Raw genomic sequence first — 57,671 nt, 5'->3', positions numbered from 1 at the left:
GGAAGATCCAGCCGTGCTGGAACTCGATGACCGTCTGACGCCACTCCCCGTCCTCGGCGACCCCCGCGAACTGGGAGGTGACCCGGCTGTAGGCGTGGATGCCCGTCATGGCCGCGGAGATCGTGTCCGCGAGGTCGCGGCTCAGCCCGTTGGTCGCCCCGCGGGGAAGGCCGTCCGATCCCAGCAGTACGGCGTGACGGGCGCCCTTGACCTCGGACATCACCCGGTCGAGCTCGCCGAGGACGAATCCCGCGTCACCGGAGCCCTGCTGCCGGGGGGCGTTGCCCCGCGCGCCTCCGGCGTCCTCGGAGCTCACCCGTGGCGGCGAGGTGAGGTTGTTGCCCAGCCGGGCGACGAGGCGGTGCATGCGGAAGGAGATCTGCTGCATGTCCACATCGGGCGCGGCCGCGGCGGCGAGGTAGGAGCCCTGCCCCGCCCCGATCAGGAAGCTCCAGCCGTGCGAGAACTCGATGATGGTCTGGTTCCACTGCCGGTCCTCCTCAGGTCCGGCGAAGTGGGCCGTCGCCCGGCTGAGCGACTGCATCCCGGCCATGGCCGCGGAGATGGTGCGCACGTCCTTCTCGGCCAGGCCCTCCGTCGCGCCGCGGGGAAGGCCGTCCGCGGACAGCAGGACGGCGTGCCGTGCGCGGGGCACGTTGTGCACGATGTCCTCGAGCATCCACGACAGGTCTGCGGTCATGCGTCTTCGGGCCCTTCGAGCGAGGTGGCGTCAAGGTTGCGACCGGAGAGGGTGCCGCGCTGGAAGGCCCCCAGGCTGCGTCCGGAAGCACGGCCCGTCTCCCCCTGGATCCCCGGCGCCGACGAGGTGGTGCCGGGATCGGGGACGCTCGCGATGGGCGCCTGGCGTGCGCCGCGCTTGGGCAGACCGTGCATCGTGCGCGACGTGGCGCTCTGGGGCCGGCTCTCGGGGGCCCGCCGGATGTCGCTCACCGGGGCCTCCTGGGCGGGCGGCAGCTCCTCCATGGTCCACAGCTCCTCGGGCAAGAGGACGACGGCCCTGACGCCGCCGTACCGGGAGACTCCGGTGACGTCCACCCTGAAGCCGTGCTGACGTGCGATCAGGCCGATGACGGGGAAGCCGAACTTCGGCTGGGTCCCGAGCTGCGACAGCCGGGGGGCGACCTCGCCGGAGAGCAGCGCGGTCGCCCGCTGCCGGTCCTCGTCGTTCATGCTGACACCCGCGTCGTCGATGACGATGCACAGGTTGTTCTGGACGCGCTGGAACGTCACCTCGATCGGCGCGTCGTGCTGCGAGAAGCTGGCGGCGTTGTCGAGCAGCTCCGCCACGGCGAGGGCGACGGGCGCGACCGCGGACGCCTTCAGGGCGAGACCGGTCTGCTGCATGATCGCGACCCGGTGGAAGTTGCGGATCTGGCTCTGGGCGCTGCGTACGACGTCGTAGACGCTGGCGGGCCGGTTACGACGGCCGAGCGGCGCACCGCACATGACGGCGATGCCCTGAGCCTTGCGCGCCATCTGGGCGTTGGCGTGGTTGACGTCCAACAGGTCGCTGAGGACGGCGTGTCCGCCGTACTTGCGCTGGATGCCGTCCAGCAGCGTCGTCTGCTCGGCCGCGAGGCTCTGCAGGAGGCTGGCGGCGGCCTTGAGGACGGCCTTGGTGTTCTCCTCCGCCGCCTCCTTGGCTTCGCGGAGCGTGGCGTCCTGCTCGTTGCGGAACCTCTGGAGCTCGGCGCGCGAAGCGTGCAGGTAACTGTCCGCCGTGAGCAGCTGCTGCCTCAGTTCGGCCTCGGTGTGCTGCTTCTTCGCCCCCAGCGCTCTGTTGCGGGCGACGAGTGCCACGACCGCGGCGACGGCTATCGCCGTGACCGCAACCAAGCACCACACAAGTGCGTCTCGATTCATGGAAACCTTTCCCGGCGCATGGCATGCGGACGGCTGCAGATACACCTCGCGAGGCCCCGCAACACAGCTGATCGGCACCGGTTCACCTGCGGTGACGCGGAAAACAGGCCGCCGATCGCGATCAGGATCCGTGTCAAAACGGAGCAAGATCACAGATGCGGGGATGCTATCACCCGGATCTTCGCCGCCTCGACGCCCGCAATACCGCCGTTTGCCCCCAACCCGCCTGTCACAGAAGCGGGTTGACATGCCCTTTAGTCGCGGCACCCACCCCCGGCCGCCCCCCTCGCCACCGCATCCGTTCAGCAGTTCTTCATGAGAGAAGTGACAATCTCTCACATTGTCCCGGACCCCAGGTCACCGAGGCCCGGGGGGTCTCACGCCGTTGTGCGCTGTCGTGCCAACTCGTGGGCGCAGGAGGTCAACACGGTCGGTCCGGTCGCTCGTAGCGTGACGACGTGCCGAGCCGCCGACGCGGTGGGCACGTTGCCGATCGCTTCGAAAGGACCCCCTCATGTTCGACATCAACAAGGTGAAGGCCGCCCCGAGCAAGGACCTGCTCACGCCCGACAACGCGGTCATGCTCTTCGTCGACCACCAGCCGCAGATGTTCTTCGGCACCGGCAGCGGCGACCGCGCCGCGATCATCAACAGCACCGTGGGCCTCGCCAAGGCCGCCCGGGCTTTCGACGTGCCGGCCGTCCTGACCACGGTGGCCGCCGAGTCGTTCTCCGGGCCCCTGCTGCCGCAGCTCGCCGAGGTGTTCCCCAAGAGCGAGCCCATCGACCGCACCAGCATGAACGCCTGGGAGGACGAGGCGCTCGTCGCGGCGGTCAAGGCGACCGGGCGCAAGAAGATCGTTCTGTCGGGTCTGTGGACCGAGGTCTGCCTGGTGCTGCCCGCGCTCTCGGCGCTGGAGCAGGGCTACGAGGTGTACGTCGTCTCCGACGCCTCCGGTGGCGTCAGCCCGGCCGCCCACGAGCACGCGCTGCAGCGGATGATCGCCGCCGGCGCCGTCCCGGTGACCTGGGTGCAGGTGCTCCTGGAGCTGCAGCGCGACTGGGCGCGCGAGGAGACGTACGGCGCGGTCATGGAGATCGTCAAGGCCCACGCGGGCGCGTACGGCCTGGGTGTCGTGTACGCGCAGAGCATCATCGGCGCGCACGCGGCCGGCTGACCCCTGTGGACACCGGCATTCTGATCCTGCGTCTGCTGGTGGGGCTGCTCGTCGCCGCCCACGGTGTGCAGAAGGTCAGTTCACACCTCGGCGGCAAGGGACTCGAGGGCGGTACCGAGGAGTTCCGCGCCGACGGCTTCCGCGGCGGTGCTCTCACCGCCCTCGCCGCGGGCGGTGGCCAGATCGGGTCGGGCCTGCTGCTCGCCGCCGGCCTCCTGACCCCGCTCGCCGCGACCGGGACCATCGGGGTCATGACGGTCGCGCTCACCGTGAAACGGCGCCACGGACTCTGGGTGCAGAACGACGGATACGAGTACCCGCTCGTCCTCATCGGCACCGCCGCCGCCCTCGCCGCCACCGGCCCCGGGGCCTGGTCCCTCGACGCGGCCCTCGGCCTCACGCCGTACCCGCTGTGGTGGGCCGCCCTCGCGCTCGCGGCCGGTCTCGGCAGCGGACTCCTCACCCGGCTCGTCCTGCACCGGCCCCCCGCTCCGGCGACCGCCGAGCGCTGAGCGCTGAGTGCCGAGCGCGAGCCGCACGGACCGGGTCCGGTCGCCCGCGTAACCCCCCGACCGGGCGGCCGGGCCCTTCCCACCCACCCTCTTTCCCGAACAGGAGCCTTCGATGGGCACCCTCACGACCCCGCACGGCGGCGGCCAGCCGCTGCTGCACCAGAAGGGCGCCGAGACCCAGGCGTTCGGCACGCTCAGGCAGGTGCCGATCGGTCTCGGCCACGACACCCGCATGTACGCCTGCCAGCGGCTGAACCGCGTTCTCGCCGACACGCAGATCCTCCACTCCCTCTACAAGAAGCACCACTGGCTCATGCGCGGGGCCACCTTCTACTCGCTCCATCTGATGCTGGACAAGCACGCGGAGGCCCAACTGGCCATCGTGGACGCGCTGGCCGAGCGCGTCCAGAGCCTCGGCGGCGTCGCCGTCGGGGACCCGCGCCACGTCGCGGAGCTGACGTCGATCCCCCGCCCGCCGGACGGCGTCGAGCCGGTGCCCGTCATGCTGTCGCGGCTCCTGGACGCGCACGAGCGGATCCTGATCGACGCACGGGACGCCACCGCCCGGCTCTCCGGGGAGGGCGACGAGGGCAGCGCCGACCTGCTCGTCTCCGAGGTCGTCCGGACCGGCGAGGCGCAGGTGTGGTTCCTGGCCGAGCACCTCGTGGACACCCCGCTGGTGCGCGGCTGATGGACACCTACGACGTCGTCGTGGTCGGCGGCGGTCCGGCCGGCGAGGTCGTCGCCGACCGGACCGTCCGGTCGGGGCTGACCGCCGTCCTCGTCGAGGCCGAGGCGGTCGGCGGCGAGTGCTCCTACCGCGCCTGCGTGCCGAGCAAGGCCCTGCTGCGACCCGGCGCCGCCCGGGTGGCGGCCCGCTCGGTCGACGGGGCCCGCCAGGCGGTCACGGCGGCACTCGACCCGGCGCGCGTCCTGGCCCGCCGTGACCGCTTCACGGGGCGCGGCGACGACACCGGCCAGGCCGACTGGCTCGCCGGCGCGGGCATCGCGCTCGTACGGGGGCACGGCCGGCTCGCCGGTGAGCGCCGGGTGGAGGTGACCGGGGCCGACGGCACGGTCCGTACCCTGCGGGCCCGGCGCGCGGTCGTGGTCTGCACCGGCACGGGGGCCGTGCTGCCGCCGGTCGAGGGGCTCGACCGGATCGGCGTGTGGACCAGCGGGCAGGCCACCACGGCCGACGCGGTACCCGCGCGCCTCGTCGTCATCGGCGGGGGAGTGGTGGCCTGCGAGATGGCCACCGCGTGGCGCTCGCTCGGCTCCTCCGTCACCCTGCTCGTCCGCGACCAGGCCCTGCTGACCGGCTGGGAGCCGTGTGCCGGCGAAGAGGTCACCCGGGGTCTGAGTGATCTGGGCGTCACCATCCGCTTCGGGGTGTCGGCCGTCCGGGCCGCCCGTGACGAGGACACCCGCACGGTGACCGTGGACACCGACGACGGGACCACCCTCGTCTGCGACGAAGTCCTCGCCGCCGTCGGCAGGCGCCCGCGCACCGAGGACCTCGGCCTGGACTCCGTCGGACTGCCGGCGGGCGACTGGCTCCGGGTCGACGACACGTGCCGGGTCACCGGGGTCGAGGGTCACTGGCTCTATGCCGTCGGCGACGTGAACCACCGGGCGCCGCTGACCCACATGGCCAAGTACCAGGCCCGCGCCTGCGCGGCGGCGATCGCCGAGCGGGCCGCGGGGCGCCCGGCCGAGAGCGGCGGCCGGCGGCCGTGGAGCGCGGAGGCCGACCGTTTCGCCGTCCCCCAGGCCGTCTTCACCTCTCCTGAGGTCGCGAGCGTCGGTCTCACCGAACGCGCGGCACGCGAAGCGGGTCTCGCGGTGCGCACGGTGGAGTACCGCATCGATGACGTCGCCGGGGCCGCGCTCCACGCGGACGACTACCGCGGTCTCGCCAAGCTCGTCGTCGACGAGACCCGAGGAGTCGTCATCGGCTGCACCCTCACCGGCCCGATGGCGACCGAGCTCATCCACACGGCCACCGTCGCCCTCGTGGGCGAGGTCCCCCTGGAACGCCTCTGGCACGCCGTGCCCGCCTTCCCGACGGTGAGCGAGGTCTGGCTACGGCTCCTGGAGGCGTACGGCCTCTGAGACGAGCCCCGCCCGACCAGCGCACCCCCGCCCGCCCGACCGGGCATCCCCGCACGCTTCACCACCCGACAAGGAAAACCCCATGCACCCCACGAGGCGCACCCGCACCCGCACCCGCACCCGCTCCCGCACGCTCGCCCTCGCCCTTGCCCTGCCCGCGACGCTGGCCGCCCTGATCGGCGCCGCACCCGCGAGCGCCCCGGCCGCCGACGCCACCGACCGGCACGGCCCCAAGCCCACGATCGTCCTCGTCCACGGGGCGTTCGCCGACGCCTCCAGCTGGAGCGGCACGATCAGACGGTTGCAGCGCGCCGGCTACCCCGTCCTGGCCCCCGCCAACCCGCTGCGCGGTCTCGCCGCGGACACCGCCTACCTGCGGAGCGTGCTGGCCGCGGTCGACGGACCCGTCGTCCTGGTCGGCCACTCCTACGGCGGCGCCGTCATCAGTGGCGCCGCCGTGGGCGACAGCCGGGTGAAGGCCCTCGTCTACATCGCCGCGTTCACCCCGGACAAGGGCGAGAGCGCGGCCGAGCTCGCCGCCAAGTTCCCGGGCTCCACCCTCGGCGACACCGTGAACCCGCGGTCGTACCCGCTGCCCGGCGGTGGCACCGGCACCGAACTCGTCATCGAACGGGCCGCGTTCCACCGGCAGTTCGCAGCCGACGTGCCCTCCGCCGACGCGGCCGTCATGGCCGCGGCCCAACGCCCGGTCGCCACCGCCGCGCTGGAGGAGAAGGCGGGGGAAGCGGCCTGGAAGACGATCCCGTCATGGGCGCTGATCGCCACCGCCGACAAGAACATCCCGCCGGCCGCCGAGCGCTGGATGGCCCGGCGCGCCGGCGCGCACCTCACCGAGGTGGACGCCTCCCACGCCGTGGCCGTCTCCCGTCCGGCCGTGGTCGCCGACGTGGTCCTCGACGCCGCACGGGTGACCCGCTGAGCCTCCGGCCTGCCCCGTCCCGCACATCCCCAGAAGGAGAACCCCTCATGAAGAACCGGCCGATCCTCGAACCCGCCGCCCAGGCGTTCGCCGACGCCACCGCCCAGCCGCCGTACCTCTACCAGATCCCGGTAGCCGAAGGCCGCAAGGCGGTGGACGACGTGCAGAGCGGCGAGGGTGTTCCGCTGCCCGACGTCGACGAGGAGTGGGTCACCGTCCACGGCGGCCCGACCGGCGACGTCCGCGCCCGGATCGTCCGCCCGCGCGGCGCCACCGGTCCGCTGCCCGTCATCCTCTACCTCCACGGCGCGGGCTGGGTCTTCGGCAATGCCCACACCCATGACCGGCTCGTCCGTGAACTCGCCGTCGGCGCCGGGGCGGCCGTCGTCTTCCCCGCATACGACCTCTCTCCCGAGGCCCGCTACCCCGTCGCGATCGAGCAGAACTACGCCGTCGCCCAGTGGGTCGCCCGCGAGGGCCACCACAAGGACCTCGACGGCACGCGGATCGCCGTCGCGGGCGACTCGGTCGGCGGCAACATGAGCGCAGCCCTCACCCTCATGGCCAAGCAGCGCGGCGATGTGACCCTCGTCCAGCAGGTGCTCTTCTACCCGGTCACGGACGCGAGCTGCGACACCGACTCGTACCACCTCTTCGCCGAGGGCTACTTCCTGCGCCGCGACGCCATGACGTGGTTCTGGGACCAGTACACGACCGACGAGGCCGAGCGCACCCAGATCACCGCCTCCCCGCTGCGCGCCTCCACCGAGCAGCTCACCGGCCTGCCGCCGGCCCTGGTGATCACGGCCGAGGCGGACGTCCTGCGCGACGAGGGCGAGGCGTACGCGGCGAAGCTCCGCGCCGCCGGGGTCCCCGTGACCGCGCTCCGCGTCCAGGGGACCATCCACGACTTCGTGATGCTGAACGCGCTGCGCGGGACGCGGGCCGCCGAACTCGCCATCGGACTCGCCACCGACACCCTCCGCAAGGCCCTCGCATGACCGGGCCGTCGACGAGCATGCCGGTGGCGGGCCTCGTCCCCGCCTCGCGTCCGGACCACGCGCACGCCGACCTCCTCGTCCGCAACGCCAAGGTGTTCACCGGTGACCCCGACCGGCCCGGGGCCCGCGCCGTCGCGATCCGTGACGGCCGCGTCGCGGCCCTCGGCGACGACCACGACCTCGCCCACCTCGTCGGGCCCGGCACCAAGGTCGTCGACGCTCTCGGCCGCAGGGTGATCCCCGGTCTCAACGACTCGCACCTGCACGTCATCCGAGGCGGCCTGAACTACGTCCTGGAGCTGCGCTGGGACGGGGTGCGCAGTCTGCGCCACGCCCTGGCCATGCTGCGCGAGCAGGCCGGCCGGACGCCCAAGGGGCAGTGGATCCGCGTCGTGGGCGGCTGGACCGCCGAACAGTTCGCGGAGCGCAGGATGCCGACGGTCGCCGAGCTGAACGCCGCCGCACCGGACACCCCCGTCTTCGTCCTGCACCTGTACCAGTCGGCCCTGATGAACCGGGCCGCGGTCCGGGCGGCCGGATTCACGCGCGACACCCCGGATCCCCGCGGCGGGCAGATCGTCCGGGGCCGGGACGGCGAACCGAACGGCGTCCTCCTCGCCGCGCCGAGCGCCCTCATCCTGTACTCGACCCTGGCCAAGGCGCCGGCTCTCGACGAGGCCGACCAGCGGACATCCACGCGCCACTTCCTGCGCGAGCTGAACCGCTTCGGGCTGACGTCCGCGGTCGACGCCGCCGGCGGGTTCCAGAACTTCCCCGACAACTACGCCACGGTCGTCGACCTCGCCCGGTCGGGGGAGCTGACCCTCCGGATCGCCTACCACCTCTTCCCGCAGACGGCCGGGCAGGAGCTCGCCGACCTGAAGCGGTGGACCGAGACGGTCAAGCCCGGGGACGGGGACGAATGGCTCCGGCTGAACGGGGCGGGCGAGAACCTGACCTGGGCCGCCGCGGACTTCGAGAACTTCTCCGAGCCCCGTCCCGCGCTCGCCGAGGGGTACGAGGCCGAGTTCGAGAAGGCGGTCCGGCTGCTGCTGGAGAACGGCTGGGGCTTCCGGCTCCACGCCACGTACGACGAGACGATCCGCCGCGACCTGGCCGTCTTCGAGAAGCTCGCGGCCGAAGGGCTCTTCCCCGGCGGCAACCGCTGGCTGTTCGACCACGCCGAGACCGTCTCCACCGACAGCCTCGACCGGATCGCCGCCCTCGGCGGCGCCGTCTCCGTACAGAACCGGATGTCCTTCCAGGGCGCCGCGTTCCTCGACCGGTACGGTGCCGAGGCCGCCGCCCACACCCCGCCGGTCCGGGCCATGCTCGACCGGGGCCTGACCGTCGCCGCCGGAACCGACGCCACCCGCGTCTCCTCGTACAACCCGTGGGTCGCGCTCCACTGGCTCGTGACCGGACGCACCGTCGGCGGCACCGCGCTCTACCCGGCCGGGAACCTGATCGACCGGGAGACCGCCCTCGGTCTGTACACCCGCGGCGGAGCACGGCTCACCGGCGAGCAGGACGTCAAGGGAACCCTGCGCGAGGGCTGCTACGGCGACCTCGCGATCCTGTCCGACGACTACCTCACCGTGCCCGAGGAGGTCATCCCCGGCATCGAGTCCCTGCTCACCGTCGTCGGCGGCCGGATCGTCTGGGCGAGCGCGGAGTACGAGGGTCTCGACGAGGCCGTCCCGCCGGTCAGCCCGGTGTGGAGCCCGGTGGCCCACTTCGGCGGCTACCAGAGCGGCGCCCTCCAGGCGTCGGCCGTGGCCGAGGCCGTCGCCGAGGCCGAGCGGCACCGCCGGTGGCGCGTCGCGCGCGGCTCCGTCCCCGAGACGACGCCGTCCTTCGTCGACCCCTGCTTCGAGCACTGAGAGAGAGCCACCCGATGTCCGCAGCCTCCCCCGCCGCTGCCGGCGGCGACACCCCGGCGACCTCGCCGGACGTTCCCCCGGAACGCCGTTTCGAACCGGACCTCCGGTCGATGACACGGATCAACCTGCGCCCCATCGCCTCACCCATGCCGCTCGGCTTCTTCACCATCGCCATCGCGTCCGTGATGACCGGCTGCCTCCAGCTCGGGCTCTTCGACGAGGCGGCCCGCCCCGCCGTCGCCTTCACCGTACTGCCGGCCTTCGTCCTGCAACTCCTGGTGAGCATCCTGGCCTTCGGTGCCCGTGACGTGATCGCGGCGACGCTGATGGCGGTGTTCGCGGGCAGCTGGCTGCCCTACGCGCTCGTCATGCTCAGCGGTGCGGCCGACGGCCTTCAGGTCCTCGGCGTGTTCAACCTGGCGCTCCTCTGCTTCGGAGCCCTGATGACGGCCGTGACCCGGCCCAAGCGCGCGCTGTGGTTCGTCCTCGCGGCCTCCCTGCCCCGCTGGGCGGCCACCGGCCTCGCGGGCATCACCGGCGCCGAATGGCTGACGCGCACGTCCGGTGCGCTCGGCCTCGTCGTGGCGCTCGTCGCGATGTACACGGCGTTCGCCCTGATGCTCGAGGACATGCGCAGCGAGCAGGTCCTGCCCATCGGCCGCAGCGGCCCCGCCCACCTCGCCGTGGAAGGCGACCTGGCCGTCCAGCTCCGCAATCTGGAACGCCAGGCGGGCGTGCGCCGCACGCTCTGACCGCACCCGGGCACGCCGACCGCACCGCCCACAACCCCCTCTCCCCTTCACTCACCGAGGAGTTCCCCCATGTCCCGACACGCCCGCCCCACCGTCGTCCTCGTCCACGGCGCCTTCGCCGACGCCTCCAGCTTCGCCCGCGTCATCCCCGAACTGACCGCGGCCGGCCTGGACGTGGTGGCCCCGGCGGTGCCCAACCGCGGCCTCGTCGAGGACGCCGCGTACATCGCCTCGGTGATCCGCGCCGTCGAAGGCCCCGTGATCCTGGTCGGGCACTCCTACGGCGGGGCCGTCATCACCCTCGCCGGTGCGGAGGACAACGTCCGCGCCCTGGTGTACCTGGCGGGATACGCGCTGGAGGAGGGCGAGAGCCTGGGCGAGCTGCAGGGCCGCTTCCCCGACTCCGGCCTCGCCGACGCGCTCGTCTACACCCCGTTCCCGGTGGCCGGCTCCGCCGGGACCGGCACCGACGTCTCGGTGGACATCGAGAAGTTCCCCGCCCTCTTCGCGGCGGACGTCGACCCCGGTCTCGCCGCGGTGCTCGCCGTCTCCCAGCGCCCCCTGGCCGCACGTGCCTTCTCGGAGGCGGCGCCCGTCGCGGCGTGGCGGACCAAGCCCTCCTGGGGCCTGGTCGCTTCCTCCGACCGCACGATCAACCCCGACGTGGAGCGCTACGGCTACGAGCGCGCCGGGATGACCACCGTCGAGGTCGACTCCTCCCACCTGGTCATGCTCGCCCATCCCCGGGCCGTGGTGGAGCTGATCCAGGACGCCGTCCGGTCCACCGCTCACTGACCCGATCGTTCAAGATCGAACGATTAGTCGATTTTGTTCGAGCGCTGGTAGCTTCTGATCGCTCCCGAGAACCCTTCGGTGGGCGATCGGAGGAGTACACCCATGAGGTTCGGCGCGAGGCTCACGCTCGCCGTCATCGCCCTCGCCGCCCTTGCCGCCGCCTGCGGGGTTCCCCAGGACAGCCCGTCGCAGTCGCAGCCGGCCGTGGACTGCGGGCCGTACGCCCGGTACGGCAAGCACCCCGGCTCCCAGGTCACCGTCTACGCGGAGAACCGGGACCGGGAGGCCGACCTGTTCGAAGAGACCTGGGCGGACTTCGCGCGCTGCACGGGAATCGACGTCCAGTACGAGGGGGACGGGGAGTTCGAGGCCCAGATCCAGCTCCGGGTCGATGGGGGAAGCGCCCCTGACATGGCGTTCTTCCCCCAGCCCGGGCTCCTGGCACGCTTCGCGCGGGCGGGGAAGCTCAAGCCCGCGAGCGCCGGGGTCGCGGCCCTCGCGCGGCAGGGCTGGTCGGCGGACTGGAACAGCTACGCGACCGTGGACGGCACCCTCTACGGCACGCCGCTGGTCGCGAACGTGAAGTCGTTGGTCTGGTACTCGCCGAAGTTCTTCCGGGACAGGGGAGTGAGCGTTCCCCGCACCTGGTCCGAGCTGATGGCCGTGACCGAGAAGGTCGCGGCGTCGGGCGTCACGCCGTGGTGCGCGGGCATCGAGTCCGCCGAGGCGACCGGCTGGCCCGTGACGGACTGGATCGAGGACGTCCTGCTGCGCCGGCAGGGCACGGACGTGTACGACCAGTGGGTCGCCCACAAGATCCCGTTCAACGACCCGCGCGTGATCGAGGCCATGGACACGGTGGGGTCGATCCTGAAGAACGACCGGTTCGCCAACGGCGGTTTCGGTCCGGCCCGGTCGATGGCGTCGGTCTCCTTCCAGGAGGCCGGCACACCGGTCCTCTCCGGCGACTGCGCGATGCACCGCCAGGCCTCGTTCTATGCCGGCCTGTGGCCCAAGGGCACCGAGATCGGACCGGACAAGGACGTCTACGCCTTCCTCCTGCCGGGGGCCGACCCGGCCGACCGGCCCGTCCTCGGCGGTGGGGTCTTCACCGCCGCGTTCGCCGACCGTCCCGAAGTACGGGCGTTCCAGGAGTATCTGGCCTCCGCGGACTTCGCGAACGCGCGGATGAAGAAAGGCCCGTTCGTCTCGGCGAACAAGGGAGTGGATCCGGCGCGGGCCGCGAACCCGGTCGACAGGCTCTCGATCCAGCTGCTCCAGGATCCCCGGACGCAGTTCAGGTTCGACGGGTCGGACCTGATGCCGGCGTCGGTCGGCGCCGGGACGTTCTGGAAGGGATCCGTCGACTGGATCGGCGGCGCGAGCACCCGGCAGGTCGCCGACTCCATCGAACGGTCCTGGCCGAGCCACTGATGTCGTTCGACGCCGTCGCCCAGCAGCCCAAGCTGCTGTACCTGCTCCAGGGCGTCGCCGCCTTCGCGGCGGTGGTCTCCCTGATCCTGCTGGCGCTGCACCGGGGACCGGTACGCAGGCGGGCCGCGGCCCTGATCCTGCTGGCCCCGGCTCTGCTGCTGCTCACGGTCGGTCTGCTCCTGCCCGCTCTGCGCACCCTGCTCCTGTCGTTCACCGACGGCGGGGGAGACGCGTGGGCCGGGCTCGACAACTACGTGTGGATGGTCACCGATCCCCGGGCGCTGGTGGCGCTGCGCAACACCCTGGCGTGGGTGGTGCTCGTGCCGCTGACGGCGACCGGGTCGGTCTGCTCTACGCGGCGGCCGTCGTGCGGTCGCGGCTGCGAACGCTCGCGCTCTTCCTCGTCCTGATGCCGATGGCGCTCTCCTTCGTCGGCGCGGGCGTCGTCTGGAAGTTCGTCTACGCCTACCGCCCCGCTGCGGTCGGGCAGATCGGGCTGCTGAACCAGCTCGTCGTCGCCTTCGGCGGCGCACCGCGGCAATGGCTCGTGGACTCCCCCTGGAACGTCCTGTTCCTCATCGTGGCCATGGTGTGGACGCAGGCGGGCTTCGCGGCCGTGCTGCTGGCCGGCGCGATCAGGGCCGTTCCCGATGAGCTGACCGAGGCGGCCCGACTCGACGGTGCGTCCCCCCGGCAGATCCTCCGGCGGATCACGCTGCCGTCGATCAGGCCCACGCTGCTCGTCGTGGTCCTCGCCCAGGCGATCGGCACCTTCAAGGCCTTCGACATCGTCAAGACCATGACCGGTGGACAGTTCGACACGGGCGTCATCGCCCACGAGATGTACGGCCAGGCCTTCCGCTACGGCGAGACCGGCCGGGGCGCGGCGCTCGCCGTCCTCCTCTTCGTCCTCGTCACCCCCTTCGTCGCCCACCAGATCCGGGCGCGGCGGAGGACGGGGTGACCGGCGTCCGGGAGCGTCTGGCCTCCCGCGCCTTCACGTGGATCGCCGTGGTGATCGCGGTCCTCTGGACGACACCGACCCTCGGTCTCCTGCTCTCCTCCTTCCGCCCCGAGGAGGAGATCAAGACGACGGGCTGGTGGACCGTGTTCCGTGCGCCCCACCTCACGCTCGACAACTACGCCGCGGTGCTGTCCGGCGGCGGGAACGGGTCGGGGCGGCTCGCGGAGCACTTCGTCAACTCCGTCGTCATCACCGTTCCCTCGGTACTGTTCCCGCTCGTCCTGGCCTTCTTCGCGGCGTACGCCCTGGCCTGGATCGACTTCAGGGGGCGCGACGCGCTCGTCGTCGGCATCTTCGCGCTCCAGGTCGTGCCGCTCCAGATGGCGCTCGTCCCCCTCCTGAAGCTCTTCTCCCAGGGCTGGCTGTTCCTGCCCGCGTGGCAGCTCACCGGTCCCGCGCGGTTCGGCCAGGTCTGGTTCGCCCACACGGTCTTCGCGCTGCCGTTCGCGGTGTTCCTCCTGCACAACTTCCTGGCCGGGCTGCCCCGGGACCTGATCGAGGCCGCCCGCGTCGACGGCGCCTCGCACGGGACACTGCTGCTCCGGATCGTGCTGCCCCTGGCCCGCCCGGCCCTGGTCACCTTCGCCGTCATCCAGTTCATCTGGGTGTGGAACGACCTCCTCGTGGCACTCACCCTGGGGGGCGGCACGGCCGAGACCGCGCCGATGACGGTCCGACTGGCGAGCCTGGCCGGGACGTACGGCAACGAGTGGCAGCGGCTCACCGCGGGCGCCTTCGTGACGGCGTCCGTCCCGCTGCTCGTCTTCCTCTCCCTCCGGAGGCACTTCGCCCGGGGACTGCTCGCCGGATCGGTCAAGGGATGACCCCCGAGGAGCCCGCGGAACACGGCGTGGCGACGGGGCTGAGCCGGCCCGGGCTGCGGGGCCGCGAGGCGGAGCTGGTGCGGCTGCGCGCCCTGGTCGAGGCGGTGCGGGGCGGCGAGGGCGGAGCGGTCGCGCTGCTCCTGGGCGAGCCCGGGATCGGGAAGAGCGTCCTGCTGCGGGAGACCGTCTCGCTCGCACGGGCCCACGGATTCATCGTCAGCGACGGGCGCGCCGAGGAGCTGCACGAGCTGGCACCGCTCGCCTCGCTGGCCTCGGGCCTCCTGCACGGTGACCCGCCGCTGCTGTCCGCCGCGGACTTCGCGGACCTCGCGGGCCACCTCGACCAGCGCATCTGGCTCGTCGAACGGCTGGCCCAGCTGATCGAGGAACGCGCGGCGGGCACGCCCGTACTGATCGCGGTCGACGACGTCCAATGGGCCGACCCGCTGAGCCGCTTCGCCCTGAGCGTCATGCCGGCACGGCTGCTCAGCTGCCCGGTCCTCTGGCTGCTCACGGGCAGGAACGACCCGGAACTGTACGGGCATGGGCCGCTGACGACGACCCTCCCCCTGCGGCCGCTGTCCGGCACGGCCCTGGCCGAGCTGGCACGCGACGTCCTGGGCGGGGACGTACCGGAGCAGGTCGCGGAACTCCTCGACGGGGCGGGAGGCAACCCCTTCCTCGCGGCCGAGATGCTCGCGGGCATCGCGGCGTCGGGCCTGGACGCGGACGCGCCGGGGCCGCCGGAGCGGCTGGTCCTCGGCGTGCGCGGCCGACTGGCCGACCTGCGGCCGGACACCCTGCACTTCCTGCGGATCGGCTCGGTCCTCGGCCGCGCGTTCACGCTCGCCGACGCCGCGGCCCTGTGCGGCCGGTCCGCCTCGGGACTCAGCGCCGAACTGGACGAGGCGATCTCCGCCCAGCTCCTCCACGACGAGGGCGAACGCCTCCTGTTCCGCCACGACCTGCTCCGCCAGGCGGTGTACGCCGACCTCACCCCCTCCGTGCGCCGGGCGCTCCACCGGGAAGCCGCGAGCCGGCTCGTCGCGGCGGGCCGGAGCTCCGTCGACGCGGTCCCGCATCTGCTGAAGAGCGCCGAACCCGGCGACCTGGAGGCGATCGGACTGCTCGACACGGCCGCCACGGACGTGATCGCCGTGCTGCCCGACCTCGCCGCCGACCTGGCCGTGCGCGCCCTGGAACTCGTACCGCCCCATGCGCCCATGGTGTTCGACGTGGGAGAACGGGCCATCGTCGCGCTGACCCGCGCGGGCCGGTACACCCGGGCACGGGACACCGGCGACGCGTTGCTCGCCCGGCAACCGCCCCTGGACGTCTTCGCCCGTCTGCAGTCCGTACTCGGCGACACGCTCTGGCACCTCGACGACATCCACGAGCTGACCCGCCGCTCGACGACGGCGCTGGCAGCCGTCACCGACCCGGTGATCCGCGCCCGGCTGACCGCTCGGCAGGCCCTGGCCCGGTCCCGCGGACGCGACCTCGGGGCCGCTCGGGAGACGGGCGAAGGGGCGCTCGCCGAGGCGGAGCGGGCCGGTGACCGGGAGGCCCGCGTCCTCGCGCTCTGGGGCCTCGGCGAGATCGCCCTCAACGCCGGAGACTGCGCCGCCGCCGTGGCACACCACACGGCGCTGAGCGTGTTCGACACGGCCTTCCTGCCGGAGGAGGTCGTCGCCCGGATCCACATGGACGACTTCGACACCGCACGGCGCCTGCTGCGGACGGCGGGCGACGCTCCCCTGCGCCCCGCCATGCTGATCTGGGCCCGGGGAACCCTGAACATGGGGCTCGGCCGGCTCGACGACGCGGAGGCCGACCTCGTCACCGCCGAGCGGCTCGAAGCGGACCTGCGGGTGCCCGGCAATCTGGTCAACATCCGCGTCAACCGCGGTCTGCTCGCGATGCTGCGCGGCGACCGCGACGCCGTGCGGGAACACCTGGACGTCGTGCGGACGGCCGTGGCGGACCGGCCGAACACCGGCAACCACGCCACGCACCAGTACTTCGAGGCCGTCGTCGCCGACGCCGACGGCGACCACGCGGCAGCGGCCGAACTGCTCCGATCCGTGCAGCGGGACCACCCCTTCCTGCGGTGGCGGCTGCTGCGCCCGCATGTCGTCCAGGCCGTGCGGATCGCCCTGCGCGCCGGGGACCGGAACCTGGCCGAGGACCTCGCGGCCCAGGCCGGCGAGCACGCCGCCCGCAACCCCACCGTGCCGACCGCCCAGGGGACGGCCGCCCACGCGGCCGCCCTGGCGCACGCCGACCACGGACTCCTGGAGCGGTCGGTCCGCATCCTCCTCACCGGCCCCCGGCCGCTGCCCCTCGCCGCCGCATCCGCCGACCTCGGGCGCGCGCTCCGCGCAGCGGGCGACCCCGCCGCGACACCCGCCCTGACCAGGGCGTACGAGCTCTACGCCCGGGCGGGGGCCGGCGTCGAGGCCGACCGGGTCCGGGCCGATCCGGACCGGACCACGAGCCGCTCCGGCCGGCGCGCCGCAGGCCTCGGGCCGCGCCCCGACCAGGGCTGGGCCGCGCTCACGGCCTCGGAGCGCAAGGTGGCCCGGCTGATCGCCGCGGGTCACACCAACCGGTCGGCCGCGCAGGCCCTCGTCGTCTCCTCGCACACGGTCAACACCCATCTGGCGTCGATCTTCCGCAAGCTGTCGGTGCGCTCGAGGGTCCACCTGGCCCGGATCGTCCTCGCGGAGGACGACGCCGCGGCGGCCACCGCCGGCTGAGTGACCTCTGCGCCCCCGTGCAAGGCGCGGTGCGCCGTACGGCAACGGAAGGCGCCTGACGGGTCCTAGCGTGAGGGGCACACCCCGCCGCTTCGCCGCGCGGACCAGTCGACCCGAACAGAGGAAGCAACCCATGCCGTACATCACCGTGGGCCAGGAGAACACCAACCCCGTCGAGCTGTACTTCGAGGACCAGGGAGCCGGGCAGCCCGTCGTCCTCATCCACGGCTTCCCGCTCGACGGCCACTCCTGGGAGCGCCAGAGCGCCGCGCTGCTCGAAGCCGGGTACCGCGTGATCACGTACGACCGGCGCGGATTCGGGCAGTCCTCCCAGCCGACGGCCGGCTACGACTACGACACCTTCGCGGCCGACCTGAACACCGTGATGGAGACCCTCGACCTGAACGACGCCGTCCTCGTCGGCTTCTCCATGGGCACCGGCGAGGTCGCCCGCTACGTCTCCACGTACGGCTCCGGCCGGGTCGCCAAGGTCGCCTTCCTGGCCTCGCTCGAGCCCTGCCTGCTCAAGAGCGACGACAACCCGGACGGCGTCGCCCCGAAGGAGTTCTTCGACGGCGTCGTCGCCGCCGTCAAGGCCGACCGCTACGCCTACTACACGGCGTTCTTCAACGACTTCTACAACCTCGACGAGAACCTGGGCACCCGCATCAGCGAGGAGGCCGTCCGCAACAGCTGGAACACCGCGGCCCGCGGCGGCTCCTTCGCCGCCTCGGCCGCGCCGGCGACCTGGTACACCGACTTCCGCGCCGACATCCCCGCCGTCGACGTGCCGGCCCTGATCCTGCACGGCACCGCCGACCGCATCCTGCCGGCCGAGGGCACCGCGCGCCCCTTCCACGCGGCGCTTCCGTCGGCCGACTACGTCGAGATCGAGGGCGCCCCGCACGGTCTGCTGTGGACCCATGCCGAGGAGGTCAACACCGCCCTCCTCGCCTTCCTGGCGAAGTGACGCCCCACCGTTGACACGCCGTTGAACCCGCCGGGTGACGCCGGAGTCACCGGCGTCACCCCGGCCCCCCCGGATCCCCGGCGCGGGAACCGGACGAGCTCAGGAGAGCGGACACCCCATGCAGTTCGGCATCTTCACCGTCGGGGACGTCACCCCCGACCCCACCAACGGTCGCACTCCGACCGAACACGAGCGCATCAAGGCGATGGTCGCCATCGCGCTCAAGGCCGAGGAGGTCGGTCTCGACGTCTTCGCGACCGGCGAGCACCACAACCCGCCGTTCGTACCGTCGTCGCCGACCACCCTGCTCGGCTACATCGCGGCCCGTACCGAGAAACTGATCCTGTCCACGTCCACGACGCTGATCACCACCAACGACCCGGTGAAGATCGCCGAGGACTACGCGATGCTCCAGCACCTGGCCGACGGCCGGGTCGACCTCATGCTGGGCCGCGGCAACACCGGTCCGGTCTACCCGTGGTTCGGACAGGACATCCGCCAGGGCATCCACCTCGCCAAGGAGAACTACGCGCTGCTGCGTCGGCTGTGGCGCGAGGACGTCGTGGACTGGGAGGGCACGTTCCGTACGCCGCTCCAGGCCTTCACCTCGACACCGCGGCCCCTGGACGGCGTCCCGCCCTTCGTCTGGCACGGATCCATCAGGTCCCCCGAGATCGCGGAGCAGGCCGCCTTCTACGGCGACGGCTTCTTCCACAACAACATCTTCTGGCCGGCCGACCACACCCGGCGCATGGTGCAGCTCTACCGGCGCCGCTTCGCGCACCACGGTCACGGACGGCCGCAGGACGCCGTCGTCGGCCTGGGCGGACAGGTCTTCATGCGCAAGAACTCCCAGGACGCCGTACGGGAGTTCCGGCCCTACTTCGACAACGCGCCGGTGTACGGCCACGGCCCGTCGCTCGAGGAGTTCACCGAGCAGACCCCGCTGACGGTGGGCTCTCCCCAGCAGGTCATCGAGCGGACCCTGTCGTTCCGGGATGCCGTCGGCGACTACCAGCGCCAGCTGTTCCTGATGGACCACGCGGGCCTGCCCCTGAAGACCGTCCTCGAACAGCTCGACATCCTCGGCGAAGAGGTCGTGCCCGTGCTGCGGAGGGAGTTCGCCGAGGGGCGTCCGGCCGACGTGCCGCAGGCCCCCACCCACGCGTCCCTCCGAGCCGCCCGGGAGGTGTCCGCCGCATGAAGCTGACCGTCGTCTCCGCGGGGCTGAGCACCCCCTCCTCCACCCGCCTGCTCGCGGACCGGCTGGCCGAATCGGCCCGCGACGCACTCGACGCCCGGGGGCACGCGGCGCCGACCGAGGTCGTGGAGCTGCGCGAACTGGCCGGCGACATCGCCAACCACCTCGTGACCGGATTTCCCCCGCCGCGCCTGGCCGCCGCCATCGACGCGGTGACGGCGGCCGACGGCCTGATCGTCGTGACCCCCGTCTTCGCGGCCTCCTACAGCGGGCTCTTCAAGTCCTTCTTCGACGTGATCGATCCGGACGCCCTCTCCGGGAAGCCGGTCCTGATCGCGGCGACGGGCGGTACGGCCCGCCACTCCCTGGTCCTCGAGCACGCCGTGCGCCCGCTCTTCGCCTACCTGCGCGCCGTCGTCGTCCCCACGGCCGTGTTCGCCGCCTCCGAGGACTGGGGCTCGGGTGGGGACGCGTACACCGACGGCCTGCCCGGCCGCGTCCGCCGGGCGGGCGTCGAGCTCGCCGCGCTCATGGCGGCGCGCCCGGTCGGTGAGGAGCCGGAGGACGACGTCACCGCGCTCGAACGGCAACTCGCCGACCTGCGCTTCGACTGAGACGGGCCGCGGGCCCGGGCGGCGGCCGGGGGCGGCGGGGCGGGGGCGGGGTGGTTCACATGGTTCATACTGATCCGCCGTATGAGCGTGAACCGAGTGACGACAAGGACCGAGCCCGAGGAACCCGACGGTGTACGGACGCCCCTGCGCGGCAGGGACGCCGAACTGGCGTTCATCGAGGCGCGGCTCGACGCGCTCGGCCGGGGCGAGGGCGGGATCATCCGCGTCGAGGGCCCCGTCGGCATCGGCAGGTCCAGGATCCTCGCGGAGGCCGCGGCAGCCGCGAGGCGGCGCGGGACGAGGGTGTTCGAGGGGGCCGCGGACCCCGACGACCAGTTCGTGCCGCTCGGCCCGCTCCTCGACGGTCTGCTCTCCGGCGAGGAACCGCTGTCGGGCGCCGGCCGCCTCAGGGACCTCGCCACCACACCCGGCCAGCGGTTCTGGCTGCTCCAGGAGCTGGGGGACCGCCTGCGGGAGACGGCTCGAAACGGCCCGCTGCTCGTCGTGCTCGACGACCTCCAGTGGTGCGACGACCTGACCCTGCTCACCTTCAACACCCTCGCGGCCGGACTCTCGTCGCACCCCATCCTGTGGCTGGTCGCCGTGCGCGGTGGCAGCGTGCCGTCGGGAGTGCGCACGACCCTGGACAGGATCCGGCAGGCGGGCGCCCACGAGCTGGCGCTGGGAACGCTGGACGACCGGGCCACCGCACGGATCACCGAGGACGTCCTCGGCGCCGCCCCCGACCCGGACGTCCTCGGCGTCGTCCGCCGCGCCGAAGGGGTCCCGCAGCTGCTGGTCGAGCTGCTCGGCTCGCTGCGGGAGGCGGTGACGATCGAGAACGGCACGGCCGGGCTGCCGGCCGGACCCCCCGGCCCACGGGAGCTCCCCTCCGTCGTGCGCCGCCTCGCCCAGCTGTCCGACGAGGCACGGGAGCTGGTACAGACGGCGGCGGCCGTGGGTGGCCCGGTCACCGTCGCTCTGCTGGCCGAACTGCTCGGCAAGTCCTCGGCGGCGCTCATCACGGCGGTACGGGAATCCCTCGACGCCGATCTGCTCACCGAAAGCGGCGATCGCCTCGCCTTCCGCCACGACCTGATCCGCGAGGCGGTGGAAGCCGGCCTCCCCCTGTCCCTGCGCAGGGCCCTGCGGGGTCAGGCCGCCGAGCCGCCGCCGGGGAGCGCGGCCTCCCCGGCCGGGCTTCCCGGGCCGTCGGCCGGGCGAGCACCGGCGGATGCGCCGGAGGGCGGGAGAGCGGGGCCGGGAGACGCGGCGGAGGCCGACCGGCCGCGCACGGCCGCGGCGGAGGCCGACCGGCTGCGCACCGCCGCGGCGGAACTCGCGGCCACCGCTCCCGGACCCGCCGCGGAACACAGCCTCAGGGCCCTGGAACTCACCACGGCGGACGCTCCGGAGCGGCCGCGGATCATCGCCGAGACGATCCCGCTGCTGTGGCAGACGGGCCGGGCCGCCCAGGCGCGGGAGCTGGGGGCCTCAGCCCTGGCGACCGGCGGGCCCGGACCTGAGGACGAGGCACGCATACGCCTCGCCCTGGCACGCCTCGCCGTACCGTTCGACTTCTGCGAGGCGGTCCGGCAGGCCCGCGCCGGGGCGGCGCTGCCCGGGATCCCCGTGGACCTGCGGGGGCGGCTGCTCGCCATGCTCGCCGTCGGCCTGTCGATGGCGGGCGAGCACGCGGCGGCCGAGGAGGTCGCCGCGGAGGCGTGGGAGACCGCGGCGGCAGCGGGGGACCGCTCCGCCGAGGCCACGTTGACGACGGTCCGCTCGGCCGCGAGTTTCCACCGCATGGACCTGACCGAGGCGTTCCGGCAGGCCGAGCGGGCCGCCGCGCTGGCCGAGGCCCTGGGCGTCAGCACCTCGCTGTGGGTTCCGGAGGCCCTGTGGCACGCTCTCCTGTCGAACACCACCGGACGCACCGCGCAGGCGCTCGCCGCCGCGGAGGAGGGCATCCGGATCACCCGGGAGCAGGGCAGGACGGCGGCCACCCGTATGTGGCTCATGACCCGTTCCCGCATCCTTCTGGAGGTCGGACGGCTGACGGACGCCCGGGCCGACGCCGAGGCCGCGGCCCGGGCGACCGACGATCTCGGCCCGGGCAGCCTCGACGACGTCACGCTCCGGTACGTGATGATGCGCGTCGCCCTGCACACCAACGACCAGCGGACCGCGCGGGCGTACGCGGCGGAGGCGAGGCGCATGCGGAGCGACGGCGCACCCGTCGTCCGGCACTTCGGCTCCTGGATGCTGGCGCTGATGGCCGACTTCGACGGCCGGCCGGACCGTGCCATGGCCGAACTCGACGAGGTGATGGCCTCGCCCGCCGCGGACCGCCCGGCCTACGCCGGTCTGGTCGACCCCGCCGACGCCCCGGTCCTCGTCCGTATGGCGCTGCGCGCCGGCGCGCACGAACGGGCCGCGCAGGCGGTCGCCCTGGCCGAGCGGCGAGCCGTGCTCAACCCCGGCCTCACGTTCCTCGCCGCCACCGCCGCGCACGCCCGGGGGCTCCTCGACAACGACCTGGCCCCTCTCGTACGCGCCGTCCGGCTGTACGAGGACTGCCCCCGGGTGATGGCCCGGGCGTCGGCACTGGAGGACGCCGGACGCAAGCTGGCGGTCACCCGCACGTCCGAAGCGGTGCCGTACTTCGAGACGGCCCTCGCGCTCTACGCGCGAGCGGGCGCCGAGCGGGACATCGCACGCGTCCGCCGGCGCCTGCGGGCCGCCGGGATCCGGCGCCGGCCCTCGCCCGCCGGGCTCTCCGGTGCGTGGCCGGAGCTGACGGCCGCGGAGCTACGGGTCGTACGGCTGGTGGCGCGGCGGCTGACCAACCAGCAGGTGGCCGAGCACCTCTCCCTCTCACCGCACACCGTGAGTTCGCACCTGCGCCGGGCCTTCACCAAGCTGGACATCACCTCACGCGGGGAGCTGACCCGGCTGGCGAAGCATCGTGACAGCGGAGAGTAGTCGCTTCGTATCCCCTGTGGGCGTCACGGCAATGGACGATTCGTGCGATGTGCCCACGTCGTCGCTTCCTCAGAATGATCAAGAGCCGCGGACCGGAGAAGTCCGCGGGGAACAGCTGATCGAGAGAGGAACAGCGCATGACCGCAAGGCTCCAGCGAGCCCGTCCCGGAAGTCCCGAGCTCCAGGCGCTCGTCGACGAGCTCGCGGAGCAGCTCGGCCGGTCCGTCGTCGTCGACGACCCGCTGGTCCGCATGGTCTGCACGAGCCGCCACTTCGGTGACGAGGACCCGGTCCGCATCGGAACCCTGCTGCAGGGCCGCGCCGACAACGCGAGCATCCGCTACGTCCTCGCCCAGGGCGTGACCCAGTGGTCCAGAGCCGGGTTCATCGACGGCCGTGACGATCTCGGACTGCTGCCCCGGTACGTCGTGCCCCTGCGCGAGCGCGGACATCTCCTCGGACTGCTCCTGGTGGTCGTGCCCGACAAGACGCTCGCGGAGCACGAGACACGTGCCATCGCCCGGGCCGCGGACGCCATGGCCGCCCAGATGTACGGAGAGCACATCGCCACCGACGCCCGCAAGGCCGACGAGCGGGACCTCGTGCTCGACCTCGTCGCCGCCGACGTCGCCGCCCGTACCACCGCACGGCGGCGGGGCAGGGATCTCGGACTGCTCGGAGCGGCCGAGCACGTCCTGGTCACCGTCGTCCAGCTGAGCTGCGCGACCGAGCTCGTGCGACAGTCCGAGGCGGCCCTGTGGGGGGCGCTGGAAGGGTTCCGGCAGACGCGTTCGGCCCAGGGCCTCATCGCGATCGGGAAGGAGCGGGCGACACTCCTCCAGCTCCGGGACCGCCCGCCCGGCCCGGACGAGGTCGCGGCCCAGTCCGCTCGCATCCTCGACGAACTCCGTACCTTCCTGAGCCCGTCGGCGGACCCGGTGATCGGAGTGGGCGGGCGGCACCCCGGCCTGGACGACGCGTGGACGTCGTACGAGCAGGCGCTCGTGGCAGCGCGCGCGGCACGCCGGCTCCCCACCCTGAAGAGCGCCGGTGACTGGGAACTCCTCGGAGAACTCGCCGTGCTGTTCCAGCTCCCCGAGCACGCCCTGAACACGTCCCTGGTCCCGAAGCCGCTCCGCACCCTGACCGGGGCGCACGGCGGCGACCGCCTGCGGGACACCCTGCGCTGCTTCCTCGAACACGCGGGATCGATTCCCAGGACCGCGGACACGCTGGGAATCCACCGCACCTCGCTCTACTACCGCCTGCGCCAGATCCAGGAGATCACCGGACTCGACCTCGACGACGGCGCCCACCGGCTCACGCTCCACCTCGGCCTCAGGATCGAGGAACTCCTCGCCCCGGGTGGCGACCGCGCCGGCTGACCCCCTCCTCGTCCTCCTCGTCCTCCTCGCTTCGACAAAGCGAGGAGGATCCACGGCCCGATTCCTACAGCTCGCGGTGGTACGGGCGGCGGGCCCCATTCGATGATGTTCGGGACGGGCGGGACCGCAATACCGCCTGTGACCAGGGGAGAGGCCATGAAGGAACTGATCACGACGGACGGTGCACGGCTCGCGTACCAGGATACCGGCGGCGAGGGCGTCGCGCTGGTGATGCTGCACGGCTGGGGGCAGACGCAGGCGATGTTCCGCCACCAGATCGAAGGACTGGCGCCCGGCCGCCGCGTCGTCACCGTCGACCTCCGCGGCCACGGGAAGTCCGGCAAGCCGCATCACGGCTACCGCATCGCCCGGCTCTCCCGCGACGTGCTCGAACTCGTCGACCATCTCGGTCTCGACCGTTTCGACGCGCTGGGCTGGTCCATGGGCGTCTCGGTGTGGTGGAGCTTCATCGACCAGTACGGGACCGCACGGATCCGGCGCTTCGTCGCCGTCGACCAGCCCGCGGCGGTCGCCGCCGTGCCCTGGACGACCGAGCGCGAACAGCGGGACTCCGGCGCCCTCTTCGATGTGTCGGGGCTGCTGTACCTGGGCGCGGCCCTCGCGGGGCCGGAGGGCGACACGGTCCGCGCCGACTTCGTGCGGGGCATGTTCTCCGGCGAACCCGACCCCGCGGTGCTGGCCTTCGTCGGCGAGGAGATCCGGTCGACACCCGCCTACGCGGCCGTGCCACTGCTGTTCGACCACTGCGCGCAGGACTGGCGGGACGTGCTTCCCCGGATCGATGTGCCGACCCTGGTGATCGGCTGTGAGGGAAGCCATGTGCACCCCGATTCACAGCGCTTCGTCGCCGAGCGGATTCCCGGCGCACGCCTGCACGTCTTCGCCTCCGACGTGGCGAGCTCGCACTTCCCCTTCCTGGAGAACCCGCCGGCCTTCAACGCCGTGGTGGAGAAGTTCCTGGCCGAGGAGCCGGCGACCGGGGCGTGATGGCGCCCTCCCGCCCCGCACGAACCTACGGCTAGGAACCCCCATGACCCTCACACTGATGTCACGTGTCCCCGAACGGGTGCCTCGGCAAGCGCCCGGTCCGGCCTCGTCCTCCTCCCCCTCGGGGTGGCTGGTTCAGATGCTTTCCGAGATGCCGGAGACGAACGACCGGACCCACGTCTACCTCGGCGTCCATGTCCGTGGGCCCGTCACCGTCGTACGCGAGCGCACCAAGACCCTGTTGGAGCCGAACGACCTGGTCTTCTGCGACCCGGCCCGACGGCACCTGCTGCAGTTCGGCGAAGACTGCCGGATGATCTTCTTCCGGGTGCCCCGCTGCTACCTGGGCGTCACGGAGCCGGAACTGGACCAGGTGCTCGGCGTACCCGTACGCGGCGGGGCGGGGATCGGCGCGCTGGCCTCCGACTTCCTGACCGCGCTCGCCGCCAGGGCCGAGTTCCGCCGGCCCACGATCGGGGACCGGCGTGCCAGGACGGCCGTACACCTCCTCTCCGTCCTGGTCATGGAGCTCCTCGACGCGGACACGACGGACGAGGCCGACGACGCGTCCGGAGCGGTCAACGAGATGCTGTCCCGTATCCACGGCTACATCGAAGAGCATCTGATGGACCCGGACCTCTCACCGGAGTCGATCGCGCGCGCCCACCACATCTCCGTCCGGTACCTGCAGAAGCTCTTCCAGAACGACGGCAGCACGGTGAGCCAATGGGTGCGGGAGCGCAGGCTCGCGTTCTGCCGGCTCGAGCTGGGCCGCTCGCACCGGAGATTCACCATGGCCGCGGTGGCACGCCGCTGGGGCTTCAGCAGCCCCTCGCACTTCAGCCGCACGTTCCGCGGGGCCTACGGCATGAGCCCCAGCGAGTGGCAGGCGCTGGCGACCTCGGCCTTCGCGCCGACGGCTCCGTACGAGCAGCGTGGCCCGAAACCGAGAAGAGAGCTCGCATGACCCACCCCACCGTCGTCCTCGTGCACGGTGCCTTCGCCGACGCGACGAGCTGGATAGGCGTCATCTCGGAACTGCGGAGCAGCGGTATCCCGGTGATCGCTCCGTCGAACCCGCTGCGGGGCCTGACGTCCGACGCCGCCTACCTCACCTCCGTCCTCACGCAGGTCGACGGCCCGGCCGTACTCGTCGGCCACGCCTACGGCGGTGCGCTGATCACCGTGGCCGGCGCCGCGGAGAACGTCGTGGGGCTCGTCTACGTGGCGGCCTACGTGCCTCACGAGGGCGAGAGCCTCGGCCGGCTCCAAGGGCGCTTCCCCGAGTCCCCGCTGACGGGCCACCTGAAGGAGTGGACGTACCCGCTCCGCGACGGCGACTCCGCGGTCGAGGTCACCATCGAGGTGACGGCCTTTCCCTCCGTCTTCGCGGCGGACGTCCCCGAAGAGGTCGCCGGTGTCCTGGCCGCCGCACAACGCCCCCTCGCCACCGCCGCCCTCACCGAGACCGCCTCCGCGGCGGCGTGGCGGACCAAACCGTGCTGGGCCCTGGTGGCCGGGGCCGACCGCACGATCAGCCCCGAGGCCCAGCGCTTCGGCGCCGCCCGGGCCGGCGCCGTCGTCGTCGAACTCCCGGACGCCTCCCACGCCGTCGTCCTGTCCGAGCCCACCCGGGTCGCCGACCTGATCAGGGACGCCGTACGGGCGACGAGCTGATCCGGTTCTCGTGGGGGCGAGCCGCCCAGGGTGTCGTCAGGCGGCGGGGCTGTTGTGGTGGGGGGAGCCGGTGGTCGAGGTAATGCCCGCCTGGAGTGCTGCGAGTCCTGTCGCGAGTGCTTGCCTGCTGTCGGCGCTCATGGTGTCGAGGGCCTGGGCGAGCGTCTGCTGGCGCTTCTCGCGTATCTGGGCGAGGTGCCGTTCACCGGCCGGGGTGAGACGGGGAGTGAGCTCGCGGCCGTCCCCGGGGCATGGATGGCGACGTAGAAATCCGGTGGCCTCCAGCCGGTCGCACAGCCGGGTCACGGAGGGGGCTGCGGCGCCGAGGAGCTGGGCCAGGGCGCTCATGCGGATCCCGGGCCGACGGTCGAGGAGGAACATCAGACGCAGCTGAGTGGTGGAGACCGGCGAGGCTGTATCGGCTTGGCGGGCGTTCTCGTAGACGACGTCGAGGAGTTCGGCGATGTCGCTGACCGAGCGTGCGGTGCCCGGGTCGCTGCTGCTCGGGCCGAAGGCCGGTACGGACATGTGGGTTCCCTCCGGGCGAGCGGACCGCCCGCCGGTGCCGCTCAAGTGCTGGGGTCCTGCCCGCTGGAGCGGGACTTCATGGCTTCCTGCCTGCTGACCGACGCTCTCTCGGCCGTCGTGGCCGTCGTGGTTGTCGACCGGTTACCGGTGTGTGGGCTGGTGAGGTAGTCGAGGGTGCCGGTGACCTGCAGTATCCGCTCCAGCTCCGCCGGCCGTCCGTCGAGGTGCAAGCGTACGCCCGCGGCGTCGGTGCGCCGGCGGATCATCAGCAGGACCGCCAGCCCGCTGGAGTCGACACGGGCCATGTCCGTGCAGTCCACGCGCAGATCACGCAGCCCGCCCGGGCAGGCCAGGACGTCGCAGGCGGCGTCCAGGAGGCGGTCGGCATCCTGGTGGTCGAAGTCACCGTGCAGTTCGATGCGCACGGCGCCGGCCGTATCGGTGCGGGTGAGGCGCAGGGGCCCGGGTGCGGGGATCATTCGGCGGCTCCGCCAACGGTGAGAGGGGCAGGGGGCAGGCGTGTGAGGGACGAACGGAGCATGTCGGTGGCGCGGGGGAAGTCCTTCAACTCACCTGCGAGCACGTCCAGCGCCGGTGGCAGACTCCGCGCGGGGACGCCGCGGGCTTCGAGGATGCCCGTGGTCCACAGCAGGAAGCGGGAGAGCAGCTCGGGGTCGCCGGTGTAGAGGGCGGCGCCGAGGAAATCGACGATGTGGGCCAGGTCCTCGGCCGTGCGCTCCCGTTGCGCCTCGTCGTAGCCGCGCATCGACGGCAGTCTGTTCTCCAGGGCGGTCAGGACCGCCCGTACGAGCTGGGGGCGGCTGCGGGTGACGAGGGTGTACTCCTGGTCGGCCAGGTGCGGCAGGTCATCGATGGGCTGGTGGTCGGCCCGGGGACGCGGCAGTGGCCGGCGCTCGAGAAGGTCGGCGGCCGAGCGGGCGTCCGGCGCCCACGCGTCCGCGCCGAGCAGGCGGGCGTACTCGCCGTCCGGCCCGAACGCGGCTCCCCCCACGAGAACCGGGGCCCCGGCAGCCTGACATGCGGTGATCGTGGCGTGCGCGGTGGGCAGCCGGGTGGGGATCGAACTGGACAGGGCGACGACTTCCGGCCCGGTGCGGTGGATGTGCGCGACGAGATGCGGAGTGGGGACGTGGGCGCCGAGGTAGTCCACCTGCCAGCCTCGCAGCTTGAGGACCTCGGCTACGAGCCGTGCCGGCAGCCCGTGCCACTCCCCGTCCACGCACGCGACCACGACCCGCCCGCGCGACGGCTCCGTACGGGCGGCGGGATGCCCGGCGACGGCGCCGACGGTACGCTCGTTGATCGCGGTGGCGGCATGCTCCTGCGCGACGTTGATCCGGTTGGCGGCCCAGTGGCCACCGATGCGGCCCTGGACCCGAGCGATCACGTCCAACAGCACGCCTTCGGGCTCTGCTCCGTCATCCAGGGCCCGGCGGACCGCGGCGACCGCGGTCCGCTCGTCGCCGGCCAATACCGCGTCCCAGAGCCGTGCGGCCAGAGGTCCCGTGGGGGCCGGGTTGGTTGTCACGCTGTGAACCTGCCCCTCGTGTGCCCGTCCACCGCGGTGAGGTGGTTGCTCCGGGGCGCGGAGATGGCCACCACGGCCATGTCGTCGTGACGGCCACCACCGACCCATTCGGAGGCCAGCATCTGGACTCGCTCCACCACCGCTTCCGCCGGCATCCCCGCGCACTGCGCGAGTACGCGCTGAAGACGGGAGTCACCGAACATGGCCCCGCCCAGGGGTCCGCCCCGCGCCTCGGTGATCCCGTCGGTGTAGAGCACGCACGTCTCGCCCGGCGCGAGCGTCACTTCCGCGGTCTCGGTGGTCACGGCAGGCAGAGCGCCGACCAGCGTGCCGTGGGTCGCGGCTTCCTCGACGGTTCCGTCGGCGCGCAGGATCAGCGGAGCGGGATGACCGGCACTGGTCAGCCGCAGCTTCACGGCGGCGCCCTCACGCACCGCGGAGGCCAGGACCAGAGTCGCGAAGCGCGCGTTGTGCGTATTGAGGAGGGCGGAGTTCAGCAGGCTCAGCATCCGCTGATGGTCATCGGCCATGGGCAGCAGGGCATGCAGGCTGTTGCGGATCTTCCCCGTCAACACCGCGGCTTCCAGGCCCTTGCCGCACACGTCCCCCAGCACGACCAGCGACGCCTCGCCGGCCACGGCGGCGGGGTGGACGTCGTAGAAGTCCCCGCCGATCCGCTCGTGATCCGCGGAGGGCCGGTAGCCGCCCGCGTACTCGACCCCCGACACCTGGTGCAGGGAGGGCGGCAGCAGGTCGCGCATCAGCGTTTCGCTGATCGACGCCTGCTCCGCATACAGCCGTGCCGCCGACATCGCGGCGCCCGCGCGCGCGGCGAAGAGGCGAGCGAAGACCTCCTCGCCGTCGGTGAACCCGCTACCACCCGCGCGACGCAGGAGGACCAGCGCGCCCGCGGGAACGCCGTGGCCGGGCAGCGGAGTGATCACGATCGACCCCACCGTGCCGAACCCCTCCGGGACCAGCCATGCCGGGGCGGTCGCGGGATCGATCCAGCGCGACGGGACGGGAGGGAACCCCTGCAGTGCTTCCGCCAGGCCCGGTACGGCGTCGGGGTGCGCGGCGACCTGCGACGCCACCGGCATCCCGCTGCGCAGGCAGGCCACGAGCGGGAGCTCACGGCGGCGAGAGGGCGCGATGACCACCGCCGCGTCGGCCAGGTGCTCGGCGGCCATCTGCGCCGTTACGTCCATGCACCGTTCCAGATTCAGCGAGGACAGCAGCACATTCGAAGCCTCCCCCAGAAAGGCGGTGCGCTTGCGCTCCATCCGCAAGGCCTCGCGCGCCAGACGGTGATCGGTGTCGTCGACGAGCCACCACACCACGGTCCCGTCCCCGCGCACCGTCGGATGCGCTTCGTACGAGCGGTCGCAGACCGGACCCTGCACCAGGGCGCCCGCTCCGGCTGCCGAAGGCCGGGCAGGCGTCGAGGCGAGATGGCGGGCGTGGGCTTCGGACAGCCATGCGGGCACCGTGCCCGAGATCGGCGCCCCTGCGCGGGCCTGGGGGAAAAGCAGACCGGCAACCTCGTTGACCAGCACCAGAATTCCCTGGCCGTCGGCCACAAGCACGGGGTAGGGGGCCTCACTCCACGGCGCGCGCACCTGGGGGGCCGCTTCCTGGGTGGGAATCACCAAATCGTTGAGGCCCGCTGCGCGAACCCCTCACCTCATAGACTCGAAGAAGGTTACTTGTCTTCCGGCAACCATCCTCCATTCGTCACCCTCCTGGCAACCGCGCCCACCCCGCCCCACCGTCCCATACCGCCGCGGGAACCACGCTCGTCATCGCGGGCCCGCTGCAGCTCGGGGTGCGCCGCTTGTTCGAGGTCACCAGCCTCGGGCCCGTATTCCGATGGGCGGACAGCCTGCGGGACGCGATGTCATGCTGAGCACCTTCACCCACGCCCGAACCGATTCGGCACGGCGCATGACCCCCACCACCAAGGGCAGGCGACAGAGCGTGAACCCGCCCGCGGCAGCAGACGACATCCCCCGCCAGGAGCACCCCGGGAACGGCGCCCGGCCGGCCGTCGCCACGGCGGCATCCGCCCGCCACCGGGTCAGGGCGGCATCACTCACTTCCACGCCGCCCTCACCGACGACTCCCTCCACCTGGCCGTCAGCGACGTGAACCTGGAGCCCCCCTCGTCCCACCCCACTGCCCATGGACATCCCGGCGGCTACGGATGGCCCCTGATCCAGCTCCTCGCCGAACGCGTCGACATCACGCCCCTCCCGGACGGAGGCAAAACCATCACTGCCACCCAGCGCCTGAAGACTGCGGACGCGACGTAACGCCACCCGGCACGACGTTCGTGACCAAGCGAGAAACGGCAGACGGGCACGCATGAGCGAGGCAGAAACAGCAAAAGTAGTCGCCACCAGAATTGCCACGTACTTCGCTGCGGTCCATCCCTACGATCCGGACCCCGACGACCTCGCCTGGATCATCGTCCACGAACTGAACCAGGCCGGACTGCTCGCCAGCAGCGGGCCCAGGGCCGACGCCGAGGAGAAGGCACATCCAGCGCAGCAGGTCCTGGAGCTCCCGGATCGCGGCGACGGAGCACGTGTCATCGTCTGCGCCGGCGAATTCGACCAGCGGACCCTGCGGTCCGTTCAAGAAGCCGGCACCGCAGCCATCGACGATCCGGACATCCGGCGCATCGTCCTGGATGTCAGCCGCGTCACCTTCGCCGATTCCTCCATGCTCAACGAGATGTTCCGCCTCCGGCGCAACGGCGACCTGGTCCTGGTCGGCCCCCTGCCCACGTCCTTGGCACGAGTCCTGGAACTCACCCGGGCCCGCGCCCTGTTCCAGGTCACCGACAGCATCGAAGCGGCCCTCGCCCGGGGTGGGTGAGTCGGTGTGGGTGAGTCAGTTCACCCGCTTGCAGGGCCCGGGGGAGGGCAGGCGGATGAGATGACCACGATGGACGCGAGAGTGTACTGCGGCGACGACGGCGAGTGGACCGCCCCGTCGCCCGGACGCGTGTACGTGCCCCTGCTCGGCGGCCCCCTCGACGGCCAGCTCTACGACATCACCGACGTGTCTCCGCAGGAACGCGCGGTTGGCGCACTCCTGATCACCGACCGAGGCCTCTTCGGACCCGGCGGCCGAGCACTCTACAAGCCCTCCGAAGCCGACCCCCAGGGGGCCTTCTTCTGGGAAGGCGACACCCCCTGACGGCCGACGCTCCAGGGACCGAACAAGGGGAGCGCCGCGCCGGATCATGGCACGGGCCAGAGCTCACCCCCGCTGTTCGTCTGTCTCGTACAGCCTCCAAGCCGGCCATCGAATGGCTTCGACTTCTCCGTCCTCACTGCCCAGCAGGTTGCGTCGGTGCAGCATGAGCCGAAGGTGGCGAGCCGCGTCGGAGCCCTCGTCCATTCCCCTGTCGAGGAGTACAGCCCGCGGTGGGGTGGCACCGACGCCTCCCACCAGAGCGTCCACCGAATGCCCGTGAAGGGTCTCGCCCAGCGTGACGGTGGCTTCCTCCGTACGGGAGAGAATCCGGTACAGGCGTTTGAGCAGTGCATCGTCACCTCCGCCACTGAGGGGTTCGCCGTTCCTTTCCGCGGCCTCCAGCAGTGCTGTGCCCACGCCACCCCGCTTCCGCCAGAGCTCCTTGTCCCCCACCACGATGAGGTGGCCGCGTGCTCGGGTGATGGCGACGTTCCACAGGTTCAGCTGTCCACCGATCCACTCGACGGCGCCAGGATGCATGCCTTCGCCAGCGACGAGTGAGAACACCATGACATCGCGTTCTCCGCCCTGGAAGGTGTGCACCGTACCGATGCGTAGGCGCTCCTCGTCGTAGGGCCGCAGCCGCTTGCGCAGCGTTTCGGCCTGCGCCGTGAAGGGAGTGACGACGCCGACGCCGGCCTCGGGCGGGAGCTGTTCCAATAGGTAGCGGACGCTGTCTTGCACTTTGCGGATCTCGTCCTCGTTGACCCAGGAGCCGCCGAACGGAGGGCGGGCGGCCCGCCCGGTCACATCCGTCCAGATGACAGCCGGGCGGTGCGCCAGAGCAGGCCGGCCGCGGGTGTCGGTGAGGACGGTCAGCCCGCCGTCGTAGAAGAAGGTGTTGGAGATCCCGGCGATGTGCGGATGGCAGCGGAAGTGCTCATCGAGGAGCAATGTGCCGCCCGCGGACTGCTCGGCCGCGTGGAAGGCTGAGTGGCGCCGGTAGGCGAGGTGGTGCTTCTCCAACCAGTCGGACCGCAGCCCATTCCCGCGCCGGATGAGAGCCTCACGGTGCGGGCTGGTCTGCGTGATGTGCGTCAGCTGCATGGGGTCGCCGATGACCAGGGCGCGCTGCGCCCGGAACAGCAGCGGCAGAACGTGGGGGATGGCGCACTGACTGGCCTCGTCGATGATGACGAGATCGAACAGGGCCGGGCCCAGCGGGAACCGCCGGGCGGAAAGACTGGTGACAGCCCATCCGGCCACGGCGGGCGTGTCCGTAGAACCGTTCGAGCGACCCAGGACTCTCCGCATCTGCGGCCAGTCACTCCGTTTGCCGTCCCGAGCCGCCAACAGGTCGAGAACGCGACGGCGTCCGGCCCAGGCAGCGGCTTGGACCGTGGCGGCGAGGAGCGTGCGTGAAGCCTCCTGGAGGGTGCTCTCCGCATCATGGAGAGTTCGCGTGAGTGCCGTGTCGTCAACGGCCGCCGCTTGCCCGTGCCCGTCACGCCATTCCGCCTCGGCCGCGGCGAAGCCGGCAAGCGCGAGGCATCCCCTGGCGGGATCACCGGCGTGCCCCTCCAGCCCGATCGTGCGCAGGAATCGGGATCGGCGCCATGATCCGAGGAAGCGCGCGTGGGCGAGGCGGCGTGCCTTGTTCTCCAGCTCCCTTGGCCGGGGTGTGCCCCTGAGCAGCTCTTGGAGTTCGGTGACGGTGCCTCCGAGCTGTTCCGCGTGGTGGGCACGGGCTTCGCCCGCCTGGCGAAGCCGCGCCTCGGTCTCCGCGAGGTGTCCCAGACCCTGCCGTACTTCTGCCAGGCGGTCGCCGGCCAGCGAGGTGGCCATGGATGCCGTGACCACGGTGGTGGGCGGCTCTGGGCCGGTACGCAGCGCGTGCAGCGCGGCCGCCTCGTGCTCCGCGTTGCTCTTGCCGCTCTTCCGCGCCGAGCCGGTGCGCACGAGGCTGCCGGGCACCAGCTTGTCGCAGCGGCGCCAGACCTCGTCCACGGCGTCGTTGTTGGTGGACGCGACCAGTACGGTCTGACCCGCCGCGATTGCCGTGGCCACCAGATTGGCGACCAACTGGCTCTTGCCGGTGCCGGGCGGGCCCGTGGCCACTGTGAGACGGCGTGTCATGGCGGACCGGAGAACCGCCGTCTGGGCTTCGTTGCAGGGCAGCGGCGTCACGAGGTTCGCCGGTTGGGGATTCGTGTGGGCGTGGGACCGGGCTCGCTGCGCGACGTCGGGCGCCAGTGCACCAAGGGCCGTCTGCCCGATCTGGTGCGCCTGCTCGGCGATGCCGGCGAAGTCGTTCAGCAGCCCCTTCGTGAAGCCTGTCTGGGGGCGTGACGCGAACAGGACCGCGGTGTTGCGGGCTCCGTGGCCGGGGGTGCGGACGTCGATGCGGTCGGCGAGCTGGTCGGGACGGAGCTCTTGCACGCACGGCAGTTCGAACTCCTGCGTGAGGAGATTGCGCACCTCCACCGCCATACGGTCGTGCTGTCCTCGATGCCAGGACGGCTGAAACGTGTCGATGAGCTGGTTGGCCTCGTCCTCGCCCAGCCAGTCGAGTGCCAGCTGAGGATGCGGCTGGACCGGGCCGTACGGCTTGAGCCGCACCTCGCCCTCGTCCTGGACGATCTCGACCCGGCGTACCAGCAGGGGTGCGAACTTCGGCTGCTGCCAGGGGCGTCCGGTGCGCGGCCCGGTGAGGACCACGGCCGGGTAACCCGCCCAGAGTTCGGCGTCCTCCTCGGCGGCAGAGTCCACCAGCTGGGCCGCTTCCTCGGGGAGGGAAACACAGCCGTCGTCATCGACATCGCCGGAGATGAACCTCTCCGCGTCGGCCAGGCACACGTACGACGCGTCCTGACTGCTCACGTCCATCAGAGGTGTCTCGGCGCTCTCGGCCAGGACGCACTCACGGTAGTAGTCCAGCAGGTTGGCCCAGCTGGGCTGCGTGTGTGCGGATTTCGCGACACGGGATGGTGTCGCTTCTCCGGCGACGGGCCGAGGCCGAGAGCTCAGAGGATCGAGGATGGGGGCTCGGCCGAAGGGGCTGTCCGCGATGATGATGCGGTCGTCGACGCCGAGCGCGGAATGCACCGGCACCTGACGCCCGCCGTCCTGGGCACGCATGCGTCGGTTTACGTAGTGGAACAGGTCGGTGACCGTCACAGCGCTGCCGCCGTCCTTGCTGACCTTCCCCGTGCGTAACGCCTCGACGACCTCGCCGGTGAACGCCGACGGCTTCACATCACCGCCGCCGCCCGTGTCCGCGTACGAGTCCTCCCCGGCCCGCGAGGACGACAGGACGTATACGCCCCTGCTGGTCAGCGGCGGCTGCTCGCCCGACTTGGACACGGAACTCCCGGCGCGCCGGTCCGACGTGCGCAGGCCCATGGCGAATCCGCCGCTGCGGCAGCAGTCGATCATCACGATCTTCTGCGGGGCGACACACTCCTCCAGCGCGTCGTTGAGGAACCCGGCGCTCACCCCGGTCTTTGCCACCCGGTCGTAATCAGTGTCCCTGGCGGCGAAGTGGAATTCGCCGCCGTCGCGTACAGTGCGCACGCCGTGGCCCGAGACGTACACGAGCGCGAGTTCGTCCTCGTCGCGTTCCTGAAGAAACTCGCCAATGACCGCCCGCATGTCGTCCGCGGTGAGATCCGACTCGGTCTGGACGGAGACGAAATTGCCGATGTTGCGGTGCTTCAACACCTGGGTGAGTCCCCATAGGTCCGCCCGTACGGAGGCCAGCGGTGAGAAGCGGCCATCGTTGTAGTTCTCGTTGCCGATCAGGAGGGCCCGGCGTTTGTGGAGGCGGGTCATGCTGCGCCGTCATCCGGTTCGGGAGCGTCGTCGCCGACGATCCGGTCCTGGAAATCACGGACCATACGCTCCTGTGCGGCGTCCGGACGCCCGGTGATCTCGATGGAGTCGTCCCCCACCGTGACCACGACCTTGCGGTGCCGCTCCTTGGCGCACCACTCCTTGATCATAGTGATCAGGACCTGGGACGCCGGGCGGGCGACGGCGGCGGTGCCAGCGGCCCAGAGAGCCACCTCACCCACACCGGCACCCTTATGACCCGGTTCGGTAGGCTCGTCGGCGTCGTGGAAACCGACGATGAGGCCGTCCGTCCTGCTCAGAGTGTCGTGCAAATCCCGGGTGAGGCGCTCCTGCCGGAGGATGTCTCCGCCTGTGGGCACGGCGAGTGTCCACGGTGTTCCCCCGTTGCGCATGTGCTGCTCCTTGCGTTCGTTCGCGTACGTGCTTGCCCAGTCCGTCCGGCGACTTTGGCACGCGGGCCCCTGTAATCGTCAGTCGGGGTGGAACGGGAGGGGCGGCATCCGGCCACCCCTGAGCGGGGGAGGAGACGTGTCCGAAGCTGACGTGGGTCACCCCGGGGACCGGTCGTCGGGCGATGCCGCCTTGGGCACCACCCGTATCGCGAGCGCAGTGCCGTCCGACCGGAAAGAACTCGCACCCCAGTCGTCGATGTCGTCCGGCTCCGGCCAGTCCCTTTGTCGTTCGTACGCCCGTCGGCGGTACTCCTCCACCTTGCCCTCCGCGAGCAGATCGTCGAGATCTGTCGGAGCGGGGGGTCGCTGACCTCGCTGACCTTGCTGATGTCACGCCAAGCTGAGGCGGAACCTGTGGTGAGGGCTCACTGGATTTGCTTTGACGCAAGGACGGATTCCACGTTCTCCGGCACACCTACGCTTCGATCATCCTCGAAGCGGGCGAGGGGGCGGCAGTCGACGCACTGCTCGGCCTGGCCCCCGAGCACGTGCCCGAGGACCTGGCCGCGGCCTGAACAACGGGTGGCACGGCGCACGCTGTGCCACCCGTTTGTTGTGCGGAGTCTGGGGGCGGTCCGCTGGGATCAGCCAGCGAGGCTCTTACGGCGAACGCGCAGTGAGTACTTCTTCCTACCCCCAGGTGCACCACTGATGCTCCAGCCGCCGCTCGTGGCCATGTCCCAGCCACGCTGTTCCTTCATCTGAGCGGCGAAGGCAGGCCGGTCGTGAATCGCCGATGGCCCGCTCCCCAAGGCCGCGCCGCGCATTATCCCCAGACGCTCCCCAGGGCTCCGAAACGGATACTCGTGCGCCGTCGCGTGAGCGAAGTTGATCAATTGGACTGGACTGCCGCCTACAGCCAATCCCGCCGCTTGAAGATCACGTACAGGCTGACGCAGACCACTGCCATCAGGAGGATTGCGAAGGGGTAGCCGGCTGCCCAGTGGAGTTCCGGCATGGTCTCGAAGTTCATGCCGTAGATGGTTCCCACGAGTGTGGGTGCGAACAGGATGGCCGCCCACGAGGAGATCTTCTTGATTTCCTCGTTCTGTTCGAAGCCTGCCTCGGCCAAGGCGCGCATTTCGGCGTTCTGTTGTTGGGAGACCAGGGTGGCGTTGACCGTCAGGATTTCGGTGAGGGCCTGGCGGAAGCCGTCCACGCGTTCGCTGGTGTGGGTGACGTGGTCCGCGACGTCGCGGAGGTAGCGCTGGAGCTCCTCGTCCGTGCCGTACTTCGCGAAGCCCGCCATCAGGCTGTGGAGCATGCCCACCAGGGGGCGGGTGGCGCGCTGGAACTCGACCATTTCGCGGGAGAGTTCGTAGATGCGTCGGGAGACCTCGGGGTCGCCGCGGAAGACCTCGGTCTCGATCTCGTCCATGTCGTTCTGCACCCCCTCGACGACCGGGGCGTAGCCGTCGACCACGTCGTCGAGGATCGCGTACAGCGCTGCCTCCGGGCCGAGGGCCAGCAGGGCCGGGGTCTCCTCCATGCGGCGGCGGACCGACGGGAGGTCCGGGGCCGCGCCGTGGCGGACCGTGATCAGGAAGTCGGGGCCCACGAAGATGTGCAGCTCGGCGAAGTCGACCTCCTCCAGGGCGTCCACGTAGCGAGCCGCGCGGAGCACGACGAAGAGGGTGTCGCCGTAGCGCTCGAGCTTGGGTCGCTGGTGGGCCTCCAGCGCGTCCTCGATGGAGAGCGGGTGGAGGTTGAACTCGGTTGCCAGGGAGTGGAGTTCGGATTCGGTGGGCCGGTGCAGGCCGATCCATGCCATGCCGCCCGGCTGCTCGCGCAGGCGGCGGAAGGTCTCGGCGAGGCCGGCTGGGGAGGCGATTCTGCGGCCCGCGTGGTACACGGCCGAGTCGACCACGCTCCGGTGGCCCGGGGGTACGGGCGCGGGCGCGGAAGGGGGCGGCGGAGTGGGGCGGCGGCGGTCTGGGCGCTCCGGCATCGGGGTCCGCTTCCGGTCGGAGGTGGGTGGGCGGGGGAGTGCGGGGGAGTGCGAGCGAGTGCGGTGGCACCTGAAGGATATGTGGGAAATGCAGGGTATAGGGGTGCAAAGACACCCCACGGGGCCAAGCCGTCGAGCGTATGCCCGATCCCCCGGCAGTCACCCCGTGACTGGGGCGCCCGCGTACGGGTGCCACCGAACCGGGCGAGTCGGCCGTGGGCTGGGCTAGCGTGCCGTCATGGTCACCTCGACAGCTCATCACGCGCCCGGCGGCGTGCTCGGGTCCCGCGCGCTGAACCGGGCCACGCTCGCCCGGCAGCTGCTCCTCGGCCGTGTCGAGCGGTCCGCCCTGGACGCGGTCGCGCACCTCGTCGGGCTCCAGGCGCAGAACGTCAAGCCGCCGTATTACCAGCTGCACGCGCGCCTCGCCGGGTTCCGGCCCGAAGAGCTGGCCGGGCTGATGGAGTCGCGCCAGGTGGTGCGCATGGTGACCATGCGGTCCACGATCCACACCCACACCGCCGAGGACGCCCTCGCCCTGCGCCCGCTGGTCCAGCCCGCCCGGGACCGGGAGATCGGGAACTTCCGGAAGGGGCTCGTCGGCGTCGACCTGGAACGCCTCGCCCGGCTCGCGCGCGCCTTCGTCGACGGGGGCGAGCCCCGCACCATGGGGGAGATCCGGGAGGAGCTGCTGCGCGAGTGGCCGGACGCCGACGCGCCGTCGCTCGCCACCGCCGCGCGCTGCAAGCTGCCCCTCGTCCAGGTCACCCCGCGCGGGGTGTGGGGGCGCAGCGGGCAGGTCCGCCTCACCACCCTCGAGAACTGGCTCGGCCGCCCGGTCCTCGACGTACCGCCGCCGCCCCCCGACGACGTCGTGCTCCGCTACCTCGGCGCCTTCGGGCCCGCCTCCGTCAAGGACATGCAGATCTGGGCCGGGCTCACCCGGCTGCGCGAGTCCTTCGAGCGGCTGCGGCCCCGGCTGCTCGTCTTCCGCGACGAGAACGGCGTGGAACTCTTCGACTTGCCGGACGCGCCCCGCCCCGACGTCGACACGCCCGCGCCGCCGCGGTTCCTGCCCGAATTCGACAACCTGCTCCTCTCCCACGCCGACCGCTCCCGACTGATCCCCACCGCCCTCAAGGGCCGTACCTGGAAGGGGAACCAGGCGTACCGCACCCTGCTCGTCGACGGGTTCGTCGCCGGGGTGTGGAAGGAGACGGACGGCGTCCTGACCGTCGAACTGTTCGGCGAGGCGACCCGGACGCAGCGTCAAGCGATCGTGGCCGAGGGGGAGTTGCTGCTCGAAGGGATGGTGGGAAGAGGCGACGCGGGACCGGGGGGAGTGCGCTTCGGGTCAATCACCGGCTGACGCCGCTCTGGTGGTGCGTCCCGGGGGCACGGCACGATGCGTGCCATGACACTGAACGACGACGCCTCCGCCTCGGCCACCGCACAGTTCCTGGCCGCCCGCGACTTCCTCCTCGAGCGGCGCGGCGCGTACGACGAGGCGTACGCGCATTTCACCTGGCCCCGGCCCGAGCGCTTCAACTGGGCCCTGGACTGGTTCGACCACATCGCGGCCGGAAACACCACCGACGCCCTGCGGATCGTCGAAGAGGACGGCACGAGCGAGGGCGTCTCCTTCGCCGACATGGCCGTACGGTCGGACGTGGCCGCGAACTGGCTCCGCGCCCAGGGTGTCGCGGCGGGCGACCGGATCATCGTCATGCTCGGCAACCAGCGCGAGCTGTGGGAGGTGATGCTCGCCGCCATGAAGCTGCGGGCCGTGGTCATCCCCGCCACCCCGCTGCTCGGCCCCCACGACCTGGCCGACCGGGTCGAGCGCGGCCGCGCCCGCCACGTCATCGCGCGCGCCGAGGACACCGGGAAGTTCGCGGACGTACCGGGCACCTACACGCGGATCGCCGCGGGGGACGACGTACCGGCGGGCTGGCTGCGGCTCTCGGACATGTACGAGAGCGGCCCCGGCCACGCCGAGGGCGGCGGCCCCCACCCGGCCGGCCCGCCCTCCGGCTTCACGCCCGACGGGGAGACCCTCGCCGGGGACCCGCTCATGCTCTACTTCACCTCCGGGACCACCGCCCGGCCCAAGCTGGTGGAGCACACGCACGCCTCGTATCCCATCGGGCACCTGTCCACCATGTACTGGCTCGGCCTGCGCCCCGGCGACGTCCACCTCAACATCTCCTCGCCCGGCTGGGCCAAGCACGCCTGGTCCAACGTCTTCGCGCCGTGGAACGCGGGCGCGACCGTCTTCATCCACAACTACACCCGCTTCGACGCCGAGCGGCTCATGGCGGAAATGGACCGGGGCGGGGTGACATCCTTCTGCGCTCCGCCGACGGTGTGGCGGATGCTGATCCAGTCCGACCTCGGCGCGCTGCGCACCCCGCCGCGCGAGCTGGTCGCGGCGGGCGAGCCGCTCAACCCCGAGGTGATCGACAAGGTCCGCCGGGCCTGGGGCGTGACGATCCGCGACGGGTTCGGGCAGACCGAGACCACCCTCCAGGTGGGCAACTTCCCCGGGGTCCCGGTCAAGCCGGGCTCGATGGGACGCCCGGCGCCCGGTTACAAGATCGTGCTCGTGGACCCGGTCAGCGGGAAGGAGTCCGCGGACGAGGGTGAGCTGTGCGTGGACCTCGGCACCCGGCCCGCCGGTGTGATGACCGGGTACCGCGACGACGAGGAGCGCACCGCCGAGGCCATGGCGGGCGGGGTCTACCGCACGGGTGACATCGCCTCGCGCGATTCCGCGGGCTACCTCACCTACGTCGGGCGGGCCGACGACGTCTTCAAGGCCTCCGACTACAAGATCTCCCCGTTCGAGCTGGAAAGCGCCCTGCTGGAGCACGAGGCGGTGGCCGAAGCGGCCGTCGTCCCGGCCCCGGACCCGCTGCGGCTCGCCGTGCCCAAGGCGTACATCGCCCTGGCGGCGGGCTGGGAGCCCGGGCCGGAGACGGCCCGGGCGCTCTTCGAGCATTCCCGCGCCGTGCTCTCCCCGTACAAGCGGATCCGGCGCATCGAGTTCGCCGAGCTGCCGAAGACGGTGTCCGGCAAGATCCGCCGGGTGGAGCTGCGCGAGCTGACCGCCCTCGGTTCGGCGCACGAGTACGACGAGAACGACCTGCGCTGACCGTCAGGTCAGGCGGGTCGGAAGGGCGGGCGGCCAGGAGAGCCGGCCAGGAGAGCCGGGCAGGCGCGAGGATCAGGCGCGAGGACCAGGCGGGAGGATCAGGCGGGCAGGAGGGCCTCGATGGCGGCGACGACCTCGGGGGCCTCCGGCTCGGTGCGCGGGCGGAAGCGGCCGACGACCTCGCCCTCGGGGGAGATCAGGAACTTCTCGAAGTTCCACTGGATGTCGCCCGCCTCGCCCTCGGCGTCGGGGGTCTTCACGAGTTCGGTGTACAGCGGGTGCCGGTTCTCACCGTTCACCTCGGACTTCTCCAGCATGGGGAAGGTGACACCGAACCCGGCGGCGCAGAACGTCTGGATGTCGTCCGCCGTGCCGGGCTCCTGGCCGCCGAACTGGTTGCACGGTACGCCGATCACCGTGAAGCCCTTTTCCGCGTACTTGAACTGCAGGCGGGCGAGCCCCGAGTACTGCGGGGTCAGCCCGCACTGGGAGGCGGTGTTCACGAGCAGGATCGCCTTGCCCTTGTGCGCTCCGAGGCTGGTGGGCTCGTCGGACAGGGTGGTCAGCGGGATGTCGTACAGGCTCAAGGTGTTCTCCTCGGAATCGAAAGACCGGCAGTCACCAGCAACAACACGGGACGATGGCGTGTTCCGAGCCCAGGCCCTGACTTTCTGGTCAATCCTGCCCGGTCAGTCCTGCGCGCCCGTACCGACCAGTTCGTCAGCCGGGTCGTTCACCGGCTGGGGCATCCCGGTCAGGTCCATCACGAACAGCGGCAGGCCCAGGTCGTCCGCGCGCGCCCGCGCGTCCTCCGTATATCCGGCCAGGGAGAAGTAGACGCTGGTGCAGGAGGCGGTCAGGCCGTTCAGCCAGACGCACTCCACCGCCCGCAGCCCGGCCGGCGCCGTCGTCGGATCGACCTGCGCGACCAGGCCGGGCGCCCGTAGGTCCACCGCCGCCGACGGCACCGGACGCGCGTCGGGCTGGCGTACGTCCCGGAAACCGAGCCAGCGCAGATACAGCGCGGCCGTCGACACCGCGTCCCGGGCCGTGCGGATGGTCACCGGCCGGAACGCGGGCCGCGGCGCCGGGGCGCCCGGCGTCGGGGCGCCCGGCGTCGGGGCGCCCGGCTCCGGTGCGCCCGGCGGGGGCGTCGGCATGGACGCCGGACGCGGATCCCCGCGCCGCCCCGGAGTCGCCGGAGCCGCCGGATGCCCCCGATCGGTCGGCCGCACCGGCCGCACCGGATCCACCGCGACCCGCACCACCGTCCCGCACGACGCGCACCCCACCTCGGGGTGCGGCCACTCGCTCACCCGCCCGCACACCGCGCACCGCACCGGCACCCAGGCCTCTGACCAGGTGCGATGCGTCAGCGGCTGCGGCGGAACCGACAGGTCCAGGGGCGGCGTGACCGGGCTCCCGCAGGCGCACGGGAAGACCGGAGCGGTGTAGCCGTTCTCGCGCAGGCACGCCGGGCAGCGCACCGGAACCGATTCCGCCATGAGCTGTGTGCCCCCTCCGTCGCTGTGCGTGGGTCCATGCTCCACCACCGGCGACCCCCGGGGGGTGCGGGTCGCCGATGTCGGCCCCCAGGGCGTCTCTTCCGCCCGGGCTTTTGTGCAACTCACCGAGCCGATCGCGGCTTTTGGTGGTTTCCGGGGTTCCCCGCCGCCTTGACGTGCGGGAGGTCGCCGCTTAGCTTGTTCCGTATAGCAGAACAAAACTTCCGGATTACGGAAAAGCCTGACCGCCTGACCCGCAGGAGTACTCGATGCCTCGTATGACAGCCGCCGCCGCTGCAGTGGAGATCCTCAAGCGTGAAGGTGTCGCGCAAGCGTTTGGCGTGCCCGGCGCTGCCATCAACCCCTTCTACCGCGAGCTGAAGAACGTCGGTGGCATCAAGCACACCCTCGCTCGTCACGTCGAGGGCGCCTCGCACATGGCCGAGGGCTACACCCGTACCGCCCCGGGCAACATCGGTGTCTGCATCGGTACGTCCGGCCCCGCCGGCACCGACATGATCACCGGCCTCTACTCGGCCATCGCGGACTCGATCCCGATCCTGTGCATCACCGGCCAGGCCCCGGTCGCGAAGCTCCACAAGGAAGACTTCCAGGCCGTCGACATCGCCTCGATCGCCAAGCCGGTCACCAAGGCCGCGACCACGGTCCTCGAGGCCGCGCAGGTCCCGGGCGTCTTCCAGCAGGCGTTCCACCTCATGCGCTCCGGCCGTCCGGGCCCGGTCCTGATCGACCTGCCGATCGACGTCCAGCTGACGGAGATCGAGTTCGACCCGGAGACCTACGAGCCGCTGCCGGTCTACAAGCCGCAGGCGACCCGCGCACAGGCCGAGAAGGCCATCCGGTTCCTCCTGGAGTCCGAGAAGCCGCTGATCGTCGCCGGTGGCGGCATCATCAACGCCGACGCCTCGGCGCTGCTGGTCGAGTTCGCCGAGCTGACCGGCACGCCGGTCATCCCCACCCTCATGGGCTGGGGCATCATCGCGGACGACCACGAGCTGAACGCCGGCATGGTCGGCCTGCAGACCTCGCACCGCTACGGCAACGAGAACCTGCTCGCCTCGGACTTCGTCCTCGGCATCGGCAACCGGTGGGCCAACCGTCACACCGGTGACCTGGCCGTCTACACCAAGGACCGCAAGTTCGTCCACGTCGACATCGAGCCGACCCAGATCGGCAAGATCTTCGCCCCGGACTTCGGTTTCGCGTCCGACGCGAAGCGCGCGCTCGAGCTGTTCGTCGAGGTCGCCAAGGAGCTGAAGGCCGAGGGCAAGCTCCCCGACCGCTCGGCGTGGGCCGCGGAGACGCAGGAGCGCAAGGCGACCCTGCAGCGCCGCACGCACTTCGACAACATCCCCATGAAGCCGCAGCGCGTCTACGAGGAGATGAACAAGGCGTTCGGCCCCGAGACCCGCTACGTCACCACCATCGGTCTGTCCCAGATCGCCGGTGCGCAGATGCTGCACGTCTACAAGCCGCGCCACTGGATCAACTGCGGCCAGGCCGGCCCGCTCGGCTGGACGATCCCGGCCGCGCTCGGTGTCGCCACCGCCGACCCGACGACCCCGGTCGTCGCGCTCTCCGGTGACTACGACTTCCAGTTCATGCTGGAGGAGCTGGCCGTCGGTGCGCAGCACAACATCCCGTACGTCCACGTGCTCGTCAACAACGCGTACCTCGGCCTGATCCGTCAGGCGCAGCGCGGCCTGGACATCAACTTCCAGGTCAACCTGGAGTTCGAGAACATCAACTCCCCGGAGCTGGGTGTCTACGGCGTCGACCACGTCAAGGTCGTCGAGGGTCTGGGCTGCAAGGCCATCCGCGTGACGGACCCGAACGAGCTGGGCGCCGCCCTGGAGCAGGCCAAGAAGCTGGCCGCCGAGTTCCGCGTCCCGGTCGTCGTCGAGGCGATCCTGGAGCGCGTCACGAACATCTCGATGGGCGCCGCCGGTATCGACGCCATCAACGAGTGGGAAGAGATCGCCACGGAGCCGGGCCACGCCCCGACCGCGATCCGCCCGCTGGTCTGACCGCCGGGACCGTAGCGATGGTCTGACCGGCTCAGTAGTACGAGACGGCCCCCGTCCCTCCGCGAGGAGGGGCGGGGGCCGTTCCGCGTCCGCTACGGGCCACAGGTCCCGGTGGTGCGCCGCTCCGCGGGGCGCGGCCCCAGCTCCGCGTCCACCGCGCCCGCGAGCAGGGCGCGCGCCCGCTCGACCGTCAGCGAGCCGCTCAGCCAGCGCTCGCTCAGGCCGTGGTAGTAGACCAGCGCGGTGGAGACCTCGGCCCCACGCGGATCGCACCTTCCGTCGAGAACCCCTTGACTGACCTTTCAGTCAGGTACACGATAGCCCTCACCCGCCTTCCTGACTCACTTCTCAGGCGATTCGTTCTGACTGAAAATTCAGTCAGAACGAGTCTCGGGGATCCAGGCCCGCCGTACCGAGGGAGTACTCCGATGAACCCGCGCATGCCCGCCGAATGGGCCGAGCACGAAGCCTGTCTGATGGCCTGGCCGACCCGGCCCTCCCTGTGGGGGCCCGCCTTCGAGGCCGCCAAGCACGAGTACGCCGCCGTGGCCCGCGCCATCGCCGCCTTCGAGCCGGTCATCATGGTCGCCGCGCCCGGCCGCGCCGAAGAGGCCCGCGCCTTCTGCGGCGACGACCCCGCCATCGAGATCATCGAGCTGCCCATCGACGACTCCTGGCTCCGGGACTCCGGACCCGTCTTCGCCCACGACGAGCACGGCGCCCGGGTCGGCGTCGACTTCCGGTTCAACGCGTGGGGCGAGAAGCACTACCCCTGGGCCGCCGACGACAAGCTCGGCTCCCTGCTGCTGGACCGCCTCGGCATCCCGCGCGTCCACTCCTCCATGGTCCTGGAGGGCGGCGCCTTCACGGTGGACGGCGAAGGCACCCTGATCACCACCGAACAGTGCCTGCTCCACCCCAACCGCAACCCGCGGATGAGCCGTACCGAGATCGAGGACGAGCTCAAGCGGCGGCTCGGCGTCGAGAAGGTCATCTGGCTGCCGTACGGGGGCCTTGAGGACACGGAGACCGACGGGCACGTGGACGGCGTCGCCGCCTTCGTCGCTCCCGCCACGGTCGTCGTCTCCCTGCCGGACGACCCGGCGCACCCCGACCACGTCCGCATGCGCGCCAACCTCGCGGTCCTGGAGTCCAGTACGGACGCCCGCGGCCGCGCCCTGGAGATCGTCAAGGTCCCGCAGACCGTCCACGGCGAGGTGGAAGGCACCCCGGTCGAGGTCGGCTACCTCAACTTCTACCTGGCCAACGGCGGTTGCGTGGTCCCGGTCGGCGGCGCCGCGGCGGACGAGGCCGCCCTCGCCGTCATCGCCGCGGCCCTGCCAGGCCGCACGGTGGTCGGCGTGCCGACCCCCGTCCTCGCGTACGGCGGTGGCGGTGTCCACTGCATCACCCAGCAGCTCCCGAAGGACCTCACGGCATGAGCGACACCGGGTACGAACTCCGCACCTCCTACGGCTCCCCGCTCGGCTCGCCGGCCCGGCTCCACCCCGCCGAGCGCGAGGCGCTGCGCGTCGGCCTGGTCCAGACGCGCTGGTACGCCGACGAGAGCGAGCACGACGAGCGGCTGCGCCAGGGCGTGGCCCTGGCCGCCGCCGAGGGCGCGCAGGTGGTCTGCCTGCCCGAACTCACCCGCAGCCCCTACTTCTGCAACACCGACGACCCGATGGGCGACGGCGCCGCCCGCTATCTGGAAGACGTCGAGAGCGGTCCGACCGTCCGGCTGATCGGCGAGCTGGCCACCGGCCTCGGCATCACGGTGCACGCCTCGCTCTACGAGCGGGCCGAGGACGGCGGCCTCGGCTACAACACCGCCGTCTGCGTGGACCCGGACGGCAAGCTGATCGCCCGTACGCGCAAGAACCACATCCCGGCCTTCCCCGGCTACCGCGAGGACCTGTGCTTCCGCCCCGGTGACAGCGGGTTCCCGGTCGTCGGCCTCGAAGGGGCCCGCTTCGGCTTCCCCACCTGCTGGGACGAGTGGTTCCCGGAGCTGGCCCGCGCCTACGCGCTGCACGGCGCCGAGATCCTCGTCCACCCCACGGCGATCGGCTCCGAGGTGGACCTCCCGGACTTCGACACCCGGCCGATGTGGGAGCACGCGATCAGCGCGAACGGCCTGGCGAACGCGCTCTTCATGATCGTGCCCAACCGGATCGGCACCGAGGGCCGCTCCACCTTCTACGGGTCCTCGTTCATCTCCGACCCCTACGGCCGGGTCGTGCTGCGCGCCCCGCGCGACCGGCCCGCGGTCCTCGTCGCCGACCTCGACCTCGACCAGCGGCGCGACTGGCTGGAGTTCGGCCTGATGCGGACCCGCCGCCCGGAGCTGTACGGCCGCCTGACCGAACGCGCCTGACCCGCCCCGGAGCCCCGCCGGGCACCGGGCACCGGGCACCGGGCACAGCAAAGCGCCGAGTCACGGGACCGTCCGTGACTCGGCGCTCTGGCTTGTGACCGCCCGACGGGACGAGGCTGGCGCGACAGGACATTCGCACCCGCCGGGCGGGGTCTGTGGGGGAGGCTGTCCCCTATATGGCTGTCCCCTATATAGGGGAGGGGAATGGCTGGGACCGCGGTGGTGGCGACAGGACACCTTGGCTTGGTCTCCCTCAGGTCAAGAGACAAGCCGCTGGGCCTTTACCACCGCACTGGCTCGACACCACCGCGGTCCTCACGCGGCGCCAGCCGCATGGGCTGGCGCAGTCTGCCCTCACCGCGTACCACCCCTCATCCGGGTCCACGGTGCGGGCTCAGCACCCGGAATCTGACCTCCCGTCAAATTCCGGACGCAGCCTGGGTGGCTCAGCCCTCGCGCAGGGCGCGAACGGCCTCCTCGACGCGCTTGCCGTAGTCGGCGTCGGCGGCGTGGAAGTGAGCCAGGTTCTTCTCGATGACGTCCTCGAGGGTGACCTGCGAGAGGCCACCGGCGATGTTCGCCACCAGACGCTGCTTCGCGTCCTCGGACATCAGGCGGTAGAGCTCACCGGCCTGGAAGAAGTCGTCGTCCTTGGTGTGGGCCGGGGCCTCGTGCGTGCCCGTGTAGCCGCTGACCGCGAGCGGGGCGCCGAGCGCCAGGCCGGTCTCGACCGGGCCCTGGTGCGAGTTGGGCTCGTAGTTCTTGTCGTGGCGCGAACCGTTGCGCAGCGCCATGACACCGTCGCGGCCGTAGTTCTCGGCCTTGCCCGCCTTCGGAGCGTTGACCGGCAGCAGGGTGTGGTTCACACCGAGGCGGTAGCGCTGGGCGTCGGCGTACGCGAAGAGACGACCCTGGAGCATCTTGTCCGGCGAGGCGGTGATGCCCGGGACGAAGTTGTTCGGGGAGAAGGCCGACTGCTCGACCTCGGCGAAGACGTTGTCCGGGTTGCGGTCGAGGACCAGACGGCCCACGCGCTGCAGCGGGTAGTCGCTGTGCGGCCACACCTTGGTGAGGTCGAACGGGTTGAAGCGGTAGTCCGCGGCCTCGGCGGCGGGCATGATCTGGACGTAGAGGGTCCAGCTCGGGTTCACGCCGCGCTCGATCGCCTGGAGCAGGTCGGTCTGGTGCGAGTTCGCGTCCGAGCCGACGAGCTCGGCGGCCTGCTCGGCCGAGAGGCAGCGGATGCCCTGGTTCGTCTTGAAGTGGTACTTGACGAAGAAGGCCTCGCCCTGGGCGTTGGTCCACTGGTACGTGTGGGAGCCGTAGCCGTTCATGTGACGGTACGACGCCGGGATACCGCGGTCACCCATCAGCCAGGTGATCTGGTGCGTCGCCTCGGGGGCGTGCGCCCAGAAGTCCCAGACGTTGTCCGGCTCCTGCTTGCCCGTGAAGGGGTCGCGCTTCTGGGAGTGGATGAAGTCGGGGAACTTGATCGGGTCCTTGATGAAGAACACCGGGGTGTTGTTGCCGACGAGGTCGTAGTTGCCCTCTTCGGTGTAGAACTTCAGCGCGAAGCCGCGGGGGTCACGCACGGCGTCCGCGCCGCCGAGCGAGTCGGCCACGGTGGAGAACCGCAGGAAGGTCTCGGTCTTCTTGCCGACCGTGTTCAGGAACGCGGCGCTGGTGTACGCGGTGACGTCGTCCGTCACCTCGAAGTGGCCGTACGCGGCGCTGCCGCGGGCGTGCACCACGCGCTCCGGGATGCGCTCGCGGTTGAAGCGGGCGAGCTTCTCAAGGAGCTGCTGGTCCTGAATCAGGAGCGGGCCACCGACGCCGGCGGTGGCGGAGTTCTGGTTGTCGGCGACCGGGGCGCCGGACTCGGTCGTCAGCGTGCGCTTCGACATGGTGACCTTCCGTACGGGGAACTGCTGGCGGAAAGAGTCTTCCGGCATGCGGAGCGAGCCTAATTTCGGCTCGAACCCAACGTCAACAGTTTGTTGAAGAAAGATGGAGAAAGGCTGAAGGAGAGGTAATCCGGACGGTGCCGGCGCTTGGGCGCGACAGGACAGGTGTCAGCACCGGCACCATCCGGAAACTCAGGTCCCCGCGAGCGGGGAGGAGCGCGGCCCGGCGAGCGGGCCGCGGGCTCAGATCTGGGCGCCGGAGAGGCGCTCGACCGCGCGGAGCAGCGCGGAGTGGTCCAGGCCGCCGTCACCCTGGGCGCGCAGCGAGGCGACGAGCTGGGCGACGACCGCGCCGACCGGGAGGGCCGCACCGACGTTGCGGGCGGCGTCGGTGACGATGCCCATGTCCTTGTGGTGCAGGTCGATCCGGAAACCGGGCTTGAAGTCGCGGTTCAGGAAGTTGTCCTTCTTGCGGGTCAGGACCGTGGAGCCGGCCAGACCGCCGTTGAGGACGTCCAGGGCGGCCTGGAGGTTCACGCCGGACTTCTCGAGGAAGACGACGGCCTCGGCGCACGCCTGGATGTTCACCGCGACGATGAGCTGGTTCGCGGCCTTGACCGTCTGGCCGGAGCCGTGCGGGCCGCAGAGCACGATGGTCTTGCCGAGGGCCTCGAGGATCGGGAGGGCCTCGTCGAAGTCGGCCTGCTCGCCGCCGACCATGATCGACAGTACGGCCTCGATGGCGCCGGCCTCACCGCCGGAGACGGGCGCGTCGATGACGCGGATGCCCTTCTCGGCGGCGTTCTTCGCCAGGTCGATCGAGGTCTGCGGGGTGATCGACGACATGTCGATGATCAGCGCGCCGGACCTGGCGTTCGCGAGGATGCCGTTCTCGCCGTACGAGATGGCCTCGACCTGCGGGGAGGCGGGCACCATCGTGATGACGACATCGGCGTCCTTGACGGCCTCGGCGATCGAGCCGGCCACACCGCCGCCGGCGGCGGCCAGGCGGTCCAGCTTGTCCTGCTCCAGCGTGAAGCCGGTGACCGAGTAGCCGGCCTTCAGGAGGTTCTCGGCCATGGGGGAGCCCATGATTCCGAGACCGATCCAGGCAATCTTGGGGAGGGTGCTCATGATGAGGGTCCTTCTCTTAATGCTTTGTACGAAAAGTGTGTGGCGTGCCTGGCTGATCGCCCGGACTTTGTCCGCTTACTTCGCGGCGCGGGCCTCGGCGGCCAGCCACTCGAAGGAGGCGGCGGCGTCGGCGGCCTTGTACTCGAGGCCTACGTAGCCCTCGTATCCGGCCTTCTTCAGCTGGTCCAGGAGCTCCTCGAGAGGCAGCTCGCCGGTGCCGGGGGCACCGCGTCCCGGCTTGTCCGCGATCTGGACGTGCCCGGTCTTGGCGGCGTACTTTTCGATGACCTCGGAGAGGTCCTCATCGTTCATCGCCAGGTGGTACAGGTCGAGCAGGAACTTGGCGTTGCCGAGGCCGGTGGCCTCGTTCACCTTGTCCACCACTGCGATGCCGGCCGGGGCGCTCACCAGGGGGTAGAGCGGCGACTCGGGCTTGTTCAGGGTCTCGATCAGGAGGATCGCGCCGACCCGGTCCGCGGCCTGCGCCGCCACGACCAGGTTCTTCAGCGCCAGCTCGTCCTGCACGGCCGGGTCCACACCCTCGACGCGGTTGCCGTAGAGGGCGTTCAGGGCCTTGCAGCCGACCGAGGCGGCGAAGTCCGCCGCCACGTTGATGTTGGCGTTGAAGCGGTCCGACTCGTCGCCGGGTACGGAAACCGCGCCGCGGTCCGGTCCCGGCAGCTGACCGGCGTAGAAGTTCAGGCCCACCAGCTGGGTGCCGGCGTCCTCAAGAGCCTTCTTGAGGACGTCCAGCTCCGACTGGGCGGGAGTGGGGGTTTCGATCCAGGGCCACCACAGCTCGACCGCGGTGAAGCCGGCCGCGGCGGCAGCCGCGGGACGCTCCAGAAGCGGGAGTTCCGTGAAGAGGATCGAGAGGTTCACATCGAAGCGCTGGTCCGTGTATCCCATGAGGGGTGTGCGCTCCTTCCGTATCGCGGAAGTTGTTTTCTGCTTGATGGAAGACTGCAAGCAGTGCGCCGCACTTGTCAAGTACGGACTCCCGAAAAGTCCTGAGTGCGAGGTAGCTTGACCCGCGTGCGATTGAGAGTGGAGTTCACGACCGAGCCCTTCGATCTCGAAGAGGCCCCCGCCCATGCCGTGGCCGCTCGCGAGGTCATGCGTTCGGCGCAACTGGACGCGGTGGATGTCGGCCCGTTCGGCAATACCGCCGAGGGGGAGTCGGCCGCCGTGCTGGACGCGGTCGGCGCGTTGCTGCGCGACGCGCTGGGAGCCGGTGCCACGCGCGTGTCGCTGCAGGTCAACGTGATCGGGGAGGACACGCCGTGACCGAGCCCCGCGATCACCCGTTCGTCACCGCGGTCAAGCCGCTGGTGGACGCCATGGGGGGAGAGCTGATGGATCCGGCCCTGGCCCAGCCCGACGACGTCGTCCTCGCCTGGGAGGGCCAGGATCTCCTCGCCGTGCGGCTTCCGCAGCTCTCCGACTCGCTGGAGCGGATCCTGGCGGCGCTGGAGCGCCGGCACGGCGTACCGTTGGCGCAGCTGGACCGCAAGGCCAAGCAGGACGTCGTACGGATACTGGAGGCGCGCGGCGCCTTCTCGGTCCGGCACGGCGTCGAGACCGTCGCGGGCGCCCTCGGGGTGAGCCGCTTCACGGTCTACAACTACTTGAACCGGGAGTCGAACCCTCCCAAAGCGGCCGACGCCTCGACCTCGGAGTGAACGCAGCCTGACCCACGGTGACCAGCCGCCGCCCAATTCACCCGGGCGGCGGCTTTTGTGTACGGGAAGTTTCAACAAAGTGTTGACGCCGTGTTGTCGAGGGCGTTAGCTATGCCCAGCCCGTTAAGCAACAAGGCCACGGAGGCCTACCGTGACTTCGAGTCCGACCCCGGGTCTCACCCGGATCAACACCTTGGACGACAGCGCGGCCACGGCTGAGCTGCACGAGGTGTGCGCCAGCTCGGCCTGGGGGAGCAAGATGCTCGCCCAGCGCCCCTTCACCACCGTCGACTCCCTCTTCTCGGCCAACGAATCCGCCATGGCGGAGCTGACCGCCGAGGACCTGGGCGAGGCGATGGGGGGCCACGCGCCGATCGGCCGGCCGAAGCCTGGTGACCCGACCTCCGCCCGCGAACAGCGGGGGATGGCCGGAGCTTCCGAGGAGCTGAAGACCGAGCTGCTCGAGCTGAACCTGGCCTACCAGGAGAAGTTCGGTCACGTCTTCCTCATCTGTGCCACCGGTGCGACCGGTGAGTTCATGCGGGACGCGGTCAAGACCCGGATCGGCAACTCGCCGGAGCAGGAGCGAGAGATCGCCCGCGGTGAGCTCGTCAAGATCAACCGGATTCGCCTGACCCGACTCGTCGAGGAAGAGAGCGCATGAGCACCGACACCACCGCTTCCGTGTCCACGCACATCCTGGACACGAGCATCGGCCGCCCCGCCGAAGGCGTGGCCATCGCCCTGTCGGCCCGTACGGGCCTCGACGGCGCATGGACCGCCCTGGGTGGCTCCGCCACCGACGCGGACGGCCGCTGCAAGGACCTGCCGGCCCTGCCGGAGGGCACCACCCACGTACGGCTCGACTTCGAGACCGAGACGTACTTTTCCAAGAAGCAAGCCGAGGCGCAGCAGGACGCCCCCCGCGTAAGGGACAGCGGTGCGTTCTTCCCCGAGGTGACCATTACCTTCTCGGTCAACCCGGGCGAGCATTACCACGTACCGCTGCTGCTCAACCCGTTCGGCTACTCCGTTTACCGAGGGAGCTAGCATGGCCACGATTCTCGGCCAGAACCAGTACGGCAAAGCAGAGAACCGCGTCGTCAAGATCACGCGGGACGGCGACACCCACCACATCAAGGACCTGAACGTCTCGGTCGCCCTCTCGGGCGACATGGACGACGTCCACTACTCCGGCTCGAACGCGAACGTCCTGCCGACGGACACCACCAAGAACACGGTGTACGCGTTCGCCAAGGAGTACGGCATCGAGTCCGCCGAGCAGTTCGGCATCCACCTGGCGCGCTGGTTCGTGAACAGCCAGGAGCCGATCCAGAAGGCCCGGATCCGGATCGAGGAGTACTCCTGGAGCCGGATCGCCACCTCGGACGCCAACTCGAAGTTCATCGGCGCCGACGAGGTGAACCACTCCTTCGTCCGTGAGGGCCAGGAGACCCGGGTCACCCAGATCACGTACGACGGTCAGAACTGGGAGGTCATCTCCGGCCTCAAGGACCTGGTCGTCATGAACTCCACGAACTCCGAGTTCTGGGGTTACGTGAAGGACAAGTACACGACCCTCAAGGAAGCCTACGACCGGATCCTGGCCACCCAGGTATCCGCCCGCTGGCGCTTCCACTGGTCGGACGACGAGCAGCGGATGCCCAACTGGGAGAAGTCCTACGCCGAGACCCGCAAGCACATGCTGCAGGCCTTCGCGGAGACCTACTCCCTGTCGCTGCAGCAGACCCTGTACCAGATGGGTTCGCGCATCATCAACAACCGTTCGGAGATCGACGAGGTCCGCTTCTCGCTCCCGAACAAGCACCACTTCCTCGTCGACCTCGAGCCCTTCGGTCTCAAGAACGACAACGAGGTCTACTTCGCCGCGGACCGCCCGTACGGTCTGATCGAGGCGACGGTCCTCCGGGACGGCGTCGACGCCCGTATCCCCGTGGACATGACCAACCTCTGACGCGGCACGCGTGTCCCGGGGCTCCGCAGTGGCCCCGGGACGGCGCGACACTCTTCAGCTTCCTGAATCGGCACCCGGACGCACCACACGGGGCGGCAGTACTGTCAGCTGTCAAGGCCCCCGGCTCCGGCACTCAAAACCCTGGGCTTTGCCGTGCCCGTACCGCCACTGAAAGCACGAGGAAGTCCCATGGCAGCATCGGCAGCCATTGACGGCGCGGTAGAGCGCATCGTCATCGAGAACTGTGCGATTGCGACCGTCGACGCGCATGACACCGAGTACGCCTCGGGCCACGTCGTCGTCGCCGGCAACAAGATCGAGTCCATCGGCGCGGGCAAGGCCCCCGAGAACCTCGAGAACGTCGTCCGCCGCATCGACGGCACCGGGCACCTCGTGACCCCCGGTCTGGTCAACACGCACCACCACTTCTACCAGTGGATCACGCGTGGTCTGGCCACCGACCACAACCTCTTCAACTGGCTCGTCGCGCTGTACCCGACCTGGGCGCGCATCGACGAGCAGATGACGTACACGGCCGCGCAGGGCTCCCTCGCCGCGATGGCCAAGGGCGGCGTCACCACCGCCATGGACCACCACTACGTGTTCCCCAAGGGCTCCGGCGACCTCTCCGGCTCGATCATCCGCGCCGCGTCCGAGATGGGCGTCCGCTTCACCCTCGCCCGCGGTTCGATGGACCGCAGTGAGAAGGACGGCGGCCTGCCGCCGGACCACGCGGTCGAGACCCTCGAAGGCGCGCTCGCCGACACCGAGGCGACCGTGAAGAAGTACCACGACGCCTCCTTCGACGCGATGACCCAGGTCGCCGTCGCCCCCTGCTCCCCCTTCTCGGTCTCCACCGAGCTGCTCAAGCAGGGTGCCGAGATGGCCCGCCGCCTCGGTGTGCGCATGCACACGCACGGCTCGGAGACCGTCGAGGAAGAGCAGTTCTGCAAGGAACTGTTCGGCATGGGCCCGACCGACTACTTCGAGTCGACCGGCTGGCTCGGCGAGGACGTGTGGATGGCGCACAGCGTCCACATGAACGACTCCGACATCGCCGCGTTCGCCCGTACCAAGACCGGTGTGGCGCACTGCCCGTCCTCCAACGCCCGTCTGGCCGCCGGCATCGCCCGCGTCCCGGACATGCTCGCCGCCGGTGTCCCGGTCGGCCTCGGCGTGGACGGCACCGCCTCCAACGAGTCGGGCGAGCTGCACACCGAGCTGCGCAACGCGCTGCTCATCAACCGCCTGAACCCGGTCCACCGCGAGCGCGCCCTCAACGCGCGCCAGGCCCTGCGCCTCGGCACGTACGGCGGCGCCCAGGTGCTCGGCCGCGCCGACAACATCGGCTCGCTGGAGGTCGGCAAGTGCGCCGACCTGGTGATGTGGAACCTGAGTACGCTCCTGCACTCCTCCATCGCCGACCCGGTCACCGCCCTGGTCTTCGGCGCTGCCGCCCCGGTGACCCTCTCGCTGGTCAACGGCAAGCAGATCGTCGAGAACAACCGACTGCTCTTCGCCGACGAGGACGCCATCGCGGTGTCCACCCGGGAAGAGGCCCAGCGCCTCGCGCGGATCTCCGCGCAGGCCTGATCCCAGGGAGTCCGGTCGGGGGGGACGGCCCCCGCCCGGTCGCCGCGGACCCGAGCGGGGTCCGCGGCAGCCGGTCCCGGGTGGTGCCGCTTTCCTACGGCGCCCCCGGGGGCGGTGACTCGTGCCACTTGCTCCGCAGCTCGTGCCCCGCGCCACTGCCACGGCACCTCCAGCTCTCCAGGAGAACGACTCGGGCGAATCGTTTCTCCGCACGGCACTCGCTGACAACTCAACACAGGCTCAAAAGCTCGACTCGCACAGCTTTCGCACCACCTCCAAGACACCCACGTCCCTGCCGACGTGTTTAACCGACCGGAGGAAGCCGTGGCCGCAACGCCCAGGTTTCGCAAAGACGCAGTCGCAGTACCGGAGGAGAAGCACCCGGTCGACGAGACCCTGCCTCCGCTGAAGATGTTCACCAGCGGGCTCCAGCACGTCGCCGCCATGTACGCCGGTGTGGTCGCCCCGCCCATGATCGTCGGCCCGGCCGTCGGTCTCTCCCCGACCGAGACCGCCTTCCTGATGGGCGCCTCGCTCTTCACCGCAGGACTCGCCACCCTCCTCCAGACCCTCGGATTCTGGAAGATCGGCGCCAAGCTCCCCTTCGTCAACGGCGTCTCCTTCGCCGGTGTGACCCCGATGATCGCCATCGGCAAGGGTGAGGGCGCCGACGCGATCCCCGTCATCTTCGGCGCGATCATGGTCGCCGGTGTGGTGGGTTTCCTCGCGGCCCCCTACTTCGGCAGGCTGGTCCGCTTCTTCCCGCCGGTCGTCACCGGTACGGTGATCACGCTCATCGGCGTATCGCTCCTGCCCGTGGCCTTCAACTGGTCCCAGGGCGGCAACCGCACCGCCACCGACTACGGCTCGATGGAGAACATCGGGATGGCCGCGGTCACCCTGGTCATCGTCCTGCTGATGCGCAAGTTCCTGCGCGGTTTCCTCCAGCAGATCGCCATCCTGCTCGGCCTGGTCGTCGGCACGCTCGTCGCGATACCGCTCGGCATGACCGACTTCGGCCCCATCAAGGGCGCCGACCTGGTCGGCTTCCCGACCCCGTTCCACTTCGGGGCCCCGCAGTTCCAGGTCGCCGCCGTCATCTCCATGTGCATCGTCATGCTCGTCTGCATGACGGAGTCCACCGCCGACATCCTGGCCCTGGGCAAGATCGTCGGGCGGCCGGCGGACGCGAAGACCATCGAGGGCGGACTGCGCGCCGACACCCTCGGCAGCGCCGTCAGCCCGCTGTTCAACGGGTTCATGTGCAGCGCCTTCGCCCAGAACATCGGGCTGGTCGCCATGACCAAGGTGCGCAGCCGGTTCGTCGTCGCGGCCGGCGGCGGCATCCTGATCCTGCTCGGCCTGTGCCCGATGGCGGCCTCCGTGATCGCGCTGGTCCCGCTGCCGGTCCTCGGCGGCGCGGGCATCGTCCTCTTCGGCTCGGTCGCGGCCAGCGGCATCCAGACCCTGGCGGGCGCGGCCATGGAGAAGGGCGAGAACGCCCTGATCGTCGCCGCCTCCCTCGGGATCGGCCTGATCCCGATCGCGGCGCCGGGCTTCTACCACGCCTTCCCGAAGGACCTGCTGGTCGTCCTCGACTCGGGCATCAGCACGGGCTGCGTGGTGGCCATCGTGCTCAACCTGGCCTTCAATCACCTGGGCGGCAGGAAGGGCGTGGCGAGCGCCGCCGCGCCGGAAGCGGTCCCGGTGCATTGAGAGAACGTACGGCGGTGCGCACGCCACCCACTGCGGGTGTGGACTGGTACGGGGTTTCCGACCTGGTCGCCCTGTCCGCACACCCGATGCCGGAGCTGCCGCTGCCGCCC

The 57,671-nt window shown here is 71.1% G+C and carries 50 protein-coding genes (1 of these 50 running past the window's edge); 36 read left to right on the top strand and 14 right to left on the bottom strand.

Features of this window, described 5'->3' with window-relative positions; genetic code table 11:
• Both ABT084_RS23475 and ABT084_RS23470 read right to left on the bottom strand, forming a co-directional pair.
• Positions 1-700, bottom strand: partial view of a roadblock/LC7 domain-containing protein gene (locus ABT084_RS23475; RefSeq protein ID WP_351047199.1) — the 5' portion only. It extends 143 nt beyond the left edge of the window; 700 of the gene's 843 nt are visible here — the first part of the coding sequence; its start codon is at positions 698-700; its stop codon lies beyond the left edge, outside the window.
• Entirely contained in the window at positions 697-1,884 is a 1,188-nt protein-coding gene (locus tag ABT084_RS23470; RefSeq protein WP_351047197.1) for an ATP-binding protein, read from the bottom strand. The genes ABT084_RS23475 and ABT084_RS23470 overlap by 4 nt, the downstream gene beginning before the upstream one ends.
• A gap of 514 nt (positions 1,885-2,398) precedes the next feature.
• Here ABT084_RS23470 and ABT084_RS23465 point away from each other — a divergent pair.
• The 22 genes from ABT084_RS23465 (at position 2,399) to ABT084_RS23360 (ending at position 26,940) form a co-directional block, all read left to right on the top strand.
• Positions 2,399-3,061 (top strand): hydrolase, encoded by a 663-nt coding sequence (locus tag ABT084_RS23465; protein ID WP_351047194.1) that lies wholly within the window; start codon positions 2,399-2,401, stop codon positions 3,059-3,061.
• Positions 3,062-3,066: 5 nt separating this feature from the next.
• Entirely contained in the window at positions 3,067-3,573 is a 507-nt protein-coding gene (locus tag ABT084_RS23460; protein ID WP_351047191.1) for a DoxX family membrane protein, read from the top strand.
• A gap of 112 nt (positions 3,574-3,685) precedes the next feature.
• Complete coding sequence (locus ABT084_RS23455; protein ID WP_351047188.1) at positions 3,686-4,264, top strand: Dps family protein; 579 nt, start codon at positions 3,686-3,688, stop codon at positions 4,262-4,264.
• A complete protein-coding gene (locus tag ABT084_RS23450; RefSeq protein WP_351047185.1) occupies positions 4,264-5,688 on the top strand; it encodes a dihydrolipoyl dehydrogenase family protein in 1,425 nt (474 codons plus the stop codon). The genes ABT084_RS23455 and ABT084_RS23450 overlap by 1 nt, the downstream gene beginning before the upstream one ends.
• Before the next feature lie 82 nt (positions 5,689-5,770).
• Complete coding sequence (locus ABT084_RS23445) at positions 5,771-6,628, top strand: alpha/beta fold hydrolase (RefSeq protein ID WP_351047183.1); 858 nt, start codon at positions 5,771-5,773, stop codon at positions 6,626-6,628.
• 47 nt (positions 6,629-6,675) lie between these two features.
• Positions 6,676-7,629, top strand: coding sequence for an alpha/beta hydrolase (locus tag ABT084_RS23440; RefSeq protein WP_351047180.1), 954 nt, complete (start codon positions 6,676-6,678; stop codon positions 7,627-7,629).
• Positions 7,626-9,512: an amidohydrolase gene (locus ABT084_RS23435; protein ID WP_351047177.1), complete on the top strand. Its 1,887-nt coding sequence runs from the start codon at positions 7,626-7,628 to the stop codon at positions 9,510-9,512. The genes ABT084_RS23440 and ABT084_RS23435 overlap by 4 nt, the downstream gene beginning before the upstream one ends.
• A 14-nt stretch (positions 9,513-9,526) precedes the next feature.
• Positions 9,527-10,264, top strand: a complete 738-nt coding sequence (locus ABT084_RS23430; RefSeq protein WP_351047175.1) for a GPR1/FUN34/YaaH family transporter — start codon at positions 9,527-9,529, stop codon at positions 10,262-10,264.
• 69 nt (positions 10,265-10,333) lie between these two features.
• Positions 10,334-11,059, top strand: coding sequence for an alpha/beta fold hydrolase (locus tag ABT084_RS23425; protein ID WP_351047172.1), 726 nt, complete (start codon positions 10,334-10,336; stop codon positions 11,057-11,059).
• 102 nt (positions 11,060-11,161) lie between these two features.
• A complete protein-coding gene (locus ABT084_RS23420) occupies positions 11,162-12,493 on the top strand; it encodes an ABC transporter substrate-binding protein (RefSeq protein ID WP_351047169.1) in 1,332 nt (443 codons plus the stop codon).
• Positions 12,493-12,903 carry a hypothetical protein gene (locus tag ABT084_RS23415; RefSeq protein ID WP_351047166.1) on the top strand — a complete coding sequence of 137 codons (411 nt, stop codon included), beginning with the start codon at positions 12,493-12,495 and terminating at the stop codon, positions 12,901-12,903. Before ABT084_RS23420 ends, ABT084_RS23415 begins: the two co-directional genes overlap by 1 nt.
• A complete protein-coding gene (locus ABT084_RS23410; RefSeq protein ID WP_351047163.1) occupies positions 12,801-13,457 on the top strand; it encodes a carbohydrate ABC transporter permease in 657 nt (218 codons plus the stop codon). The genes ABT084_RS23415 and ABT084_RS23410 overlap by 103 nt, the downstream gene beginning before the upstream one ends.
• Positions 13,454-14,341: a carbohydrate ABC transporter permease gene (locus tag ABT084_RS23405; protein ID WP_351047160.1), complete on the top strand. Its 888-nt coding sequence runs from the start codon at positions 13,454-13,456 to the stop codon at positions 14,339-14,341. Before ABT084_RS23410 ends, ABT084_RS23405 begins: the two co-directional genes overlap by 4 nt.
• Positions 14,338-17,100 carry an ATP-binding protein gene (locus ABT084_RS23400; RefSeq protein ID WP_351047158.1) on the top strand — a complete coding sequence of 921 codons (2,763 nt, stop codon included), beginning with the start codon at positions 14,338-14,340 and terminating at the stop codon, positions 17,098-17,100. Before ABT084_RS23405 ends, ABT084_RS23400 begins: the two co-directional genes overlap by 4 nt.
• 133 nt (positions 17,101-17,233) lie before the next feature.
• Entirely contained in the window at positions 17,234-18,070 is an 837-nt protein-coding gene (locus tag ABT084_RS23395) for an alpha/beta fold hydrolase (protein WP_351047155.1), read from the top strand.
• 118 nt (positions 18,071-18,188) lie between these two features.
• Positions 18,189-19,274, top strand: a complete 1,086-nt coding sequence (locus tag ABT084_RS23390; protein WP_351047153.1) for an LLM class flavin-dependent oxidoreductase — start codon at positions 18,189-18,191, stop codon at positions 19,272-19,274.
• Positions 19,271-19,885: an FMN reductase gene (locus tag ABT084_RS23385; protein WP_351047150.1), complete on the top strand. Its 615-nt coding sequence runs from the start codon at positions 19,271-19,273 to the stop codon at positions 19,883-19,885. The genes ABT084_RS23390 and ABT084_RS23385 overlap by 4 nt, the downstream gene beginning before the upstream one ends.
• A gap of 81 nt (positions 19,886-19,966) precedes the next feature.
• A complete protein-coding gene (locus tag ABT084_RS23380) occupies positions 19,967-22,870 on the top strand; it encodes a helix-turn-helix transcriptional regulator (RefSeq protein ID WP_351047148.1) in 2,904 nt (967 codons plus the stop codon).
• 137 nt (positions 22,871-23,007) lie between these two features.
• Complete coding sequence (locus ABT084_RS23375) at positions 23,008-24,255, top strand: PucR family transcriptional regulator (RefSeq protein ID WP_351047145.1); 1,248 nt, start codon at positions 23,008-23,010, stop codon at positions 24,253-24,255.
• 156 nt (positions 24,256-24,411) lie between these two features.
• Complete coding sequence (locus tag ABT084_RS23370; RefSeq protein ID WP_351047143.1) at positions 24,412-25,263, top strand: alpha/beta fold hydrolase; 852 nt, start codon at positions 24,412-24,414, stop codon at positions 25,261-25,263.
• A 151-nt stretch (positions 25,264-25,414) separates the two neighbouring features.
• Positions 25,415-26,230, top strand: coding sequence for a helix-turn-helix domain-containing protein (locus tag ABT084_RS23365; RefSeq protein WP_351047141.1), 816 nt, complete (start codon positions 25,415-25,417; stop codon positions 26,228-26,230).
• Positions 26,227-26,940 carry an alpha/beta fold hydrolase gene (locus ABT084_RS23360; protein WP_351047139.1) on the top strand — a complete coding sequence of 238 codons (714 nt, stop codon included), beginning with the start codon at positions 26,227-26,229 and terminating at the stop codon, positions 26,938-26,940. Before ABT084_RS23365 ends, ABT084_RS23360 begins: the two co-directional genes overlap by 4 nt.
• Positions 26,941-26,976: 36 nt before the next feature.
• On the opposite strand, the gene ABT084_RS23355 is transcribed toward ABT084_RS23360, so the two are convergent.
• The 4 genes from ABT084_RS23355 to ABT084_RS23340 are packed head-to-tail and all read right to left on the bottom strand — an operon-like array spanning position 26,977 to position 30,597.
• A complete protein-coding gene (locus ABT084_RS23355) occupies positions 26,977-27,468 on the bottom strand; it encodes a MarR family winged helix-turn-helix transcriptional regulator (protein WP_351047136.1) in 492 nt (163 codons plus the stop codon).
• A 41-nt stretch (positions 27,469-27,509) separates the two neighbouring features.
• A complete protein-coding gene (locus ABT084_RS23350; RefSeq protein ID WP_351047133.1) occupies positions 27,510-27,947 on the bottom strand; it encodes an STAS domain-containing protein in 438 nt (145 codons plus the stop codon).
• Entirely contained in the window at positions 27,944-29,017 is a 1,074-nt protein-coding gene (locus ABT084_RS23345) for a cobalamin B12-binding domain-containing protein (RefSeq protein WP_351047131.1), read from the bottom strand. Before ABT084_RS23345 ends, ABT084_RS23350 begins: the two co-directional genes overlap by 4 nt.
• A complete protein-coding gene (locus tag ABT084_RS23340) occupies positions 29,014-30,597 on the bottom strand; it encodes a PP2C family protein-serine/threonine phosphatase (protein ID WP_502969026.1) in 1,584 nt (527 codons plus the stop codon). The genes ABT084_RS23345 and ABT084_RS23340 overlap by 4 nt, the downstream gene beginning before the upstream one ends.
• A 784-nt stretch (positions 30,598-31,381) precedes the next feature.
• Between ABT084_RS23340 and ABT084_RS23335 the strand changes: the two genes are divergently transcribed.
• Positions 31,382-31,897, top strand: a complete 516-nt coding sequence (locus ABT084_RS23335; protein WP_351047125.1) for an STAS domain-containing protein — start codon at positions 31,382-31,384, stop codon at positions 31,895-31,897.
• 60 nt (positions 31,898-31,957) lie between these two features.
• A complete protein-coding gene (locus ABT084_RS23330) occupies positions 31,958-32,221 on the top strand; it encodes a hypothetical protein (protein ID WP_351047122.1) in 264 nt (87 codons plus the stop codon).
• Between the two features lie 63 nt (positions 32,222-32,284).
• Here the strand turns inward: ABT084_RS23330 and ABT084_RS23325 are convergent, their stop codons facing one another.
• From ABT084_RS23325 to ABT084_RS23315, 3 genes are all read right to left on the bottom strand, one after another.
• Positions 32,285-36,052, bottom strand: a complete 3,768-nt coding sequence (locus ABT084_RS23325; protein ID WP_351047120.1) for a caspase, EACC1-associated type — start codon at positions 36,050-36,052, stop codon at positions 32,285-32,287.
• The gene (locus tag ABT084_RS23320; RefSeq protein ID WP_351047117.1) at positions 36,049-36,465 is read right to left on the bottom strand and encodes a hypothetical protein; all 417 of its coding nucleotides are present in this window, start codon (positions 36,463-36,465) and stop codon (positions 36,049-36,051) included. Before ABT084_RS23320 ends, ABT084_RS23325 begins: the two co-directional genes overlap by 4 nt.
• Positions 36,466-37,378: 913 nt before the next feature.
• Positions 37,379-38,473 carry a magnesium and cobalt transport protein CorA gene (locus tag ABT084_RS23315; protein WP_351047114.1) on the bottom strand — a complete coding sequence of 365 codons (1,095 nt, stop codon included), beginning with the start codon at positions 38,471-38,473 and terminating at the stop codon, positions 37,379-37,381.
• Positions 38,474-38,711: 238 nt separating this feature from the next.
• Between ABT084_RS23315 and ABT084_RS23310 the strand changes: the two genes are divergently transcribed.
• Together ABT084_RS23310 and ABT084_RS23305 are read left to right on the top strand one after the other, a co-directional pair.
• Positions 38,712-39,842: a winged helix DNA-binding domain-containing protein gene (locus ABT084_RS23310; protein ID WP_351047112.1), complete on the top strand. Its 1,131-nt coding sequence runs from the start codon at positions 38,712-38,714 to the stop codon at positions 39,840-39,842.
• A gap of 45 nt (positions 39,843-39,887) precedes the next feature.
• Complete coding sequence (locus ABT084_RS23305) at positions 39,888-41,627, top strand: AMP-binding protein (protein ID WP_351047109.1); 1,740 nt, start codon at positions 39,888-39,890, stop codon at positions 41,625-41,627.
• 98 nt (positions 41,628-41,725) lie between these two features.
• Here ABT084_RS23305 and ABT084_RS23300 read toward each other — a convergent pair whose 3' ends face one another.
• Together ABT084_RS23300 and ABT084_RS23295 are read right to left on the bottom strand one after the other, a co-directional pair.
• On the bottom strand, positions 41,726-42,214 hold the full coding sequence (locus tag ABT084_RS23300) for a glutathione peroxidase (RefSeq protein WP_351047106.1): 489 nt from the start codon (positions 42,212-42,214) through the stop codon (positions 41,726-41,728).
• Positions 42,215-42,316: 102 nt separating this feature from the next.
• On the bottom strand, positions 42,317-43,132 hold the full coding sequence (locus ABT084_RS23295; protein WP_351047103.1) for a hypothetical protein: 816 nt from the start codon (positions 43,130-43,132) through the stop codon (positions 42,317-42,319).
• 269 nt (positions 43,133-43,401) lie between these two features.
• Here ABT084_RS23295 and gcl point away from each other — a divergent pair, with 269 nt between their 5' ends.
• From gcl to ABT084_RS23280, 3 genes are all read left to right on the top strand, one after another.
• Complete coding sequence (gene gcl / locus ABT084_RS23290) at positions 43,402-45,180, top strand: glyoxylate carboligase (protein WP_351047100.1); 1,779 nt, start codon at positions 43,402-43,404, stop codon at positions 45,178-45,180.
• A 428-nt stretch (positions 45,181-45,608) separates the two neighbouring features.
• A complete protein-coding gene (locus ABT084_RS23285; protein WP_351047097.1) occupies positions 45,609-46,622 on the top strand; it encodes an agmatine deiminase family protein in 1,014 nt (337 codons plus the stop codon).
• On the top strand, positions 46,619-47,557 hold the full coding sequence (locus ABT084_RS23280; RefSeq protein WP_351047095.1) for a nitrilase-related carbon-nitrogen hydrolase: 939 nt from the start codon (positions 46,619-46,621) through the stop codon (positions 47,555-47,557). Before ABT084_RS23285 ends, ABT084_RS23280 begins: the two co-directional genes overlap by 4 nt.
• A gap of 446 nt (positions 47,558-48,003) precedes the next feature.
• Here ABT084_RS23280 and ABT084_RS23275 read toward each other — a convergent pair whose 3' ends face one another.
• The 3 genes from ABT084_RS23275 to ABT084_RS23265 form a co-directional block, all read right to left on the bottom strand.
• Entirely contained in the window at positions 48,004-49,461 is a 1,458-nt protein-coding gene (locus ABT084_RS23275; protein WP_351047258.1) for a catalase, read from the bottom strand.
• A 243-nt stretch (positions 49,462-49,704) separates the two neighbouring features.
• Positions 49,705-50,595: a 2-hydroxy-3-oxopropionate reductase gene (locus tag ABT084_RS23270; RefSeq protein ID WP_351047092.1), complete on the bottom strand. Its 891-nt coding sequence runs from the start codon at positions 50,593-50,595 to the stop codon at positions 49,705-49,707.
• Between the two features lie 75 nt (positions 50,596-50,670).
• Positions 50,671-51,504, bottom strand: a complete 834-nt coding sequence (locus ABT084_RS23265; RefSeq protein WP_351047089.1) for a TIM barrel protein — start codon at positions 51,502-51,504, stop codon at positions 50,671-50,673.
• Positions 51,505-51,630: 126 nt separating this feature from the next.
• On the opposite strand from ABT084_RS23265, the gene ABT084_RS23260 reads away from it, so the two are divergent.
• From ABT084_RS23260 to ABT084_RS23230, 7 genes are all read left to right on the top strand, one after another.
• Positions 51,631-51,882, top strand: coding sequence for a YkoF family thiamine-binding protein (locus ABT084_RS23260; RefSeq protein WP_351047086.1), 252 nt, complete (start codon positions 51,631-51,633; stop codon positions 51,880-51,882).
• Positions 51,879-52,277 (top strand): helix-turn-helix domain-containing protein, encoded by a 399-nt coding sequence (locus ABT084_RS23255; protein WP_351047083.1) that lies wholly within the window; start codon positions 51,879-51,881, stop codon positions 52,275-52,277. Before ABT084_RS23260 ends, ABT084_RS23255 begins: the two co-directional genes overlap by 4 nt.
• Before the next feature lie 151 nt (positions 52,278-52,428).
• The gene (uraD, locus tag ABT084_RS23250; RefSeq protein ID WP_351047080.1) at positions 52,429-52,941 is read left to right on the top strand and encodes a 2-oxo-4-hydroxy-4-carboxy-5-ureidoimidazoline decarboxylase; all 513 of its coding nucleotides are present in this window, start codon (positions 52,429-52,431) and stop codon (positions 52,939-52,941) included.
• On the top strand, positions 52,938-53,327 hold the full coding sequence (gene uraH / locus ABT084_RS23245) for a hydroxyisourate hydrolase (RefSeq protein ID WP_351047078.1): 390 nt from the start codon (positions 52,938-52,940) through the stop codon (positions 53,325-53,327). Before uraD ends, uraH begins: the two co-directional genes overlap by 4 nt.
• Position 53,328: 1 nt before the next feature.
• Positions 53,329-54,252 (top strand): factor-independent urate hydroxylase, encoded by a 924-nt coding sequence (gene pucL / locus ABT084_RS23240; protein WP_351047076.1) that lies wholly within the window; start codon positions 53,329-53,331, stop codon positions 54,250-54,252.
• A 189-nt stretch (positions 54,253-54,441) separates the two neighbouring features.
• On the top strand, positions 54,442-55,845 hold the full coding sequence (locus tag ABT084_RS23235) for an 8-oxoguanine deaminase (RefSeq protein WP_351047073.1): 1,404 nt from the start codon (positions 54,442-54,444) through the stop codon (positions 55,843-55,845).
• Positions 55,846-56,169: 324 nt separating this feature from the next.
• Complete coding sequence (locus ABT084_RS23230; protein WP_351047070.1) at positions 56,170-57,561, top strand: nucleobase:cation symporter-2 family protein; 1,392 nt, start codon at positions 56,170-56,172, stop codon at positions 57,559-57,561.
• Positions 57,562-57,671: the final 110 nt, after the last annotated feature.

The sequence above is a fragment of the Streptomyces sp. NPDC002138 genome (assembly GCF_040296485.1).
Lineage (GTDB): Bacteria > Actinomycetota > Actinomycetes > Streptomycetales > Streptomycetaceae > Streptomyces.
The sequence above is the reverse complement of the archived record's forward strand: the minus strand, read 5'-3'. Positions and strand labels throughout refer to the sequence as shown.

Coding starts and splice junctions, on each gene's coding strand:
- ABT084_RS23425 (WP_351047172.1), top strand. CDS start 10,334: ATGTCCCGACACGCCCGCCCCACCGTCGTCCTCGTCCACGGCGCCTTC.
- ABT084_RS23430 (WP_351047175.1), top strand. CDS start 9,527: ATGTCCGCAGCCTCCCCCGCCGCTGCCGGCGGCGACACCCCGGCGACC.
- ABT084_RS23435 (WP_351047177.1), top strand. CDS start 7,626: ATGACCGGGCCGTCGACGAGCATGCCGGTGGCGGGCCTCGTCCCCGCC.
- ABT084_RS23295 (WP_351047103.1), bottom strand. CDS start 43,132: ATGGCGGAATCGGTTCCGGTGCGCTGCCCGGCGTGCCTGCGCGAGAAC.
- ABT084_RS23440 (WP_351047180.1), top strand. CDS start 6,676: ATGAAGAACCGGCCGATCCTCGAACCCGCCGCCCAGGCGTTCGCCGAC.
- ABT084_RS23395 (WP_351047155.1), top strand. CDS start 17,234: ATGCCGTACATCACCGTGGGCCAGGAGAACACCAACCCCGTCGAGCTG.
- ABT084_RS23400 (WP_351047158.1), top strand. CDS start 14,338: ATGACCCCCGAGGAGCCCGCGGAACACGGCGTGGCGACGGGGCTGAGC.
- ABT084_RS23420 (WP_351047169.1), top strand. CDS start 11,162: ATGAGGTTCGGCGCGAGGCTCACGCTCGCCGTCATCGCCCTCGCCGCC.
- ABT084_RS23375 (WP_351047145.1), top strand. CDS start 23,008: ATGACCGCAAGGCTCCAGCGAGCCCGTCCCGGAAGTCCCGAGCTCCAG.
- ABT084_RS23285 (WP_351047097.1), top strand. CDS start 45,609: ATGAACCCGCGCATGCCCGCCGAATGGGCCGAGCACGAAGCCTGTCTG.
- ABT084_RS23385 (WP_351047150.1), top strand. CDS start 19,271: ATGAAGCTGACCGTCGTCTCCGCGGGGCTGAGCACCCCCTCCTCCACC.
- ABT084_RS23465 (WP_351047194.1), top strand. CDS start 2,399: ATGTTCGACATCAACAAGGTGAAGGCCGCCCCGAGCAAGGACCTGCTC.
- ABT084_RS23350 (WP_351047133.1), bottom strand. CDS start 27,947: ATGATCCCCGCACCCGGGCCCCTGCGCCTCACCCGCACCGATACGGCC.
- ABT084_RS23355 (WP_351047136.1), bottom strand. CDS start 27,468: ATGTCCGTACCGGCCTTCGGCCCGAGCAGCAGCGACCCGGGCACCGCA.
- ABT084_RS23275 (WP_351047258.1), bottom strand. CDS start 49,461: ATGTCGAAGCGCACGCTGACGACCGAGTCCGGCGCCCCGGTCGCCGAC.
- ABT084_RS23330 (WP_351047122.1), top strand. CDS start 31,958: ATGACCACGATGGACGCGAGAGTGTACTGCGGCGACGACGGCGAGTGG.
- ABT084_RS23415 (WP_351047166.1), top strand. CDS start 12,493: ATGTCGTTCGACGCCGTCGCCCAGCAGCCCAAGCTGCTGTACCTGCTC.
- ABT084_RS23455 (WP_351047188.1), top strand. CDS start 3,686: ATGGGCACCCTCACGACCCCGCACGGCGGCGGCCAGCCGCTGCTGCAC.
- ABT084_RS23335 (WP_351047125.1), top strand. CDS start 31,382: ATGAGCGAGGCAGAAACAGCAAAAGTAGTCGCCACCAGAATTGCCACG.
- ABT084_RS23280 (WP_351047095.1), top strand. CDS start 46,619: ATGAGCGACACCGGGTACGAACTCCGCACCTCCTACGGCTCCCCGCTC.
- gcl (WP_351047100.1), top strand. CDS start 43,402: ATGCCTCGTATGACAGCCGCCGCCGCTGCAGTGGAGATCCTCAAGCGT.
- ABT084_RS23265 (WP_351047089.1), bottom strand. CDS start 51,504: ATGGGATACACGGACCAGCGCTTCGATGTGAACCTCTCGATCCTCTTC.
- ABT084_RS23445 (WP_351047183.1), top strand. CDS start 5,771: ATGCACCCCACGAGGCGCACCCGCACCCGCACCCGCACCCGCTCCCGC.
- ABT084_RS23380 (WP_351047148.1), top strand. CDS start 19,967: ATGAGCGTGAACCGAGTGACGACAAGGACCGAGCCCGAGGAACCCGAC.
- ABT084_RS23310 (WP_351047112.1), top strand. CDS start 38,712: ATGGTCACCTCGACAGCTCATCACGCGCCCGGCGGCGTGCTCGGGTCC.
- ABT084_RS23305 (WP_351047109.1), top strand. CDS start 39,888: ATGACACTGAACGACGACGCCTCCGCCTCGGCCACCGCACAGTTCCTG.
- pucL (WP_351047076.1), top strand. CDS start 53,329: ATGGCCACGATTCTCGGCCAGAACCAGTACGGCAAAGCAGAGAACCGC.
- ABT084_RS23360 (WP_351047139.1), top strand. CDS start 26,227: ATGACCCACCCCACCGTCGTCCTCGTGCACGGTGCCTTCGCCGACGCG.
- ABT084_RS23450 (WP_351047185.1), top strand. CDS start 4,264: ATGGACACCTACGACGTCGTCGTGGTCGGCGGCGGTCCGGCCGGCGAG.
- ABT084_RS23270 (WP_351047092.1), bottom strand. CDS start 50,595: ATGAGCACCCTCCCCAAGATTGCCTGGATCGGTCTCGGAATCATGGGC.
- ABT084_RS23325 (WP_351047120.1), bottom strand. CDS start 36,052: ATGACCCGCCTCCACAAACGCCGGGCCCTCCTGATCGGCAACGAGAAC.
- ABT084_RS23470 (WP_351047197.1), bottom strand. CDS start 1,884: ATGAATCGAGACGCACTTGTGTGGTGCTTGGTTGCGGTCACGGCGATA.
- ABT084_RS23315 (WP_351047114.1), bottom strand. CDS start 38,473: ATGCCGGAGCGCCCAGACCGCCGCCGCCCCACTCCGCCGCCCCCTTCC.
- ABT084_RS23390 (WP_351047153.1), top strand. CDS start 18,189: ATGCAGTTCGGCATCTTCACCGTCGGGGACGTCACCCCCGACCCCACC.
- ABT084_RS23235 (WP_351047073.1), top strand. CDS start 54,442: ATGGCAGCATCGGCAGCCATTGACGGCGCGGTAGAGCGCATCGTCATC.
- ABT084_RS23370 (WP_351047143.1), top strand. CDS start 24,412: ATGAAGGAACTGATCACGACGGACGGTGCACGGCTCGCGTACCAGGAT.
- uraH (WP_351047078.1), top strand. CDS start 52,938: ATGAGCACCGACACCACCGCTTCCGTGTCCACGCACATCCTGGACACG.
- ABT084_RS23365 (WP_351047141.1), top strand. CDS start 25,415: ATGCCGGAGACGAACGACCGGACCCACGTCTACCTCGGCGTCCATGTC.
- ABT084_RS23320 (WP_351047117.1), bottom strand. CDS start 36,465: ATGCGCAACGGGGGAACACCGTGGACACTCGCCGTGCCCACAGGCGGA.